At 67.3% G+C, this 56062-nt stretch carries 56 protein-coding genes and 2 tRNA genes (1 of these 58 cut by a window edge); 35 read left to right on the top strand and 23 right to left on the bottom strand.

What is annotated here, in order from left to right; translation table 11 throughout:
- Together ASE50_RS14760 and ASE50_RS14755 are read left to right on the top strand one after the other, a co-directional pair.
- A protein-coding gene (locus tag ASE50_RS14760) for a TonB-dependent receptor (RefSeq protein WP_056402162.1) crosses the window boundary here: on the top strand, positions 1–603 show its 3' end. The gene continues 2187 nt to the left of window position 1, outside the view; only the last 603 of its 2790 coding nucleotides appear in the window; the start codon falls outside the window, past its left edge; its stop codon occupies positions 601–603.
- Positions 603–1631, top strand: a complete 1029-nt coding sequence (locus ASE50_RS14755; RefSeq protein ID WP_056402158.1) for a phytase — start codon at positions 603–605, stop codon at positions 1629–1631. The genes ASE50_RS14760 and ASE50_RS14755 overlap by 1 nt, the downstream gene beginning before the upstream one ends.
- Before the next feature lie 228 nt (positions 1632–1859).
- Here ASE50_RS14755 and ASE50_RS14750 read toward each other — a convergent pair whose 3' ends face one another.
- Positions 1860–2978 carry an ROK family transcriptional regulator gene (locus tag ASE50_RS14750; RefSeq protein ID WP_056402155.1) on the bottom strand — a complete coding sequence of 373 codons (1119 nt, stop codon included), beginning with the start codon at positions 2976–2978 and terminating at the stop codon, positions 1860–1862.
- Between the two features lie 139 nt (positions 2979–3117).
- On the opposite strand from ASE50_RS14750, the gene ASE50_RS14745 reads away from it, so the two are divergent.
- From ASE50_RS14745 to ASE50_RS14735, 3 genes are all read left to right on the top strand, one after another.
- Entirely contained in the window at positions 3118–5718 is a 2601-nt protein-coding gene (locus ASE50_RS14745; protein ID WP_056402151.1) for a TonB-dependent receptor, read from the top strand.
- A gap of 4 nt (positions 5719–5722) precedes the next feature.
- Positions 5723–6976: an MBL fold metallo-hydrolase gene (locus ASE50_RS14740; protein WP_056402148.1), complete on the top strand. Its 1254-nt coding sequence runs from the start codon at positions 5723–5725 to the stop codon at positions 6974–6976.
- 242 nt (positions 6977–7218) lie between these two features.
- Positions 7219–8235, top strand: coding sequence for a Ca2+-dependent phosphoinositide-specific phospholipase C (locus ASE50_RS14735; protein WP_056402146.1), 1017 nt, complete (start codon positions 7219–7221; stop codon positions 8233–8235).
- Positions 8236–8239: 4 nt separating this feature from the next.
- Here ASE50_RS14735 and ASE50_RS14730 read toward each other — a convergent pair whose 3' ends face one another.
- The gene (locus ASE50_RS14730) at positions 8240–9382 is read right to left on the bottom strand and encodes an ROK family transcriptional regulator (RefSeq protein WP_056402142.1); all 1143 of its coding nucleotides are present in this window, start codon (positions 9380–9382) and stop codon (positions 8240–8242) included.
- 129 nt (positions 9383–9511) lie between these two features.
- Here ASE50_RS14730 and ASE50_RS14725 point away from each other — a divergent pair, with 129 nt between their 5' ends.
- Positions 9512–12103: a TonB-dependent receptor gene (locus ASE50_RS14725; protein WP_056402139.1), complete on the top strand. Its 2592-nt coding sequence runs from the start codon at positions 9512–9514 to the stop codon at positions 12101–12103.
- A gap of 263 nt (positions 12104–12366) precedes the next feature.
- On the opposite strand, the gene ASE50_RS14720 is transcribed toward ASE50_RS14725, so the two are convergent.
- Positions 12367–12440, bottom strand: a tRNA-Gln gene (locus tag ASE50_RS14720).
- Between the two features lie 165 nt (positions 12441–12605).
- On the opposite strand from ASE50_RS14720, the gene ASE50_RS14715 reads away from it, so the two are divergent.
- A complete protein-coding gene (locus ASE50_RS14715) occupies positions 12606–13646 on the top strand; it encodes a Ppx/GppA phosphatase family protein (protein ID WP_082439043.1) in 1041 nt (346 codons plus the stop codon).
- Positions 13643–14368 carry an RlmE family RNA methyltransferase gene (locus tag ASE50_RS14710; protein WP_056402137.1) on the top strand — a complete coding sequence of 242 codons (726 nt, stop codon included), beginning with the start codon at positions 13643–13645 and terminating at the stop codon, positions 14366–14368. Before ASE50_RS14715 ends, ASE50_RS14710 begins: the two co-directional genes overlap by 4 nt.
- Here the strand turns inward: ASE50_RS14710 and ASE50_RS14705 are convergent.
- Positions 14358–15419 (bottom strand): SDR family oxidoreductase, encoded by a 1062-nt coding sequence (locus ASE50_RS14705; RefSeq protein WP_056402134.1) that lies wholly within the window; start codon positions 15417–15419, stop codon positions 14358–14360. The two genes, ASE50_RS14710 and ASE50_RS14705, sit on opposite strands and share 11 nt — an antisense overlap.
- Positions 15420–15522: 103 nt before the next feature.
- On the opposite strand from ASE50_RS14705, the gene ASE50_RS14700 reads away from it, so the two are divergent.
- A complete protein-coding gene (locus tag ASE50_RS14700) occupies positions 15523–15903 on the top strand; it encodes a winged helix-turn-helix transcriptional regulator (RefSeq protein WP_056402131.1) in 381 nt (126 codons plus the stop codon).
- Positions 15904–16174: 271 nt separating this feature from the next.
- On the opposite strand, the gene rpoZ is transcribed toward ASE50_RS14700, so the two are convergent.
- Positions 16175–16519 carry a DNA-directed RNA polymerase subunit omega gene (gene rpoZ, locus ASE50_RS14695; RefSeq protein ID WP_055758348.1) on the bottom strand — a complete coding sequence of 115 codons (345 nt, stop codon included), beginning with the start codon at positions 16517–16519 and terminating at the stop codon, positions 16175–16177.
- Between the two features lie 126 nt (positions 16520–16645).
- On the opposite strand from rpoZ, the gene ASE50_RS14690 reads away from it, so the two are divergent.
- The 3 genes from ASE50_RS14690 to ASE50_RS14680 are packed head-to-tail and all read left to right on the top strand — an operon-like array spanning position 16646 to position 18545.
- Positions 16646–17794 (top strand): phospholipase D-like domain-containing protein, encoded by a 1149-nt coding sequence (locus tag ASE50_RS14690; protein ID WP_056402505.1) that lies wholly within the window; start codon positions 16646–16648, stop codon positions 17792–17794.
- A gap of 45 nt (positions 17795–17839) precedes the next feature.
- Positions 17840–18175 (top strand): hypothetical protein, encoded by a 336-nt coding sequence (locus ASE50_RS14685; RefSeq protein WP_056402128.1) that lies wholly within the window; start codon positions 17840–17842, stop codon positions 18173–18175.
- 34 nt (positions 18176–18209) lie between these two features.
- Positions 18210–18545, top strand: a complete 336-nt coding sequence (locus tag ASE50_RS14680) for a hypothetical protein (protein ID WP_056402125.1) — start codon at positions 18210–18212, stop codon at positions 18543–18545.
- Positions 18546–18657: 112 nt separating this feature from the next.
- Here the strand turns inward: ASE50_RS14680 and ASE50_RS14675 are convergent, their stop codons facing one another.
- Positions 18658–19161 (bottom strand): TlpA family protein disulfide reductase, encoded by a 504-nt coding sequence (locus ASE50_RS14675; protein ID WP_235512375.1) that lies wholly within the window; start codon positions 19159–19161, stop codon positions 18658–18660.
- A gap of 103 nt (positions 19162–19264) precedes the next feature.
- Here ASE50_RS14675 and argH point away from each other — a divergent pair, with 103 nt between their 5' ends.
- Complete coding sequence (gene argH, locus ASE50_RS14670) at positions 19265–20626, top strand: argininosuccinate lyase (RefSeq protein WP_056402119.1); 1362 nt, start codon at positions 19265–19267, stop codon at positions 20624–20626.
- On the top strand, positions 20626–20862 hold the full coding sequence (locus ASE50_RS14665; RefSeq protein WP_056402115.1) for a hypothetical protein: 237 nt from the start codon (positions 20626–20628) through the stop codon (positions 20860–20862). The genes argH and ASE50_RS14665 overlap by 1 nt, the downstream gene beginning before the upstream one ends.
- Before the next feature lie 23 nt (positions 20863–20885).
- Here ASE50_RS14665 and gspN read toward each other — a convergent pair whose 3' ends face one another.
- The gene (gene gspN, locus ASE50_RS14660; RefSeq protein WP_235512373.1) at positions 20886–21524 is read right to left on the bottom strand and encodes a type II secretion system protein N; all 639 of its coding nucleotides are present in this window, start codon (positions 21522–21524) and stop codon (positions 20886–20888) included.
- Between the two features lie 71 nt (positions 21525–21595).
- Between gspN and ASE50_RS14655 the strand changes: the two genes are divergently transcribed.
- From ASE50_RS14655 to ASE50_RS14645, 3 genes are read left to right on the top strand one after another with little or no spacing between them, the layout of a single operon-like run.
- Entirely contained in the window at positions 21596–22615 is a 1020-nt protein-coding gene (locus ASE50_RS14655; RefSeq protein WP_056402112.1) for a hypothetical protein, read from the top strand.
- Positions 22612–23145, top strand: a complete 534-nt coding sequence (locus tag ASE50_RS14650) for a type II secretion system protein GspJ (protein ID WP_056402109.1) — start codon at positions 22612–22614, stop codon at positions 23143–23145. Before ASE50_RS14655 ends, ASE50_RS14650 begins: the two co-directional genes overlap by 4 nt.
- Positions 23142–24020 (top strand): general secretion pathway protein GspK, encoded by an 879-nt coding sequence (locus tag ASE50_RS14645; RefSeq protein ID WP_235512371.1) that lies wholly within the window; start codon positions 23142–23144, stop codon positions 24018–24020. The genes ASE50_RS14650 and ASE50_RS14645 overlap by 4 nt, the downstream gene beginning before the upstream one ends.
- A 34-nt stretch (positions 24021–24054) precedes the next feature.
- Here the strand turns inward: ASE50_RS14645 and ASE50_RS18860 are convergent, their stop codons facing one another.
- The 3 genes from ASE50_RS18860 to ASE50_RS14630 all read right to left on the bottom strand — a co-directional run bounded on the left by ASE50_RS18860 (position 24055) and on the right by ASE50_RS14630 (position 26485).
- The gene (locus tag ASE50_RS18860; RefSeq protein ID WP_156347489.1) at positions 24055–24303 is read right to left on the bottom strand and encodes a hypothetical protein; all 249 of its coding nucleotides are present in this window, start codon (positions 24301–24303) and stop codon (positions 24055–24057) included.
- 657 nt (positions 24304–24960) lie between these two features.
- The gene (locus ASE50_RS14635; RefSeq protein WP_056402104.1) at positions 24961–25344 is read right to left on the bottom strand and encodes a YraN family protein; all 384 of its coding nucleotides are present in this window, start codon (positions 25342–25344) and stop codon (positions 24961–24963) included.
- 37 nt (positions 25345–25381) lie between these two features.
- Positions 25382–26485: an alpha/beta hydrolase family esterase gene (locus tag ASE50_RS14630; RefSeq protein WP_056402101.1), complete on the bottom strand. Its 1104-nt coding sequence runs from the start codon at positions 26483–26485 to the stop codon at positions 25382–25384.
- A gap of 224 nt (positions 26486–26709) precedes the next feature.
- Here ASE50_RS14630 and ASE50_RS18855 point away from each other — a divergent pair, with 224 nt between their 5' ends.
- Positions 26710–26862, top strand: coding sequence for a hypothetical protein (locus ASE50_RS18855; protein ID WP_156347488.1), 153 nt, complete (start codon positions 26710–26712; stop codon positions 26860–26862).
- A gap of 388 nt (positions 26863–27250) precedes the next feature.
- Here ASE50_RS18855 and ASE50_RS14625 read toward each other — a convergent pair.
- Positions 27251–27327 (bottom strand) — tRNA-Pro (locus ASE50_RS14625).
- A 164-nt stretch (positions 27328–27491) separates the two neighbouring features.
- Between ASE50_RS14625 and lepA the strand changes: the two genes are divergently transcribed.
- The 7 genes from lepA to ASE50_RS14595 all read left to right on the top strand — a co-directional run bounded on the left by lepA (position 27492) and on the right by ASE50_RS14595 (position 33146).
- Positions 27492–29300, top strand: a complete 1809-nt coding sequence (lepA, locus tag ASE50_RS14620; protein ID WP_056402495.1) for a translation elongation factor 4 — start codon at positions 27492–27494, stop codon at positions 29298–29300.
- Positions 29301–29392: 92 nt separating this feature from the next.
- Positions 29393–29731, top strand: a complete 339-nt coding sequence (locus ASE50_RS19535) for a hypothetical protein (protein WP_156347487.1) — start codon at positions 29393–29395, stop codon at positions 29729–29731.
- 188 nt (positions 29732–29919) lie between these two features.
- The gene (locus tag ASE50_RS14615) at positions 29920–30255 is read left to right on the top strand and encodes a phasin family protein (RefSeq protein ID WP_056402492.1); all 336 of its coding nucleotides are present in this window, start codon (positions 29920–29922) and stop codon (positions 30253–30255) included.
- Positions 30256–30329: 74 nt separating this feature from the next.
- Complete coding sequence (gene modA / locus ASE50_RS14610; protein WP_056402097.1) at positions 30330–31088, top strand: molybdate ABC transporter substrate-binding protein; 759 nt, start codon at positions 30330–30332, stop codon at positions 31086–31088.
- Positions 31088–31777, top strand: coding sequence for a molybdate ABC transporter permease subunit (gene modB / locus ASE50_RS14605; protein WP_056402094.1), 690 nt, complete (start codon positions 31088–31090; stop codon positions 31775–31777). The genes modA and modB overlap by 1 nt, the downstream gene beginning before the upstream one ends.
- Entirely contained in the window at positions 31767–32387 is a 621-nt protein-coding gene (locus tag ASE50_RS14600) for an ATP-binding cassette domain-containing protein (RefSeq protein ID WP_056402091.1), read from the top strand. Before modB ends, ASE50_RS14600 begins: the two co-directional genes overlap by 11 nt.
- Before the next feature lie 57 nt (positions 32388–32444).
- On the top strand, positions 32445–33146 hold the full coding sequence (locus tag ASE50_RS14595) for a hypothetical protein (RefSeq protein WP_056402088.1): 702 nt from the start codon (positions 32445–32447) through the stop codon (positions 33144–33146).
- Here ASE50_RS14595 and ASE50_RS14590 read toward each other — a convergent pair.
- The 3 genes from ASE50_RS14590 to ASE50_RS14580 are packed head-to-tail and all read right to left on the bottom strand — an operon-like array spanning position 33137 to position 34553.
- Positions 33137–33556 carry a hypothetical protein gene (locus ASE50_RS14590; RefSeq protein ID WP_235512369.1) on the bottom strand — a complete coding sequence of 140 codons (420 nt, stop codon included), beginning with the start codon at positions 33554–33556 and terminating at the stop codon, positions 33137–33139. The genes ASE50_RS14595 and ASE50_RS14590 overlap by 10 nt on opposite strands.
- A complete protein-coding gene (locus tag ASE50_RS14585; protein ID WP_056402081.1) occupies positions 33544–33993 on the bottom strand; it encodes a hypothetical protein in 450 nt (149 codons plus the stop codon). Before ASE50_RS14585 ends, ASE50_RS14590 begins: the two co-directional genes overlap by 13 nt.
- Positions 33990–34553 (bottom strand): hypothetical protein, encoded by a 564-nt coding sequence (locus ASE50_RS14580; protein WP_056402078.1) that lies wholly within the window; start codon positions 34551–34553, stop codon positions 33990–33992. The genes ASE50_RS14585 and ASE50_RS14580 overlap by 4 nt, the downstream gene beginning before the upstream one ends.
- A 202-nt stretch (positions 34554–34755) precedes the next feature.
- Here ASE50_RS14580 and ASE50_RS14575 point away from each other — a divergent pair, with 202 nt between their 5' ends.
- Complete coding sequence (locus ASE50_RS14575; protein WP_056402074.1) at positions 34756–37248, top strand: PhoX family protein; 2493 nt, start codon at positions 34756–34758, stop codon at positions 37246–37248.
- Positions 37249–37278: 30 nt separating this feature from the next.
- Entirely contained in the window at positions 37279–37587 is a 309-nt protein-coding gene (locus ASE50_RS14570) for a hypothetical protein (RefSeq protein WP_156347485.1), read from the top strand.
- Between the two features lie 217 nt (positions 37588–37804).
- Here ASE50_RS14570 and gspD read toward each other — a convergent pair whose 3' ends face one another.
- The 5 genes from gspD to gspG all read right to left on the bottom strand — a co-directional run bounded on the left by gspD (position 37805) and on the right by gspG (position 42154).
- Complete coding sequence (gene gspD / locus ASE50_RS14565; protein ID WP_056402068.1) at positions 37805–39850, bottom strand: type II secretion system secretin GspD; 2046 nt, start codon at positions 39848–39850, stop codon at positions 37805–37807.
- A gap of 12 nt (positions 39851–39862) precedes the next feature.
- The gene (locus ASE50_RS14560; protein ID WP_056402066.1) at positions 39863–40645 is read right to left on the bottom strand and encodes a type II secretion system protein N; all 783 of its coding nucleotides are present in this window, start codon (positions 40643–40645) and stop codon (positions 39863–39865) included.
- Complete coding sequence (gene gspI, locus ASE50_RS18360) at positions 40642–40995, bottom strand: type II secretion system minor pseudopilin GspI (RefSeq protein WP_268794944.1); 354 nt, start codon at positions 40993–40995, stop codon at positions 40642–40644. Before gspI ends, ASE50_RS14560 begins: the two co-directional genes overlap by 4 nt.
- A 146-nt stretch (positions 40996–41141) precedes the next feature.
- The gene (locus ASE50_RS14550) at positions 41142–41597 is read right to left on the bottom strand and encodes a prepilin-type N-terminal cleavage/methylation domain-containing protein (RefSeq protein WP_268794943.1); all 456 of its coding nucleotides are present in this window, start codon (positions 41595–41597) and stop codon (positions 41142–41144) included.
- 104 nt (positions 41598–41701) lie between these two features.
- Positions 41702–42154: a type II secretion system major pseudopilin GspG gene (gene gspG / locus ASE50_RS14545; protein WP_268794942.1), complete on the bottom strand. Its 453-nt coding sequence runs from the start codon at positions 42152–42154 to the stop codon at positions 41702–41704.
- Positions 42155–42221: 67 nt separating this feature from the next.
- On the opposite strand from gspG, the gene gspL reads away from it, so the two are divergent.
- The 5 genes from gspL (at position 42222) to glsA (ending at position 47873) form a co-directional block, all read left to right on the top strand.
- Positions 42222–43307, top strand: a complete 1086-nt coding sequence (gspL, locus tag ASE50_RS14540) for a type II secretion system protein GspL (protein WP_235512364.1) — start codon at positions 42222–42224, stop codon at positions 43305–43307.
- Positions 43304–43798 (top strand): type II secretion system protein GspM, encoded by a 495-nt coding sequence (gspM, locus tag ASE50_RS14535; protein ID WP_082439041.1) that lies wholly within the window; start codon positions 43304–43306, stop codon positions 43796–43798. The genes gspL and gspM overlap by 4 nt, the downstream gene beginning before the upstream one ends.
- The gene (locus ASE50_RS14530; RefSeq protein WP_056402053.1) at positions 43795–45276 is read left to right on the top strand and encodes a GspE/PulE family protein; all 1482 of its coding nucleotides are present in this window, start codon (positions 43795–43797) and stop codon (positions 45274–45276) included. Before gspM ends, ASE50_RS14530 begins: the two co-directional genes overlap by 4 nt.
- A gap of 187 nt (positions 45277–45463) precedes the next feature.
- Positions 45464–46690 (top strand): type II secretion system F family protein, encoded by a 1227-nt coding sequence (locus ASE50_RS14525; protein ID WP_056402050.1) that lies wholly within the window; start codon positions 45464–45466, stop codon positions 46688–46690.
- Between the two features lie 268 nt (positions 46691–46958).
- Positions 46959–47873: a glutaminase A gene (glsA, locus tag ASE50_RS14520; protein WP_056402047.1), complete on the top strand. Its 915-nt coding sequence runs from the start codon at positions 46959–46961 to the stop codon at positions 47871–47873.
- Between the two features lie 290 nt (positions 47874–48163).
- On the opposite strand, the gene ASE50_RS14515 is transcribed toward glsA, so the two are convergent.
- On the bottom strand, positions 48164–49492 hold the full coding sequence (locus ASE50_RS14515) for an amidohydrolase (protein ID WP_056402044.1): 1329 nt from the start codon (positions 49490–49492) through the stop codon (positions 48164–48166).
- 433 nt (positions 49493–49925) lie between these two features.
- Here ASE50_RS14515 and uvrB point away from each other — a divergent pair, with 433 nt between their 5' ends.
- The 3 genes from uvrB to ASE50_RS14500 all read left to right on the top strand — a co-directional run bounded on the left by uvrB (position 49926) and on the right by ASE50_RS14500 (position 53465).
- Entirely contained in the window at positions 49926–52130 is a 2205-nt protein-coding gene (gene uvrB, locus ASE50_RS14510; RefSeq protein ID WP_056402041.1) for an excinuclease ABC subunit UvrB, read from the top strand.
- A gap of 286 nt (positions 52131–52416) precedes the next feature.
- Complete coding sequence (locus ASE50_RS14505; RefSeq protein ID WP_056402484.1) at positions 52417–52935, top strand: hypothetical protein; 519 nt, start codon at positions 52417–52419, stop codon at positions 52933–52935.
- Positions 52935–53465: a hypothetical protein gene (locus ASE50_RS14500; protein ID WP_056402038.1), complete on the top strand. Its 531-nt coding sequence runs from the start codon at positions 52935–52937 to the stop codon at positions 53463–53465. Before ASE50_RS14505 ends, ASE50_RS14500 begins: the two co-directional genes overlap by 1 nt.
- A gap of 350 nt (positions 53466–53815) precedes the next feature.
- Here ASE50_RS14500 and ASE50_RS14495 read toward each other — a convergent pair whose 3' ends face one another.
- The 3 genes from ASE50_RS14495 to ASE50_RS19530 form a co-directional block, all read right to left on the bottom strand.
- Entirely contained in the window at positions 53816–54595 is a 780-nt protein-coding gene (locus tag ASE50_RS14495; RefSeq protein WP_056402035.1) for a formate/nitrite transporter family protein, read from the bottom strand.
- A gap of 61 nt (positions 54596–54656) precedes the next feature.
- Positions 54657–55736 carry a DUF5694 domain-containing protein gene (locus ASE50_RS14490; RefSeq protein ID WP_056402032.1) on the bottom strand — a complete coding sequence of 360 codons (1080 nt, stop codon included), beginning with the start codon at positions 55734–55736 and terminating at the stop codon, positions 54657–54659.
- Between the two features lie 114 nt (positions 55737–55850).
- Positions 55851–56062, bottom strand: a 212-nt coding sequence (locus tag ASE50_RS19530; protein WP_235512363.1) for a hypothetical protein, incomplete at its 5' end; no start/stop codon positions are given.

Genomic DNA, 56062 nt, shown 5'->3' with positions numbered 1-56062 from the left:
TTCGACACGACACGGACGGTTGGCAATGATCTGTTGAACTTCGGCGGCGTCGACCGGTCGCAATACCTGTATTCGACCATCGACAATGGCGGCGACGGCTCGATCCTCGGTGTCGAGGGCGCGATCCAGCAGCAGCTCGATCCGTTCGTGACCGATCTCGGCCTGCCCGACTGGGTAGGCGGCTTCGGCATACAGCTGAACGCCACGCTCAACCGCAGCCGCGCCGAGACCCCCGATGGCCGCCGCGTACCGCTGCCGGGTGCGTCGAACGCGGTGTACAATATCGGTGCCTATTACGAGAAATACGGCTTCTCGGCGCGGGTTCAGTATCAGAACCGCTCGCGATGGCTCGATGATCTGGGTGCGTTCGATGTCATCAACGGTGTCAATCGTGGTGTCGACGGCGGTGACTTCTACTGGGCAAAGGATAACGAACTCGACGCCTCGCTGCGCTATGCGGTCACCAGCCAGGTCGAACTGTTCGGCAATTTCAGCAACCTGCTGAACGGTCCCGGCCGTCGCTACGTCCGCGACGCCCGCTACACGATCGAGCGTGAGACGTTCGGCCGCCGCTATCAGGCCGGCGTGCGGGTGAACTTCTGATGCGGCGGTTCGCGGTCGCGGCGTTGCTGCTCGGCGGGTGTGCGGTAACGCCCCCGCCGCCGGTGACGCCGAATGCTGTGCCGATGGTCGCCGCAGTGGCGGAGACCGATCCGGTCGACACCGCTGCCGACGCCGCCGACGATCCCGCCATCTGGCGCAACCGGCGCAATCCGGCCGCTAGCCTCGTGATCGGCACCGATAAGCAGGCCGGTATCCATGTCTATGCGCTGTCGGGCAAACGGCTGAGCTTCACGCCTGCCGCGCGGCTCAACAATGTCGACCTGCGGGACGTTGGCGGCAGGGTGATCGCCGTCGCCAGCGACCGTGCGGACGTTGGCGAGGCGCATGTCGCGCTGTTCACCCTCGATACGGTTGCGGGCAAGCTGGTGCCGATGGGCCGCTATCCGGTCGGTCCCGGCGAAGCCTATGGCATGTGCCTGTGGACCCGCGCGCGCGATCACGCGCTGTTCGGCTTCGTCGTGATGAAGGACGGCCGCATCGATCAGGTGTCGATCGACACGACCGGCGCGACGCCGCAGGTCCGCACCGTGCGGTCGATAAAGGTCGGCACGCAGGCAGAGGGCTGTGTGGTCGACGACCGGACGGGGCTGCTCTACGTCGCCGAGGAGGATATCGGCCTTTGGCGCTTCGCCGCCGATCCCGCCGCGCCCGTCACCGGCATGGCCGTCGCGAAGGTCGACGGCACGACGCTGGTCGCCGATGCCGAAGGGCTGGCACTGGCCCCTAAGGGCCGCGATGGCGGCTATCTGGTCGTCAGCAGCCAGGGCGACAATGCCTACACCCTCTACCGCCTGCCGGCGCTCAGCTATGCCGGGCGTTTCCGCATCGGCGGTGGCGCGATCGACGGGACCAGCGAGACCGACGGCATCGACCTGATGCTCGGCGATTTCGGCCCCGGCCTGCGCCACGGCCTGATGGTAGCGCAGGACGGCGACAACGCGCCGGAGACACAGAACTTCAAATTCGTAGCATGGGACAAGGTGCGAAAGGTGTTGCGGCTGCGCTGAACGGCTTGCCGATCGGTACGGACGGCTGCCCCGCGCATCCTCATGACCAGCGCGGGGGCGCCTTGTGTGGCCGAAACGCGCCATGTCGCGACGGGCAGCGTCGATGCAGGCATCATGGCCGGCGCGCAGTTCGGCATCGGGGGTCTCGACGCGCCGTGCGGCCTCGGCGAAACTTATAGTCGTTCGCCGTTGTTCTTGGCCCGAGCCGCCGCCTCCGCTTTTCCCAAGCTATGGGTAGAAAAGATCCAGCACGGGAATCGAAGCGGCTCCGATCGCTCCCGCGCGTGCGGCCAGCAACGACGGTCGGACGATCGGGGCCTGACCGGCGAACCGCACCGGGGCGTTTTCGGACGGAAAACCGGTGGCGCGTGCCACCTTGGCCAACAGCCGGGCAGGCAGGCGGCCACCCACGATCATGAAGGCCGGGTCGATCAGATCGGCGACGTGACGAAGGACGGGAGCGAGTTGTCCGCCTGCCCGAACGCACCACGCCTCCACTTCCCCCGGATGGTCGTCGGCGATGGCGTCCAGCGCATCGAAGTCGCCGGCTGCGATATCGCGCCTGCGTAACGTCTCGAGCAGATCCTGTCCCGAGGGGCGCGGCGCATCCAGCGGGAAGAACGTGCCGAGCGGGCCGGCGTTGAAATGCGCGCCGCGATACAGGCGATTGTTGAGGAAAAGACCGCCACCGACGCCGTGTCCGATATGGATCAGCAGGAAGTCGCGGCACCCCCGACCCAATCCGGCAAGCCGTTCGCCCATCGCGCTGGTACGTCCGTCATTCTCGATAAAGACCGGTTCCGCGAAGCGCGACTGAAAGAATGCGTGCGCATCCAGCTGATCGAACGCCGGGAAATACCGGTGCGCCTGAAGCTCCAAGGTGTCGACGCGGAAATCGCCGGGAAGCGCAAAGCCCAGCCCGATCAGATCCGCGGTGCCGATAGTCGCCTGTGCGCGTGCCGTTGCCAGCGCGAGGCGAGCAACCTCCGCGACCGCATCGGGGGTCGGCTCGGTCAGCCGTGCCCGGTGAAACGCGACTTCACGCCCCGTAATGTCGATGATCGCGACATCGAGATAGCTGTGCGAAAAGCTGACCCCGGCCGAATAACCGGCATTTCCCCGAATGCCGACCGGGCGGGCGGGCTGTCCCCGGGTTCCCCGGGTCGCCTCCCCTTCCTCGACCAGTCCGTATCGGTCGAGACTGGCGAGCATCTGGGTGATCGCCGGTCGGCTCACCCCGATCCGCCGGGCAAGTTCGCTGCGCAGCATCGGCCCGTCATCGAGCAGCAGGGCGGCAAGCCGGCGGTCCGCTATGGTCAGCGATCGAAGGGGGGACAGGGAAGCCATCCCGGTCGCGTCTATCCAAATGGCAGCCTCACGCCAAACGAGTATTAAGTTAAGTGTACTTAATAGTGTCATGATCGCGGGGTAGGGAGCCGTCGACCCGGTGCGATCCGTTGCACCGCTTCGATCCAAGGGGGATATCGTGACCATCACCATTCAGCGCCGCGCCGGCTTGCTCGCCAGCGCGATCTTCATCGCCGTACCGGCGACTGCCCAGACCGTGGCCGGCGATCCCGGCGGGCAGGCGGGCGCGGCGATGGCGACCGCGCAGCCGGACGTCGAACCGCAGAACGACATTATTGTCACCGGGCAGCGCCGGCTCAGCCGCGCGCCGCAGGACGCGAAGCGTTCCAGCCTCGCGATGGTGGACAGTGTCGGCGCGCTCGAAATCCAGAAGCTGCCCGACCAGACCATCGCCGACGCGCTGGCACGCGTGCCGGGCGTGTCGCTGCAGCGCGGCTTCCAGTTCCAGAAGGGCTGGTATGCGACGATCCGCGGTCTCGACAGCAACTATAACAGCGTCGATCTCGACGGTGGCATGTTCTTCGATTCCACGCGCAACGACCGCGCCGTCTATCTCGACACCGTGCCGGCGATGGCGATCAACGAACTGGTCGTCACCAAGACGGTGACGCCGGACATGGACGCCAACTCGATCGGCGGGCACCTGTCGATCAACACGCTGCGCGCGTTCGATCTGGGCGGTGCGGCGGTGACCAAGGGCGACTTCGGCCTCAACCTGTTCGACAAGGGCGGCGCACCCGACCGCCACGGGCCGGGCAAGATCGGCAACCTCGTCGTCAAGCGGACCTTCGGGGCCGACGGCGACTTCGGGTTCGTCGGTGCGGCGTCGTGGCATGACGATCGCTACAGCCAGACCTACAACAACACCTCCGCCTATATCGTTCGGGGCGAGATCGACGTGCCGACCAGCGCGCTCCAGCGCGGCGATTTCGACATTCACGACAAGGGCTACAGCTTGCTCGGCAAGCTGGAAGCGCGCTCGACCGATCGCTTCTATGGCTTCGTCGAGGGCACCTATTTCAACAGCGACATCGTCCAGAACAATTATCGCGGCGGAACCACGGTCAACGCGGCCAATGTGACCGCCACCGCCGAGGGGCGCGGCAGCTTCACCGGCGCGAGCGCGCAGGCCTATAGCCGCGTATATTCGATCTCGCGTGAACTCATGACGGCGACCGCCGGTGGCGAGGTCAAGGTCGGCGACAATTCGAAGCTCAAGTTGGTGGGATCGGTTGAGAAGTCGAACCATGACGAGACGCTGGAGAACGGCGCGATCTATACCTTCGGGGGACTCGCCGGCACCTACGCGATCGGTGAGAACCAGGTCGATCTCGCGCTCAATCCCGCGAACGGGCTGTCTAATTCGGCGAACTGGTCGGCAAACCCGGCGTCTGCCGCGGTCGTCACGCATCTGCCGATGACCGACAAGGTCTATACCGCACGGGCGGACTATAGCTTCAACAGCTTTCCGTTCAGCGAGGGGCTGGGTCTGTCCACGGGCGTCAACTGGCGCCGCCTGCACCGCGTGTTCAACCAGTCGGCCGACAACTACACCCTGCCGTCCGGGTCCGCCTATACGCTCGACAAGGTACTGGTCGATGGCGGCAAGCGATCGACCTTCGACGGGCAGGGCATCGTCTATGTCGATCACGACGCCTATTGGAACTTCGTCAGGGCCAACGGCACGAACAATCGTACCACGTCGCCGACGGGCAGCTTCGACCTGACCGAGGACGTCATCGCGGGCTATGGTGCGGTCCATTACAACAGCGACATCGTCCATGCGCTCGCCGGGGTGCGCTACGAGAAGACGGCGTTCGACAATGCGACGGCCACGCTCAGGGCCGGCGTCGCGACGCCGGTCAGCTTCCACCGCAGCTATGACTATCTCCTGCCCAACGTGCAGGCATCGGTCGACGTGCTGCCGGTGCTGCGCCTGAAGGCGGCCTATACCGAGACGATCGCACGACCGACCTTCACGACCTTCGCGCAGGGGCTGACGATCAACAATTTCAGCAGCCTGAATGTCCTGATCCGTGGCAGCAACCCGGACCTGAAGGCGCGCCATGCGAAGAATTACGACTTGGCGGTCGAATCCTACCTGTCGCACGGCTTCTTGTCAGCCGGCCTGTTCCGCAAGGACATCAGCGGCGAAATCTACTTCCTGACGACCACGACCAACGATCCGACGACCGGCGTCGCGTCACAGCTGTCGACACCGTATAATGCCGCCAGCTCGAAGGTGACGGGCCTCGAACTCAACGCGGAATGGCGCGATTTCACCGGGCTGACGCCGGTGCTGGACGGCGTCACGCTGCGCGCCAACTACACCCGGCTGTGGGGCAGGCTCGGCGTGCTCAACGCCAACGGATCGGGGCGCACGATCGGCGCGCTGAACCAGCAGCCGACCTATATCGCCAATGCGATGGCGGTGTACGACAAGGGTCCGTTCACCGGCTCGCTATCCTATGCGCGGCGTGGTCAGGCGTTCAACGGCGGGGTCGGTGCTACCGCGGCCGGCGACACCTATATCCAGTCCTATGACAGCATCGACGCGCGCATCGCCGTGCGACCGGTCACGCGCATCGAGGTCTTCGTGGCGGCCCGCAACCTGACGAACAGCTGGTGGCGCGAGGTGACGGGGGTGAACCGCAATCAGCTCCTCTCCGCGATCCAGTCGGGAAGGTCCTATACCGTCGGTGCCCAGTTCCGGTTCTGAACCCATGCCGACACTCTCACGCAACCTGTTCGTGGCGGCGCTCGTCGGATCGGTGTTTGCCGGTCGGACGGGTGCCGTGCCGCGGCACCGGCTCACGCCCTGGACGCCCGGCACGCTCGATATCCATCACATCCACACCGGGCGTGGCAATGCGACCTTCATCGTCGCGCCCGACGGCACGACGATCCTGATCGATGCCGGCGACCTCGATCCCAAAGGCATCGAGGTCGCGAACGCCCCGCTGAAGCTGGCACCGGCCGTGCCCGATGCCGGCCTTCGCCCCGGCCAATGGATCGCGCGCTATATTCGGCAGACCGCACCGCGCGATCATCGGCGCATCGATTATGCGATCCTCACGCATTTTCACGCCGATCATGTCGGTGCGGTCGTGGCGGCCAGCCCCTGGTCCGCGACCCGCGCCTATCGTCTGTCGGGAATCACCGACGTCGGCGACGTGCTGCCGATCGGTACGCTGGTCGACCGGTTCCAGCCCGGCGACCCCGCGCCCCGCGACGACGCCGGCATCCGCAACTATGCCGCGTTCGCACGCTATCTGCACGACCATCGTGGCACCCGGCTTTCCCCGCTCTCGATCGGGCACACCGATCAGATCACGCTAGGCGCACCCGCGGCCTATCCCACCTTCAAGCTGTTGGGGATCAAGGCCGGCGTACGCATCATGGACGGGCATGGCGGCGTCACCACCGCGTTCGATCCGGCGCGCGCGATCGGCAAGGACGGCAATCCGCAGGAAAACCCGCTGAGCATCGCGCTGCGCCTGTCCTACGGCCGGTTCGATTACTATACCGGCGGCGACAATACCGGGCTGGACGAGCCCTATGCGCCCGACACGATCGATACCGAATCCGCCATCGCCCCACTGGTTGGGCCAATCGATGCGATGGCACTCGACCATCACGGCAATCGCGACGGCACCAACAGCGGCTTGCTGGCCACGCTACAGCCGCGGGTGATGGTCGAGCAGGTATACACGACCGACCAGCCCGGCGGAGAGGTCGTTCACCGCATCGCTTCACCAGCACTCTGGCCGGGACCGCGCGATCTGTTCGCGACGCATGTGTTCGATGCGACGCGGGTCGCGCTGGGGCCGGTGCTGGACCGGACCGTCACGGGCGAAGGCGGGCATGTCCTGATCCGCGTCGCCCCTGACGGCGACAGCTATCGGGTGCTGCTGCTCGACGCCCGCGCGCAGACACCGACGGTGCTCAGGTGTTTCGGTCCCTATCTCAGCCGGTAGCGGGAATAAGGCACCGATGGCCGCCGTCACGCGATCGCCGCAGCATTGCCTTCGTCACCCGCGTGGCGGTCATGCTCTAACGATGATCGGCGACGCGTCCTTCGAACGAACGGATCGCTGGAACCGTCATCAAGCCGCCGCAATAATTTGCGACATTGAATTTATTGTCCCTGTTGCTGTGGTGCCCGATGCGTTCCCTGTTCCTCGTTGCTGCCCTGGCAGCGCCACTGCCCGTCCCGGAAATGATAGACCTCGGCCAGCTGCGGATCGATCAGGTCCAGTATATCGAAACGCACAACAGCTATCATCTCGCGCCCGACCCGGAGGTGACGGTCTGGCTGGAAACCGCCGGCTTCCACGATGGCAGCTGGTCGGGTCCGCAGCTCGCCCGCGCGATCGGCTATTCGAACCTGCCGCTGACGACACAGCTGGAGTTGGGCATCCGCGCCTTCGAACTCGACGTGAACGACGATCCGACGGGCACACGCTTCGTTCGACCGGGCTTCATCGACCATCTGCGTGCAGCGGGCTTGCCGCAGACCATCCCGTGGGACCCGGCGGGCGTCCTGCGCAAGCCGGGCTTCAAGACGATCCACAAGGCGGACTATGATCCGCGCAGCACCTGCCCGCTATTCGCCGATTGCCTCGGCGAGATCGCCCGCTGGTCGGATGCGCATCCCGCGCATGTTCCGATCCTGCTGATGCTCGAAGTGAAGCGGGCGGCTACGGACCGATGTCCCGACCTGTGCGCGGACGGCTGGCATCGTCTGGAAAAGGAACTGGTCGGCGCACTGGGGCGGAACCGGATCCTGACGCCCGCCGATGCCGGCACCGGCTGGCCGACGATCGACGCGGCACGCGGCAAGATACTGATCTTCCTGCTCGATGCGGAGGAGACGGCACGATCCTATCGCGCTGGACAGAACCGGCAGCCGCTGCTCTTTACCGGTGCCCGGCCGGGAAAGGGTCAGCCGCTGCCATCCGTACGGCCGCGCTGGGCGATCCTTCCCCGCCCGGATGATCCCCGGATCGGCACCGCCATCCGGCAAGGCATGCTGGCCTATACGCGCGCCGATGCCGACACCGGGCAGGCCCGTGCCGACGACCCCGTGCCGCGCGACCGCGCGTTTGCCAGCGGCGCGCAGATCGTCTCGACCGATTACCCGGTGCCCGACCGCCGCCTGTCGAATTATACGGTACGCTTCGCTGACGGCCGCTTCGTGCGGTGCAATCCGGTGACCGCCGCTGGCCGTTGCTGACCGGTCAGACGCGGATACCGGGCAGAAAGGCCGGTTCGCAGTCCGCCGCATCGACCAGCAATCGGTAGATCGGCAGCGAGGCCGCGCCGACCATGCCGGCACGATTGCCCAGTGGTGACGCGATGACGCTGGGTCGCGGCAGACCGACACCCTCTTCGCAGAAATCAGGCGTGTCGATCTCCGCCACCAGCGCGTTGAGCAGCGGCAGCGGCAGTCGTCCGCCCACGATCACGGCGCGCGGATCGATCACCCGGGCGACGAGGCTCAGCTGTTCGCGCAACTGTCGTCCCGCGCGGCGGATCCAGCTGCGCAGCGGCGCGCATCCACCGACGCTCAATCCCTCCAGATCGGGAAAGTCATCGACCTCGATTCCGTCGCGGTGCAAATGCGCGAACAAGTCTTGTCCCGAAGGCCGCGGGCGGTCGTTGGGAAAGTGGATCCCGATCATCCCGGCATTGCCATGGACGCCGCGATAGAGCCGGCCACCCAGCACCATCGCGCCGCCGACGCCGTGCCCGATATGGACGAACAGGAAGTCGTCGATGTTCTGCCCCGCACCGAGCAGCCGTTCGCCCAGGGCTGCACTCGCCGCATCGTTCTCGACGAACAAGGGTAGCGACAGGCCATCGCGCAGTGCCGCCAATGCGCCGGCCTGGCGCCAGTTCGGGAAATAGGAATGGGCGTTGAGCTGGTCGGCACCCCGAATGAAATCGGCCGGCAGGGCGACACCAATCCCGGCCAGCCGCGCCTCGTCGACCATCCCGCGCGTCCGAACGTCGTCGACGAACCCGACGACCAGGTCATGGATCGATTCGAGGCTGATGTCGCGGGCCTGTCTCCGGACGTCGACCTGCTGCCCGGCCATGTCGACCAGACCGATCTCGACATTGTGGTGCGAGAAATAGACGCCGACGCCGTAGGCGCTGTCCACCGCGACGCTGACCGGACGCGTCGGTTGGCCGCGCGATCCGGCACGGTCGACCCGCTCGCCGACCAGGCGAAACTCCGCCAGCGTCTGGATCGCCCTGGTGATCGATCCCGCAGTCAACCCCGACATGGCGGCAAGATCGCCGCGCGCGATCGGACCGCGTCGCCAGATCATGTCGAACACCCGTCGTTCGCTGGCCGATAGCTTGAGCAGTTTCATGGCGGGAGACCTAGCACGAAGGAACGATCAGGCGCATAATTTGTACAATGCAATTTATGTGTCGCATTCATGCCCTATTGGCCGGCTCGCAACGGCGGCAGTGCCGTCATGAGGGGAAAAGGGCGGGCAATGATCAGGATCGAGCATATGTGGACCGGCGCAGCATTGGGGGCACTCGGCGTCGCGCTCGCGATACCTGCCGGTGCCGGGGCGCAGGAGATGCCACCAACCGCCGAACAGACCCCGACACCACCCGAAGGCGAGGAGATCGTCGTCACCGGGTTTCGCACGATCAACAAGCCGTTGGGCGCGATCAAGCAGGATGCCGATCAGGTCGTCGATGCGCTGACGCAAGCGCAGATCGAGCGACTGCCCGACCGCTCGCTCGCCGAGGTACTGGAGCGGCTGCCGGGCGTCAGTGCCGATCGGGGCTTCTCGTCGTCCAACGCGCGCACCGTAACGGTCCGTGGCTTCGACGCGCGCTACAATTCGATGGAGGTCGACGGCAACCTCGTCTGGAACTCGTCGCGCAACAACCGCGGTACACAACTCGACGTCTTCCCCGCGGCGGTGGTCAACCAGGTCAACGTGTTCAAGACCGTGCTGCCCGATCAGGACGCCAATTCGATCGGCGCGCATATCGAGTTGCGCACGCTGCGTGCGTTCGACGGCGGGACGCAGACCTATTCGAAGGTCCGGGCGGCCTATGGCCTGTATGAACAGGACGGCTATCCGGCGTCGGGCGGTCCATCGTTCCGCACCGACGGGGTGACGAAATTCACCTTCGGCCCGGGGCGCAACTGGGACGTCGTGCTGGGCGGTGAATATCAACAGCATCGCTTCTTCGACCGCTATAACGAGGTGACCGCCTATAGCCAGATTCGCGGGATCGACGTGCCGAACGGCGACATCTTCCACGGCCGGTTCCCGAGCAGGCAAGAACGCACCGCGCTGTACGGCAAGATCGAGACGCGCGCCGAGGACCGCTATTACGGCTTCCTGTCGGCCAGCTATTTCAACGATCGGTTGGCGCAGTCTTTCAATCGCAGCGGGACGTTCCTCACCGCGACGCGCGTCACCGGCGCGACGCGGGATGCCGGTGCCTTCACCAATGGCGTGGGCGAAACCTATTTCGAGCGTTACCGGCTCGACCGCGAAACGATCCTGATCGGCAGCGGTCTCGATTACCGGATCGCGCCCGCCGCGTCCCTTGCGCTGCGGGGTGCCTATACCCGCTACAACCATGACGAGGACCTGTTCCGGTCCGAGCGGTTCCAGCTGTCCGGCCTCGGCGGCAGCTATACGCTCGACCCGGACATGCCGGGCGTCGCGCTGTCGTCGACATCGCTGGCGATGGCATCGAATCCCGCCAACTGGGTCCAGCGTACCGGTCGCGCGGCCTTCGACCAGCAGCTTCCACACCGCGACAACGTCTACAACGCCAGCGCCGAACTGAACTGGAACGGGCAGGCGAGCGCACGCGGCCTCGGCCTGATCGGCGGACTGGGATGGCGGCGGCTCGACCGGCGCTTCGACCAGACGACACTCAACTACACGCTCGCCGGCGGGCGGGTCTATCGCCTGTCCGACGTGCTCGACCCCGCAGCGGGACCGCAGGTCCCCAACGGCACCGACCCCGTGTTTGTGAACCGTGACGCCTATATCGCCTTCATCACCGCGAACGGTGCCTTTTCGCGCGATGACGCGCCGACCACCGACTATACGCTCGAAGAAGACGTGCTGGCCGGTCATCTGTCCGGCGTCTGGACGATGCCGGGCCTGCGCGTTCTGGCCGGCGTGCGCGTCGAGCGGACCGATGTCGACAACGGCACCGGCGTCGTGACCTCTGGGGTGACGCTGCCGCAGGTCCGCCGTCGTCGCTACGACCAGATCCTGCCCAACATCCAGGTGGCGATCAGCCCGACCGCGACCTTCAAGGTCCGCCTCGCCTATACCGAGACGATCGCACGCCCCGATTTCGCGGACTTCGCCAACGGCGTGACGACGAGCTTCAATGCAGCGGGCGTCAGGATCGTCAGCGGTGCCAACCCGCAGATCGATGCCCGGGAGGCGAAAAACTATGACGGCAGCATCGAATGGTATTTTGCCGGCGGCTTCGTCTCGCTCGGCCTGTTCCGCAAAGATCTTGCGAACGAGACGTTCCGGCAAGTCCGCAACACCTTCGACGCGAACGGCGTGTTGAGTCAGATCGACACCATCCCGCTGAACACCGGCAGCGCCCAGCTGCACAGTCTGGAGGCGAGCATCGTCAAGGACCGGTTCGACATGCTGCCCGGACCGCTCGCGCATTTCGGCTTTAATGGTAACTACACGCTGCTCGACGGCGAGTGGAACGTCGTCTTTACCGATGGCAGCAAGCGCACGGTCGATGGCCTGCGCAACCAGCCCAAATGGCTCGCCAACCTGATGCTCACCTATCATCCGGGGCCGGTCGGACTGAACCTCGCCTGGCGTCTGCGGGGGCGCACCTTCACCGGCGCGTTCGGCGCGACGCCGGCACAGGATGTCTGGATCGATCGCTATCAGCGGCTCGACGCACAGGCCACCGTCAAGGTGTTGCCGACCCTGACGCTGTTCGCCGAGGCGCGCAACCTCACCAAAAGCTACTGGATCGAGCAGACCGGTCTGTCGGCGGGCGCGACGACCACCGCCACGACCCAGGGGCGATCGTTCTGGATGGGAGCGGCATTCAAGATGTGACGCCGCTATCGGGGTGGAGGCTGGCAAGCACCGCCGCTTCCACCCCGTCAGTCTGACGAAATGGTGCAGTTTGCGGAATGGGAGCCCAGCCGGCGTTCCCGATCGGGAACGGACAGCGAGACGGACGGGGCGTTTCCGGAAAGATCAAGTGGTGGGCATTACCCGCCTCGTCATATCGTGCTGACGATCGCGGCGCGGCACGGTCGATTGGTCCAGCGGCCTGTAAAGGCAGCGCCGGTCGTGCAGGAAAGATCAGAAATCGCTGGATGCCCCGTGAGGATTCGAACCTCAATTAACGGAGTCAGAGTCCGTAGTCTTACCTTTAGACGACAGGGCAGCGTCGCAGCGAGGGCGGTCGGTTAGGCTGGACGGGCGGGCGTGTCAACGAAGAATCGCACGATCTGTCCGGGTGCCTTGTCGATCGCGACCGGCTTCGCTAGGTTGAAGTCCAAGCACCGAGCGGCGTTCGGCCGTGACGGATAGAATATAAGCGAGTGACGGCATGGGGGATATGTCCGCCCGGTTGCCGCACCGGGGAGCGCGTAGCACTTCCCGCCCGGCACCGAATACGCCAGCGCGCCCGCGCTGGCCGGGCGCGCGTCATTATGCCGCGCTCGACCTTGGCACCAACAACTGCCGGCTGCTGATCGCCCGGCCGCAGGGGGACGGCTTTGCCGTCGTCGATGCCTTTTCCCGGATCGTCCGGCTGGGCGAGGGGTTGGCGGCGACGGGTCGCCTGTCCGATCTGGCGATGGATCGCACCGTCGCTGCGCTGAAGATCTGCGCCGAAAAGCTCAAGCGCCGTGACGTGACGCTGGCGCGATCGGTCGCGACCGAGGCGTGCCGGCGGGCGACGAACGGCCCTGCCTTCGTCGAACGCGTGCTCGACGAAACCGGCATCCACCTCGACATCATCACTGCCGAGGAGGAGGCGCGGCTGGCCGTGCTCGGCTGTCATGCGCTGCTCGAACCCGGTACCGGGCCGGCGCTGGTGTTCGATATCGGCGGTGGATCGACCGAACTGGTGCTGCTCGATGCGACCACGCCCGTGCCGCGCGTGCTAGACTGGCATTCGGCGCCATGGGGGGTGGTATCGTTGACCGAGAGTCTGGGCGGCGGTCGCGCCGCACCGATGGCGTCGGGCGCGTACGAGCGGATGCGGGCGTGCGTCGAGGAAAGCTTCGCGCCGTTTGCCAAACGCTTGCCGGATACCGACCAGCCCCGCCGGCTGCTCGGCACCAGCGGCACGGTGACGACGCTGGCGAGCGTCCATCTCGGCCTGCCCGCCTATGACCGGTCGCAGATCGACGGGCTGATCGTGCCGGCCGACGCGATGCTGGCGGTCAGCCAGCGGCTGGCCGGCATGGATCTGGCGCAGCGCGGCACGGTGCCCTGTATCGGCAGCGAACGCGCCGATCTGGTGGTCGCGGGCTGCGCGATCCTCGAATCGATTCTGGCGCTCTGGCCCGCCGAGCGGCTAGGGATCGCCGACCGTGGGATTCGCGAAGGAATCCTGCGCCGTTTGATGGCAGGAACCCGATGACCCGCGGAAGCCCCCCCGGCCGGCAGCGCGTACGTACCGCACGCGCGCGATCGGCCCAGTCGACACGCTGGCTCGAACGCCAGTTGAACGACCCCTATGTGAAGAAGGCGCGCGCGGAGGGCTATCGCAGCCGTGCCGCGTACAAGCTGATCGAACTCGACGAACGCTTCAAGCTGTTGCGCGGCGTGAAGCGCGTCGTCGACCTCGGCATCGCGCCGGGCGGCTGGACGCAGGTCGTGCGCAAGGTCCGGCCAGAATGCACGGTGGTCGGCATCGACCTGTTGCCGGTCGACCCGATCGATGGCGTGACGATCCTGCAGATGGACTTTCTGGCCGACCACGCCCCCGACCGGCTCCGCGAGGAACTCGGCGGGGAGGCGGACCTCGTCCTGTCCGACATGGCTGCCAACACCGTCGGCCATCCGCAGACCGATCACCTGCGCACCATGGCGCTGGTCGAGGCGGCGGTGATGTTCGCCTGCGAAATCCTGCGTCCCGGCGGCGATTTCGTCGCGAAGGTACTGGCGGGCGGGGCCGACAACGAACTGGTCGTCGAGCTGAAGCGCAATTTCCAGACGGTGAAGCACGCCAAGCCGCCGGCGAGCCGCAAGGATTCGTCCGAATGGTATGTCATCGCGACGAACTTCAAGGGCCGCCGCGACGTTCCGGCAGAGGCCGGGGCGGGGACGGACGAACCGTCCCCGGACGCGCTTACGGAATGATCCGGTCGGCGCGCAGCCGTTCGAACAGGGCGAAGAACGCGTCGTCGGTCGCGCGATAGCCGGTGAAGCCCAGCCGCCGGCTTTTCGACATGTCGGCGACCACCTCGATCGGGCGACCGAGGTCGGCGTCGGTATGCCATGGCGAGGCCAGCCGGTTCAGATCGGCTTCGGCCAAGCCATGGCGCTCGGCGATCGCTGCCCAGCGCGACGCATCGTCGGCCATTTGCTCGGCCAGCGGGCGAACTGTCCCGTCGAACGGTGCGGCCTCGACCCCGAACCAGTCGGCGATGCGCGCCCACATCCATTGCCAGCGAAACACGTCGCCATTGACGACGTTGAACGCCTGATCGTGCGCCGCGTCGGTCTGCGCCGTCCACAGCAGATGTTCGGCGAGCAGCCCGGCGTCGGTCATGTCGGTCAGCCCCTGCCACTGCGCCGCCGATCCGGGGAAGACGAACGGCCGTCCCGCGTCCCGGCACAGCGTCGCATGGACGGCCAGCGTGGTGCCCATGTTCATCGCATTGCCGACCGCCTTGCCGATCACGGTGTGCGGACGGTGGACGCTCCACGTAAAGCCGTCGCGCTCGGCGGCGGCGAACAGCTCGTCCTCCTGCGCATAATAGAAATTGGCGATGTCGAGACGCGGTTGATCCTCGCGGAACGGCGTCTGCGGCAGCTTGCCCTGCCCATAGGCCTCGAACGGCCCCAGATAGTGCTTCAGGCCGGTGACCAGCGCGACATGGCGCGGGGCGTCGCTGGCGGGCAGGGCGTCAAGCAGGTTGCGGACCATCGCGCCGTTGACGCGGATATTCTTCGCCTCGCTGTCCTGTCGCGCCCAGGTGGTGATGAACACCGTATCGGGGCGCAGATCGGCCAGTGCCGCGCGCGTCGACGCCGGATCGGTCAGGTCGGCCGCGACCGGGCGGACGTCGTCCCGTTCGACCGGGCGGCGCGCAAGCCCGTGTACTGCCCAGCCTTGTGCGTTCAGCAGCGTCGCGGTCGCGCTGCCGACGATCCCGCTGGCACCCACCACCAAAGCTGTCTTCGTCATATCCAAACTTTCTTTGCCGAACGAAGACAGCCAGCTAGGCACGATCGCACCGGGGTTGAAGACGGCACCGGAACCGCCCCCAGGCACCAGAAGGTACCCAGTCATGCAGCCCGGATCGGACGAAATCGAATGGCGTGAGGATTGCGCGCCGCGCCGCGTCCTGTCGCTGTTCGCAACCAAATGGACCAGCATGGTGCTGCATACGCTGCACACTCGTCATGGCGGGGCGGCACGGACCGGCGTGCTGCTGCGCAGCCTGCCGGGCATTTCCAAGAAGATGCTGACCCAGACGCTGCGGGAGATGGAGGCGATCGGCCTGATCGAGCGCGAGGTGCAGGCGGTGATGCCGCCGGCGGTCGAATATCGCCTGACGGAGCTAGGTTGTCGGTTCGTCGAGCCGGTGACGCTGCTCTATGACTGGGGGCGGCGCAATGCCGACGCGCTGGATGCGCTGGGCAGCCGGTCGGGGGCGCGGCGGACTTGATGCGCGCCAGCGCGATCGACACGACTGGAACTCCCCTCCCTGACAAGGGAGGGGCTGGGGGTGGGTGGGCCCGCGAGGAAGGGTAGGCTCCCGACAACCGGCCTACCCACCCCCGACCCCTCCCTTGTCAGTGAGGGGAGGCGAACATGCCCTGTCCTCGCCCGGTTGCCATGCGTTGCGCAACCGTCGTCGCCTGCGCTCGGAACCACCCCAAAACAAAAAAGGCGGCCCCGCAGGACCGCCCCTTTTTTATCGCATCGATCCGCTGGCCTCAGCCGTCGTAATCACCGCCGACATTCTGGTTACGCGGCGGGGCGGCGGCGGTGAGGCGCAGTGCCTCGGCCGACGCGGCCAGCGAACCCAGTTCGTCCGGCGCTTCCTCGTCGTCGATCTGCACCTTCTGCATCGACGTGATGACCGACTCGCGCAGATGGTCGGGAGTGATATTCTCCTCAGCGATCTCACGCAGCGCCACGACCGGATTCTTGTCGCGGTCGCGATCGAGGGTCAGTTCGGCACCGCCCGAAATCTGGCGGGCGCGCTGAGCGGCCATCAACACCAGGTCGAAACGGTTGGGGATCTTGTCGACGCAATCCTCGACGGTGACGCGCGCCATGAAACGCCTTCCTTGCAAAGAACGGAGGGTATCGGAAAGCGTGCTGCCTACGCGCCGCCCGGTCGGAAGTCAATGAAACTCGCCAAGGCCCCGGCCGTTACGACGGGGCAACGGATGGGCGAGCGCATGAACGGCACGGACGAACCTGTTTTTACCGTGGCCGGGAACCGGCTGACGCTGCTGACCGAAGGCCCTGCGCGGCTCGATGCGTTGCTGGCGTTGATCGGGGGCGCGCGCCGGTCGCTGCGCATCCTGTTCTACATTTGGGAAGAGGATACCGCCGGCACCCGCGTCCGCGATGCGCTGGTCGCGGCGGCCCGGCGCGGGGTGCGCGTCGCGTTGATCGTCGACGGGCTGGGTGCGGAGGCGGCGGCGAGTCGCGGCTTTTTCGGGCCGCTGCGCGAGGCGGGCGGCGATGTCTGTGTGTTCGTGCCGCGGATCGGGCGGCGCTATCTGTTGCGCAATCATCAGAAACTGGCGCTGGCCGACGATTTGCGGGTGATCGTCGGCGGTTTCAATGTCGAGGACGCCTATTTCGGTACCGTCGAGCAACAGGCGTGGCGCGATCTGGGCGTGCTGGTCGAAGGGCCGGCGGCGGGGCGGCTGGCGGGCTATTTCGATGCGTTGAAGGCGTGGATCGCGCTGCCCGGCGCGCCCTTGCGCAAATTGTCGCGGATGCTGCGGGAATGGAGCGAGGACAGCGGCCCGGTCCGCTGGCTGCTCGGTGGTCCGTCGCGGCGGCTGTCGCCATGGGCGCGGACGGTGAAGCACGAGATCCGCACCAGCGAACGCATCGACATGATCGCCGCCTATTTCGCGCCCGGCCCGTTGATGATGCGGCGGATGGACAGGGCGGCGAAGCGGACCCGCCTGCGGATCGTCGTACCTGCCAAGACCGACCATGCCATCGCCCTGCTCGCGGCGCGCTTCACCTATCGCAACCTGCTGCGCCACCGGATCGAACTGTACGAATATCAACCGACCAAGCTGCACACCAAACTCTTCCTCGCCGACGATGCGGTGCATATCGGGTCGGCCAATTTCGATGTGCGGTCGATGTACCTCAACATGGAACTGATGCTGCGCGTCGAGGATGCGGCGTTCGCAGAGCATCTGCGCGCCTATATGGATCGCGAGGTCGCCGATTCGCAGCGCGTCACCCGTCAGTTGCACAGCGAACGATCGGGCTGGTGGGCGCGGGTGAAACAGGCCGGGGCATATTTCATCATGTCGGTCCTCGATCCGCAGGTTACCGTGCGCCTCAACCGCGATTGACGCAAACCGCTTGAGACTCCGGCGAAGCTGGCCCATCGGGCGGCGATGGATATTCCCGCACTCTACGCACGGTTGATTCAGGCGATCGGCGACGGCACCGGCATGGCCGACAGCCTGCTCCACGTGCATGCCGGCATGGCGGTGCTGCTGATTACCCGCATCGTCACCGGCTATCGCCTGTCGACGCCGGTGCCGCTGGCGGTGGTGGCACTGGCCGAACTGGGCAACGAAGTGCTCGACCGTATTTTCTGGGGGTCGTGGCGGTGGGAGGATACGTCGCTCGACATTCTCAACACCATGTTCTGGCCGACGATGCTGTTCATCGGCCTGCGGTTGCGCGACCGGTTCGAACCGCGCGCCAAGCCGGGGAACGCCGCCTGATGTGAAGCGGTTATGTCGGCCAAGGAGAATAGCCATGGCCGACACCCCTGAACATCCGAAGGTCGATCCCGAACGGACCACGCCGCGCAACGCGTTCGACAATCCGACCGGCCATTCGGGCCAGGAATATTCGACCGAGCGGCAGGCGCAGCAGGCCGCGGTCGAAGCGCGTGCCTCCAGCGTCGCTCCGGCACCGGACGGCCGCGAAATTCCGCCCGAGGCCGGTCGCCGCGCCTCGATCGGTCCGAATGGTGAGGTGCATGGCAGCGGTGCCAATGCCGGCGGCGGCGCGCAGGGCGAGAATTTCGACGACGATGCGTCGGGGGAAGGGGCCGGGGTGCCGCCTGCGGAACGCGCACCGGACCGGTAATGGGTCTCCCCTCTCTGGAAGGGAGGGGTCGGGGGTGGGTAGGTCCGTTGCGGAAAGCGTCCTTACCCCCGCAGGCCAACCCACCCCAACCCCTCCCTGCTAGGGAGGGGCTTTAAGCGCTCGCCTCGCCTATCAGCTTCGCGGCCTCGGCTCCCGCCCAGTCCATGTCGCCGGTCACCCGCCACACTTCCTTGCCCGACGCATCGTACAGGATCGTCGTCGGCAGGCTGACACCCATGCCGGTCGAGAATTTGAGGTCCGCGTCGCGATAGGCGACCAGGTTCGTCAGCTTACGCTCGGTCAGGAACGGCTGGACCTTCTCCTGTTCCATGTCCTGCGAGACGGTGACGACGTGCAACCCCGCCTTTTCGCGCGCGGCCAGCGCGTCGAGCGTCGGCATTTCATGCACGCACGGCGCGCACCACGTCGCCCACAGATTGACCAGTGCCGGCTTGCCGTGGAAATCGGCGAGCGTCACCGCCTTTCCCGCGCCGTCCTGAAACTGGTAGGCGGGCATCGCCTCGCCCTTGTGGCTGCGATCGACCTTCGCGGCGGCGGCGGGGGTGGCGGTGTTGGCGGGGGCGGCGACGTCGGGAACGGTGCCGTCCTCCGTCACAGCGGCTTGCTCCGGCGCGGCGGCTCGCTTATCGCAAGCGCCGACGAACAGGCTCAGTCCAAGGAGAAGCGCGATTACCGGGCGCATGGGAAGCTCCAACAGCATGTGGGGCGGGCGCTTCGCCGAAGGCCCGTCGGCGGTGATGCGTGAGATAAACGCCTCTATCCCCTTCGACAAGCGAATGTGGCGACAGGATATCGCCGGGTCCAATGCGCACGCAACGATGCTGGGCGCGCAGGGTATCGTCGATGCGGCGGATGTGGCGACGATCCTCGACGGGCTCGACGCAGTCGCGGCGGACTATGCCGAGCACGGCGTTCCCGACGACCTGACGCTCGAGGACATCCATATGCTGACCGAAGCGCGGCTGGCCGAGAAGATCGGACCCGTAGCCGGGCGGCTGCACACCGCCCGCTCGCGCAACGATCAGGTCGCGACCGACTTCCGCCTGTGGACCCGCGACGCGATCGACGCGGTCGATGCGGCGCTGGGGCAGTTGCAGGCGGCGTTGCTGGTGCGGGCCGAGGAGCATGCGGCGACGGTCATGCCCGGCTTCACCCATTTGCAGGTCGCGCAGCCGGTCACGCTGGGCCATCACCTGATGGCCTATCACACCATGGTCGCGCGCGATCGCGGGCGCTTCGCCGACTGCCGGGCGCGGCTGAACTACAATCCGCTGGGATCGGCGGCGCTGGCCGGCACCGGTTTCCCGCTCGATCGTCATGCGACCGCGCAGGCGCTGGGCTTTGCCGGGCCGACGGTCAATTCGCTCGATTCGGTCAGCGATCGCGACTTCGCGATCGAATATCTGACCGCCGCCGTGCAATGCTCGCTGCACCTCTCGCGGCTCGCCGAGGAGTTCGTGATCTGGGCGTCGCAGATGTTCGGTTTCGTGTCGTTGAGCGACCAATGGTCGACCGGCAGCTCGATCATGCCGCAGAAGCGCAACCCCGATGCCGCCGAACTGGTGCGCGGGCATAGCGGGCGGATCATGGGCTGCATGACGTCGCTGATGGTGACGATGAAGGGCCTGCCGCTCGCCTATTCGAAGGACATGCAGGACGACAAGCCGCCGGTGTTCGAGGCGACCGACCTGCTCGCGCTATCGATCGCGGCGATGACCGGCATGATTGAAAGCGCGACCTTCCGCCCCGACCGGATGCGCGCGGCGGCCGAAACCGGCTTTTCGACCGCCACCGACCTTGCCGACTGGCTGGTGCGCGAAGCGGGGGTGCCGTTCCGCGAGGCGCATCATATCACCGGTCGCGCGGTCAAGCTGGCCGAGGACAAGGGCTGCCGGCTCGACGGCCTCACCCTCGATGACCTGACCGGCATCGACGACCGTATCCATGCCGGCATCTTCGACGTGCTGAGCGTCGATGCGTCGGTGGCCAGTCGCAAGAGCTTCGGCGGCACCGCGCCCGAACGGGTCCGCGAGGCCATCGCTGTCGCGCGGGGACAGTGATGCGCGCGCTCGTCCTGCTCGGCGTCGCGCTGGCGCTGGCCGGTTGTGGCCAGCGCCGCGACCTGCGCCCGCGCGAGAATGCGTCGCTGCCGCCCGCCCCCTATGGCGCGACTGCGACGCCGACCTCCGCCGATCTGCTGACCCCGACGACGCAGCAGCGCCCGTCGCGCAGCGACGAGCTGCTGACCGAATCGAAGGAACGCGGCGACGATCCCTTCGCGCTGCCGCCGCGCTAGGCGCTACTTCGGGCGTGGTGGGGTCAGAAACTGCCCTGCACGCTCGCGCCGCCGGGCAGGCCGGTGAACGGCAGCATCGCCGCACCGTCGCCGGTCATCGTGAAGCGCAGGCTGCCATCCTCGTTGACCGTCGCATCCATCAACGTGCGGCGGCGCTGCTGATCGGGGACCAGACGGATACGCGATTGCCGGCCGATATGGTCGGCGGTCAGCAGCATCGCCGGGGTCGGGGTCGCGACATTGCCCGGCCGGGTCACGCAACTGCCCGGTTCGATCGCGACGCGACCCTCGGCCATCGCCGATCCGGCGATCGTCGACAGGACGGGAATGTCGACCTGCCACGGCATGTCGCAGGCAAAGGGCAGATTGGGCTGCAACGCCGCGAGCAGCGACGCATCGGCCGATCCCGCTACCCGGTCGAGCCGCACCCCGCCCGGCCGGATCAGCGCCTGTCCGCCCAGATCGGTGTCGGGACCGGTCGCGGTCCAATCCACCGCGAAGCCGAGGCTGGTAAGGCTGCGCAACGGCGCGAAATGCCATTCGAGGCGGCTGCCCCCGGCGATGCCGACCTCGCCGTTCCACACGGTGCCGCCGACGCCGCTGCGCCAGTCGCTGTTGCCGACGATCAGGCTGGCGGGCAGCGTCGCGACAATCGCGACCACGAACGAGGCTATGCCGAGACCCGCGAAGCGGATACTGTGCCGACGTGCCTGCAACCTCGAAAGACTCGGTGATGCGATCGCGACGTTCGACGCTTGGGCTGTTCCGGGATGCGGTGCTGCTGTCGTCTGCGGCATGGGCCGCGTCCCCCCTGTTGGCTGCGCGCCGGGCCAAGCGCTCCGCCGCGTTGCTGGTTCCGCTGACCGGAGACCGTAGCGCGCTGGGGCTTAGCATAGCCAATGCCGCGAGGCTCGCCGAAACCGATGCCGCCGCGCTGTCGGTGATCGATACCGGTGGCAGTGCCGCGGGTGCGGTGCGCGCCGCGCAGGCAGCGGTGAAGGGCGGCGCGACGATGCTGCTGGGGCCGCTGTCGGCCGACGAAACCCGCGCGGTCGCGGCGGCGGTCGCGGTGCCGGTGGTCGCGCTGACCAACGATGCAGGCGCGCGCGGCGGCGGGGCGTTCGTGTTCGGCATCACCCCGGCACAGGCCGCGTCGGCGATCCTCGGCTATGCCCGGTCGCGCGGCATCCGCCGGGTGCTGGCGGTCGATGACGGGTCGCCCTGGTCGCGCGCCTCGGTCGCGGCGGCCAAGGCGGCGGAGACCGATCTGGGGCTGAGCATCACCGTCGTGCCGGTGACCGACGGGGGATTGCCGGCAAGCGTCGAGGCCGATGCCGCGTTCGTGCCCGGCGCGGCGGTGGCGCTGGCCCCGGCGCTCAAGACGCGCGGCATCCAGCTGCTGGCGACGGTGCAGGCGCTCGACTACCGCGCGGATGCGGTCGGCGCATTGGAGGGGGCATGGATCGCCAGTCCCGATCCCGAACGCTTCGCCGCCTTTGCCACCGAATATGCCGCGCGCAACGGCGGCAGGCCCGGCGCGATCGCCGCGCTGGGCAATGACGCGGCGATGATCGCGAAGACGCTGCGTGAGGCCGATGCGATGACCCGCGAAGGCGTGCTGCGCGACGCCGGGTTCGACGGCGTGACCGGGCGCGTCCGCTTCCGGTCGGACGGCAGCTGCGCGCGCGACTTCGCGATCCTCGTCCCGACCAACGGCGTGTATCAGAAGGTGGCGGAGAGCCGCGGGGCATGACGCCGCGCCGCGCGGGGGAAGCGGGCTTCACCCTGCTCGAACTGATGATCTCGCTGGGGCTGTTCGCGCTGATCGCGGTCGCCGGGCTGGCATTGGTCGACAGCGTCATCGGCGTCGATGGCCGGACCGAGGCGCGGCTCGACCGGGTGGCCGACCTGCAACGCGCGATGGTGGTGATCTCCAGCGACCTCGACCAGATCGCGCCGGGGCCGATGGGGGGCGATGCGGCGGGCGTGCGGTTCCGGCGCAGCGCACCGGGGCTGGGTGGGCCGGCGATCGGGGTCGGTTATCGCATCGCCGGCGGACAGTTGCTGCGCGTCGTCGAGGGGCGGGCGCAGCTGGTGCTCGATCGGGTGACGGCTGCGCGTTGGCGCTATTTCGACGGCGGCTGGCTTGACAACTGGCCGCCCGCGCCCGACCGCTCGCTCGACTGGCCCCGCGCGGTGGTGGTCGAATTGCAGGTCGGCGGTCCCGGCGGCGGCAGTCTGCGGCGGATCGTGACGCTGCCGATCCCGGCGAGGACGACATGATGCGCGCGGTACCCGAGGGCGAACGGGGCATGATCCTGGTCAACGTGTTGATGTTCGTGGCGATTGCCAGCGGGCTGGTCCTGTTGATGATCAACCGCGAGGAGGTGGCGCTCGACCGTTCGATCCGATCGCGCGAGGCAGCGCGCGCATTGGCGGTGGTGCGTGGCGGCGAATTGTCGGCACTGTCGGCGTTGCAGCGCGACGCGCGGGTCGCGCCCGAGGCCGATTATCCGGGCGAGCCATGGGGCGGCATCAGCGAAAACGGCATTGCCATCGATGGCGGGCGCTTCGACCTGACCATCGCCGATGCCGAGGGGCGCTTCAACGTCAATTCGGTGCGGCGCGAGCTCGACCCGATCCCGCAGCTGCTGTTCCTGCGCATCGCGCGCGCGGCGGGGATCGAGGAGGACAAGGCGGTGGCGGCGGTCGCGCTGATCCGCGCACAGGGGCCGGTGCAGGATCTGCGGCCGCTCGCTGTCTTCCTGCCCCCCGAACAGGCGCAGCTGCTGGCGCGGATGGTGACCGCGCTGCCCGGCGATACCGCGATCAACCTGAACGCGGCGACGCCCGAATTGATGGCGGTGCTGTTCGAACCGGCACAGGCGCAGCGGCTGATCGGCTTACGCAACCGGCAGGGCTATCTGTCGAAGGACGATCTGGCGCGCGAAGACGTGACCGCCCCCGGCGGAACCCGGTTCAAATCGGACCATTTCTGGGTCCGCACCCGCGCGACGATCGGCGAGACGGTGCAGCAGGGCGCGACGCTGATCCAGCGGGTCGAGCGCGGCGAAGGTGCCCAGACGGTACGCGTCGCCGTACCGGTCGAACGCTGGCGCAACGCCGCGATCCCGCCGGAAGTGCCGGGGTTCGGATAAGCCCCGTCGGGACGGCGGGCGGTCGCTTCGCGTTCTATTTCGCGTCGGGCAGCTTGCGCAGATTGCCGTTCGCGATGGTTACCGGCTTCAGGCAACCGTTCTCGCTATAGGCAAGCGCCACCTCCCGCCGAGCGGGCGGCTCTTTGGATAAGGGCTGTATCCGGGCGGGCGGGGCAAGGCCGGCATGCTGCACGGTGGCGCGCTCACACTTTTCGGGCGGAGGCGGAGGCGGCGGGGGTGCCACGGCAGGTTCGGTCATCGCTGCAAGCAACAGCATGAGCATGGTCGGAACCTCCCTGCGACCGCCACGCCGGGCCGGTCGGTGTCGTGGATAGCATCGCGAGGATGGGCGAGAAACCAGAAAAGCCGGCGGGATTCGGGATGCCGTGGACCAAAGGTCACGAAAGTCACACTTGCACGCGGTTTGTGCGCAGGGTGGGTCGGGATGCGACTGGGTCAAAGAGCGGGACGGGACGATGAACGGCAACGATCTTCGCAGGCGGGAAGGTTGTAGGAAAGCGGGAATGGCTGGTTCTGTTGGTTAGCTGCCGCTCATCTGCCTTCGAATTATGCCGGAGCTAATGTTATATTTCGTCGCCGCGATAGAAACGATAGACAGCGTGGAGATTGGAACCTACGAATAACGCTAATCCTAGCATGAATATCGCAGATTTTTTATGATCGTCGTTAGTATAATAGCCGATGAGAAGTAGCGATAAAATGGTCACAATGACGCGAGGAAATAGAAAGGCTAGGTATCCCTCGCTCGAAATATAATGTTGTGTAAGTAGGCCCGCTAGTCTGGAATAGAAGACCCAGTCGACTGCTATTCCAAATAGGACGACGGCACCAAAATGCATCATATGTCGGATCGCCTTCGCAGGCATTGTGCCGTCGAACTGGAGTGTCCGCAATTGGGCGATATCCGCCCCGCCTTCGCTCAATAGCCGATCCAGGCATTCTCGATATGGCGGGGCGGCGTGCCGGGGGCCAGCAGGATGACGTCGATGCGGATGTCGGCCCCGTCGGCATAGGTCGGCGCAAGGATTTCGGCCGCTGCCGCGACGCGCACCAGCCGGCGTTCGTCGATGGCGTGATCCAGATCGGCGGCGGTGGCGCGGGTCTTTACCTCGACGAACGCGACGATGCCGCCCCGGCGGGCGATCAGGTCGATTTCGCCCGCCTTGGTCTTCACGCGGCGGGCGAGGATGCGCCAGCCTTTCAGCCGTAGCCACCAGCCCGCGATCCGCTCGCCACGCCGGCCGGCCTCATCGGCGGCGACGCGCGAGGCACGCGATCGGGGGCGGGGCGGGCGGACGAACATGCCGTTTCGTGCCGCACCGCGCCCGATGCGGCAAGCCTCAGCGCATCAACCCGGCGCTGCGCAGCGCGCGCTCGATCGTCGCCTGTACGCCCGATACTTCGGTCTGTTGCTGCTGCTGATGCTGCTGCGTCGGCTCGGGCCGCATCGGCTCGGGCCGGATGGTGCGCGTCGGGCGGGGGGTGGCGACCGGCGCTACCGCATCGGTCAGTCCCCAGGATCGCGCGATTTCGATGGTGCTCGACAGGCCGACGTCCAGCATGAACGGTCCGGCATGGCCGATGCCGCTGGCGGTATCGACCGGCACGCCGTGGCCCATGCCGGCGACGCGCCATTCGTCGACCAGCGGCGCGCCCGACCCGTCGCGCCACGTCCGGCGACGCCAGCCGGTTTCGGCGGTCGTCTCCGGCGTGGCATCCGACAGGTCGTGGACGCCGCACCATTGCGCGACCAGCGCGTCGAGATTGCCGACGACCACCGTCGTATCGGCGGTGCCGTGCCAGATGGCGACGCGCGGCATCGGAGCGCGACCGGCGACCGATCGTACCGCCGCCGCGCCGCTGCGCGCATCGGGCAGCGACTGGCCGCGCATCCGTTCCATCGCGGCGCGCACGCCGATCGCGCTGCCATAGGGCAGGCCGCCGATGATCGCGCCGGCGGCGAAGCGATCGGGCCATGCCGCCAGCATGACCGCGGTCATCGCTCCACCGGCGGACAGCCCGGTGACGAACACCCGCGCCGGATCGATGTCATGCGCGGCGATCGCCGCGTCGATCATCGCCGCGATCGATTCGGCCTCGCCCCCGATCCGCGCGATGTCCGCCGCCTCAAACCAGTTGAAACACATATTGGCGTTGTTCGCGCGCCTCTGTTCGGGAAACAGCACCGCAAATCCCTCCCGCTCTGCCAGCGTCGACCAGCCGGTGCCATGGTCGTAGATCGCAGCATCCTGCGTACAGCCATGCATTGCGACGACCAGCGCCGCGCCGGGCTTCAGGTCGGCGGGCACGTACATCCGCGCGCGCAAATTGCCGGGATCGGGGGCGAAACCGGTCAGGTCGTGCAGCCGGTCGGTCATGCCCGATGGCGAACCGGGCTGCTGCATCCGCGACAGACGGGCAAGGGTGGTGGACAACGAAACCATGAGCGTACGCCTTCTCGTCACGGCATCCGCTGGCCGCTGCGACAAGATATGGCGTCGATGCTGCGCTGCACAATAGGAAAGGTGGCAGGCGGGATTTCGGATGGTCGATCGGGGGTCCGAATGGCGATCTGCATCCTTCGGACGATTGGGTCCGATACCGATGCAATGCATATACAAGGTGGGGAACGCTGGTTAATATCAGCGGGAAAGCGATGGGGGCATCGATGCAGACCAGTAACGGAGATCGGGCGAACCCCGTTTCGCACGCGCGGAAAACCGACGAGGAAGTTTGGGAAGCCTATTTCTTCACGACGCCGGTCGCGACGGAGGAACGCGCGCGTCCTGAATTGCAGATCGTACCGCGACCGACGATCTGAACGGCGGTTTGACGGCGGGCGCGCAAGCGTTTCGCGGTGCCGGCCCGCTACCCGACCCTGCTATCCGTGCAGATGGGCGATGGGTGACCGGGTAGGAAGAACGGGCGGGCATCGCTACGACATCCGCGGCAATTCGCGTGTCGGGCTGGCCCGACCGATTTTTGCTGCCGACCACGCAGTACGAATGTCGTGCGGATCGCCGACAAGGCGGTCGAGTTGGTCGCGCGAATGCGGTTCCGCGGGGTTCCCGGTAGCAGGCCGGTATGGGCGGCGCAGGACGCAGGCGTCAGCAGCGAACTCGACAATGTCTTGGGAGCACGATCGGCTGCGCGCGATCGGTGACGGGTCGTCCCGTCCGTGCGACAACAGCCTTGCGTTTGAAATCCAATGGTCGGGGAGAGAGGATTCGAACCTCCGGCCCCTGCCTCCCGAAGGCAGTGCTCTACCAGGCTGAGCTACTCCCCGACGGAGTATCGACAGGCTGCCAAAGGCACCCGCCGTTGCTTGGAGGCGCGCCTATAGCGGGCGGTCACCGGGTCCGCAAGCGGGATTCGTACGCCGCGCTGTTTGGCTTTGGGCGCGAAGCTGCTACGGGGCGGACACGATTTTCTCTTACCGATTGTGTGACCGTGGCCACTCCGCTCGACAAACTGCGTAATTTCTCGATCATCGCCCATATCGACCATGGCAAGTCGACGCTTGCCGACCGGCTGATCCAGCGGACCGGCGGCCTCGCCGAGCGCGAGATGTCGGCGCAGGTGCTCGACAATATGGAGATCGAGAAGGAACGCGGCATCACTATCAAGGCGCAGACGGTGCGGCTCGAATGGAAGGGCCATGTCCTGAACCTGATGGACACGCCGGGCCATGTCGACTTCGCGTATGAAGTGTCGCGCAGCCTTGCCGCGTGCGAGGGCGCGCTGCTGGTCGTCGATGCCGCGCAGGGGGTCGAGGCGCAGACGCTCGCCAACGTCTATCAGTCGATCGAGCATGACCATGAGATCATTCCGGTCATCAACAAGATCGACCTTCCCGCCGCCGAGCCGGAAAAGGTAAAGGCCGAAATCGAGGACCTGATCGGCCTCGACACGTCGCGCGCGGTGCTGGCATCGGCCAAGGCCGGGATCGGTATCGACGAGATCCTCGACGCGATCGTCGACCAGATTCCGCCGCCCAAGGGCGATGCGAGCGCGCCGTTGAAGGCGATGCTGGTCGACAGCTGGTACGATCCGTATTTGGGCGTCGTCATCCTGATCCGCGTGATCGACGGATCGATCCGCAAGGGCCAGCAGATTAAGTTCATGAACGCCGATACGACGCATCTGGTCGATCGGGTCGGGGCGTTCCGGCCGAAGATCGAGCAGCTGCCCGATCTGGGGCCGGGGGAGATCGGCTTCATTACCGCGCAGATCAAGGAAGTGGCGCAGACGATGGTCGGCGACACGATCACCGACGCCAGGCGCCCGACCGCCGAACCGCTGCCGGGGTTCAAGGAAGTGCAGTCGGTGGTGTTCTGCGGCCTGTTCCCGGTCGATGCCGCCGATTTCGACAAATTGCGCGAGTCGATCAGCAAGCTCAGGCTGAACGATGCCAGCTTCACCTTCGAAATGGAAAGCTCGGCGGCCTTGGGCTTCGGCTTCCGTTGCGGGTTCCTGGGCCTGCTGCATCTGGAGATCATTCAGGAGCGGCTGACGCGCGAATACGACCTCGACCTCATCACGACCGCGCCGTCGGTGGTGTATCAGATCGAACTGACCCATCCCGATCCGGCGGGTATTACCGAGATCGACCTGCACAACCCGGCCGACATGCCCGACGTCAACAAGATCAAGACGATCAGCGAGCCGTGGATCAAGGCGACGATCTATGTCCCCGACGAATATCTGGGCGGCATATTGAAGCTGTGTCAGGATCGGCGCGGCATCCAGCTGAACCTGACCTATGTCAGCGGGCGGGCGCAGGCGACCTATGAACTGCCGCTCAACGAAGTCGTGTTCGATTTCTACGACCGGCTGAAGTCGCTGTCGAAGGGCTATGCCAGCTTCGATTACGAACAGATCGGCTATCGCGAGGGGGATCTGGTCAAGATGAGCATCCTCGTCAACGAAGAGCCGGTCGATGCGCTGAGCATGATCGTCCACCGCGGCACCGCCGAGGTCCGCGGGCGCGGCATGGTCGAGCGGCTGAAGGAACTGATCCCGCGCCACCTGTTCAAGATTCCGATCCAGGCGGCGATCGGCGGCAAGGTGATCGCGCGCGAGACGATCAGCGCGATGCGCAAGGACGTGACCGCGAAATGCTATGGCGGCGACGCCAGCCGCAAGCGCAAGCTGCTCGACAAGCAGAAGAAGGGCAAGGCGAAGATGCGCGAATACGGATCGGTCAGCATCCCGCAGGAAGCCTTCATCGCCGCATTGCGCATGGGCGACGAAAGCTGATCCCGGCCCCGACCGGCGTCGGGGCGATCATCGACGGCCAATATGAAAGCGGCCGGTGCCACGGGGGCACCGGCCGCTTTTCGATGTAGGCAGTGCTGGCTTACGCCAGAACGCTCATCACCATCTGGACGGTCAGTGCGACCCCGGCCCAGCCGATGGCGGCCATACCGACCATAGTGGCGATGGTCGCTCGCCCGGAATATTTGGTGTGCATCCTCGCCCTCCGTGTTCTTGTCTGGGACAGATTGTTCGAAACCGGCGACGATTGCAAATTTGTGATGGCCCGGTTTTGGCGTAAAATTGCTGCAGAAACCGTGCATTTGCTGCACCGCACAACAATATTTGCGCAGTGCAAAAACTGCGTTCCGACCGCACGTGCCAAAATGGAACGATATTTTTGGCGTGCCTTCGCAGCTGCAATGCGTGGTTAATGCGGCCCGACAGCCTGAAAATTTTTTTTCGACCCCGTTTGGCGTAGCGAAATTAGGGCAGATTCGGGCTGCAAACGTTTCGCGAGCGATTCGTGATGGATGGTTCTGATCTAATTTTACCGTGGAACTTTTGGCCGATTCGAACGTCGGCGGGGCGCCGGTTTCGGCATCACGACATGGAGAACGACATGACCGACACTGATCGCACGTTCGGCGGCGCGCAGCAGGCTACCGATCAGATGAAGGCAGCGGGCGAGCGGCTGCAGGCGGCCGGCACGCAGATGACCGAACAGGGATCGCAGCTCGGCCTGACCATCCTATCGCAGGCCGAATCCAATACGCAGGAAGCGTTCAAGGCGATGCGCGCAGCCGCGCAGGCCCGCGACCTGAACGAAGTGATGAAGATCCAGTCGGAATATATGCGCGAGCAGGGATCGCGATCGATGACGCAGGCCCGCGAAGTCGGCGAGATGATCGCCCAGTTCGGACGCAGCGCCATCGGACAGATGACCGGGCGCGACTGATCGGTCTATGCCGATGATCCGTCGCGGCCATGGGCTGCGACGCATGGGGCGTGGCGGAAGCTAAGGGGATTGGAATGGGTCGTTGGTTCCTGTGGCTGTTCGCTTTGCTGACGCTGGCAGGAACCGCGATTGCCCAGTCGAAGCCGCCGGTGGTGCTTGCTGCTGCCAGCCTGCAGGAATCGATGAACGCGGCGGCGGATGCATGGGCCGGGCGTGGCCATGTCCGGCCGACGCTGTCCTTTGCCGCCAGCTCGGCGCTGGCGCGGCAGGCCGCGGCGGGTGCGCCGGCCGACCTGTTCGTGTCGGCCGATGTCGAGTGGATGGACGATCTCGATCGGCGCGGACTGCTTGCGCCGAACAGCCGCGTGAACCTGCTCGGTAACCGGCTGGTCCTGATCGCGCCGCTCGACAGCAAGGTTCGCGTGACGTTGCGGCCGGGCGTCGACGTGGCGCGGGCGCTGAACGGCGGACGGCTGGCGATGGCCGATCCGGATGCGGTGCCGGCGGGGCGCTATGGCAAGGCGGCACTGACCCGGCTGGGCGCATGGGACGGCGTCGCGCCGTCGGTGGTGCGGGCCGAGAATGTTCGCGCCGCGCTGGCGCTGGTCGAGCGCGGGGCCGCACCGCTCGGCATCGTCTATGCCACCGATGCCAAGGCGTCGGCAAAGGTGCGGGTCGTCGGTGTCTTCCCGGCGGCGAGCCATCCGCCGATCGTCTATCCGATCGCGCGGCTAAAGGCATCGCGCAACGTCGACGGCGAGCGGTTCCGCCGGTTTTTGATCAGCCCGGCCGGCAAGGCGATCTTCAAACGCTACGGCTTTTCCGCGCGCTGATGATCGACAGCGCCGAGTGGGCGATCGTCCTGTTGTCGTTGAAGATCGGCGGGGTGGCGATGCTGGCGGCGCTGCCGGTCGCCTATGCGCTGGCATGGACCTTGGCGCGCGGGCGGTTTCCGGGAAAGGTGCTGCTCGACGGGGTCGTCCATCTGCCGCTGGTGCTGCCGCCGGTGGTGACCGGATGGCTGTTGCTGCTGGCGTTCGCGCCGAACGGACCGATCGGTGGCTGGCTGGAATCATGGTTCGGAGTGAGCGTGTTGTTCCGCTGGACCGGGGCGGCGATCGCGGCGGCGGTGATGGCGCTGCCGCTGATGGTCCGCGCGATCCGTCTGTCGATCGAGGGCGTCGACCGGCGGCTGGAAAGCGTCGCGCGGACGCTGGGGGCCGGGCGGGTGCGGGTCTTCTGGACGGTGACCGCACCGCTCAGCCTGCCGGGGATGCTGGCGGGCATGGTGCTGGGCTTCGCCCGCGCGCTGGGGGAGTTCGGGGCGACGATCACCTTCGTATCCAATGTGCCGGGCGAAACCGCGACGCTGCCGATCGCGATCTACAGCGCGTTGCAGGTGCCCGGCGGGGAGACCGGCGTCGTCCGGCTGGCGGCGCTGTCGGTGGCGCTGTCGCTGATCGCGCTGGTGCTGTCCGAATGGCTCGCGCGGCGCGGCGGTCGGGGCGGCCATGTCCTTTGACATCGATGTCACCGTCCGGCTGGGCGAGGCGGTGGTCGGCGCGGTCGTGCCCGATGACGGGCAGGACAGCGGACTGACCGTACTGTTCGGACCGTCGGGGGTCGGCAAATCGAGCGTGCTCAACATGGTCGCGGGGCTGTTGCGCCCGGCGGCGGGCCATGTCCGGGTCGGCGGGCGTACGCTGTTCGACGGTGCCGCGGGAATCGACGTCGCGGTACCCGACCGGTGCTGCGGCTATGTGTTTCAGGAGCCGCGCCTGTTCCCGCACCGCCGGGTCGCGGCCAATCTGCGCTATGGGATGGGGCGGGGTACGCCGCCGATCGGCTATGCCGACATGATCGCGCTGCTGGGGCTGGAGCATCTGCTAGACCGGTGGCCGGCGACGCTGTCGGGCGGCGAGGCGAAGCGGGTCGCGATCGGGCGGGCGCTGTTGTCGGGGGCGCGGTTCCTGTTGATGGACGAACCGCTCGCCTCGCTCGACCGCGGGCGGCGCGAGGAGGTGATGGTCGCGATCGAACGGCTGCGCGACACGCTGCGCCTGCCGATCCTGTACGTGACCCATGATGCGGCGGAAGCGGAACGGCTGGCGACGCGCATCGTCGCGATGTGACCATGGTGCCGCCGTAATCGGGCATGATGACGATCCCGAAACGATCGGGAGTGTGCAATGCGGATGGTGGTGGCAGGGTTGGCGATGATGGCGGCGATGCCGGCGGACGCGCAGGACGTCGAACCCGATGGCCCCGATATCGTTGTGGTTGCCGGCAAGCCGTTGCGCGTCGATGCAAGGCTCCTGCGCGCGGCACAGCGGCGCTTCGCCGAGGATCGGCCGAGTTACGCCCCGCAAGCGACGCTGCGGTTCGAATTGTGGCGCGGGCACAGCCGGATGTCGGCGGCCGACGTCGGACTGGCGCTGACCGACGGGGCGCGCGGGCAATTGCCGGTCACGATCGACGGCGATGGCCGGGTCGTATTTGCGACCTTGCCCGCCGGACGCTGGTTCCTCACCGCGCCGGCGCAGTCGCAGGGCATGCACCTGCGCCCGATCGTGTTGTCGAGCGGTACCAGTGTGGAGGACCGGCGACTGGGCGACCTGCGCGCGCAATGCCGGGTGATGGTGGCCATGGCAAAGGCGGATGCGTCGTTGCTGGCGATGCCGCTGATTGGGATGTTCGATGCGATCGGCGGATGCGCCAGCAAACGCTTCGGTTTCTACCATTTGGTCGAGCATCCGCTGGCCAGTGCGACGGCGACGGGTGCGGGCGTCACGCGTACGCTGCGGCTGTCTGCGAAGTCGACCTCGTATGAAGCGCCGCTGTCCGATCGCACCCTGCCCAATGAGGCGCGGGTCAGGCTCACCTATCGCTGATCGTCGGTGCCGGGCATCGGTACGCGCGCCGTCTGTCCGCCGCGGGTGAAATAGGCAGCGTCGATCGCGAGGCTGCGCAATTGCCAGCCATCGACGCTGTCGCCGGGCGACAGGGTGCGCGTGCCCTCTGCACCGCGTACCAGCGCGACGGCATCGCGGCCGAGCCGTCCGACCACGCCCAGCAACGCCGGCGCGTCGTCGGGCAGGGCATCGGCGGCGGGCGGGGCGAACAGCGTGCGGGCAAAGGCGGCGCGCAGCGGCGGCGGAGTGGCCGGGGCGGCCAGCGGCGCGACCACCGGTGCCGACGCGTCGCCGCGATTGGTGTCGCGCAACAGCCATGGCGGGAGTGCGAGCGCGACCAGCACCGCCGCCGCGATCAGGCCATGGTCGCGCAGGCTCATCCCCGCCATGGGGCCACCAGTCGCGCGTCGAGCCGCACCCCGCCCGGTGCCGAGGTCAGCCGCCATGCCGCCATCCGCACCGTCGGCCCGCCCCGTTCGAGCAGGTCGGCGAACGCCACCACCGCTTTCTCGCTGCCCGATGCGCGCAGCGTGAGGATGGCGAGCGGGGCGGGGGCGGCGGGATCGGCGGCAAGGCTTTCGATCAGCACCCCGCCGCGCGCGGCATCGGCACGGACGCGGGCCGCCAGACGGCGGGCGGCGTCGGTGGCATTGTCGGCGGGAAAGGCCGCGCCGATGACCGCGACCGTCGCCGGGGTGGCGGCAAGATTCGCGCGGGCGGCGTCGCGATCGGCACGTGCGGTCGCCAGATCGTCGAGCGCGCCGGCGGTCGGGACGGCGAGCAGCGCGGCGATGCCGAGCGCGATCAGCGGCAGGCGCGGGGTCATCGCGCCTGTTCCAGCGTGATCCGCATCCGCCCGTCGCCATCGGCGCGGCTCTGTGCGACGGCGCGCAGTCCGCCGAGCGCCGGATCGCGACGGAGCGCCGACAACGCGCGATCGGGATCGGGGGCGGCGACGTTGATGGTCAGCGGACCTGTGTCGCGTTCGACGCGCAGCAGCGCGGCATCCTCCGGCAGCGCGCGGGCGATCGCCTCCACGGTCGCGCCGAGCGTCGGCGCATGCCACGCCGTGGCGAGCGTGGCGCGGCCACGATCGCGTTCGGTGTGCGCCGCGACAGCCGGTGCCGATCGTTCGGTCAGGGTGCGGGTTTCGCGACGGACCTGCGCGGTCTTCAGCGTCGCCCCGGCAAGCGTCAGCAGTGGGGTGGTGATGATCGCGAGCGCGAGGATCAGGCCGGCGCGATCGGGCCGGGGCCGTTCGGCAGGTTCCGGGGGCGGATCGGCCGGTACGGGCGGGCGCGATGCCGGCCGCGCCGCGCCCAGCGCCCGGTCGAACAAGCTGGGCCGCACGGGCGCGCTGTCATTGGCGGGGCGGGGGTCGGCCATGGCTCGCTCCTACGCCCGGGGGCGGGCAGTGGACAAGCGCGATCGGGCGGGCGTCGTCGATCGGCACCCCCGTCACGGAACCGTCTTCATTCCGCCACGCGATCGTCTTCGATCCGCAATCGCCGTGTCGCAGCTTTGCGCCAACGGGGGGTGGGGAGGACGCCGGCGGTGCCGGCTTCCGGGATAGATTGCGGGGATTTCCATGGCGAACAACGACTTGACCATCGGCTATGACGATGGCGATATCGAAACGAATCTGAGCAACGGGCCGAGCCTGCAGGATCTGGTCGACCAACGCTATTCGCGGCGGCAGGCGCTGCGCGGCGGTGCGTCGACCGCGGCGGTCGCGGTGTTCGGCGGGTCGCTGCTCGCCGCGTGCGACGACAAGGTCGCGGGCATTGACAATACGCCGCCGGTCGTGGGCGTTCGGTCGAGCGGTGCGACCACCGGTGGCCGCGTGGTCGTGCTGACCGGCACCGCCACCGACGACAACGCCATCGTCACCCAGGCCTTTACGCAGGTATCGGGCCCGACCGTCACCCTGTCGAACGCGAACACCGGTGCCGCGACCTTCATGGCCCCGGCGGTATCGACCGCGACCAACCTCGTCTTCCGCTACACCGCGACCGACGTGAAGGGTGCGGCGAGCAGCACCGACATCACCGTCGCGGTCGCACCGCCGACGCTGGGCTTCTCCGCCGTTCCCAAGAGCCTTGCCGACGCGCTGACCGTTCCGGCGGGCTATACCGCGACCGTCCTGTACCGGCTGGGCGATCCGCTCAACAGCGCGACCGCCGCCTATGCCAATAACGGCACCGATACCGGTTTTTCGGCGCGTGCGGGCGATCATCACGACGGCATGAGCTATTTCGGTCTCGCCGCCAGCGGCACCACGCAGGATGCGAACAATTCGACGCGCGGCGTGCTGGTGATGAACCACGAGAATATCTCGGAACAGTATCTGCATGTGAGCGGCGTGACGTCTGTTAACGGCGTCCGTCCGACCGCCGAGGTGGTCAAGGAAATGGAATGCCACGGCGTGTCGGTGGTCGAAGTGACCCGCGCGTCGACCGGTGGCTGGAGCTATGTGCAGGGATCGGCGCTGAACCGCCGGATCACGCCCTATACGCCGACGACGTTCAGCGGTCCGGTGCGCGGCAGCGCGTTGCTGTTCACCGCCTATTCGCCCGACGGTACCGCCGGGCGCGGCACGATCAACAATTGCGCCAACGGCCATATGCCGTGGGAAACGTACATGACTTGCGAGGAAAACTGGGCAGGCTATTTCCGGCGGGACGCGGGCGACAATGTGCGGCGCGCGGCCGCGCTGGGTGCGAAGGCGGTGCAGGCATTCACCCGTTACGGCCTGAACACCGCGACCGGCGATACGCTGCGCGGCGGCAATTACAGCTGGACCACGGCGGCCGAGGCGGTGTCGGGCCAGACGCTGATCCGCAAGTTCAACGCGACCGTCGACGCCACGCAGCCCGCCAACGGCACCGGCGACTTCCGCAACGAACCGAACCAATATGGCTGGTGCGTCGAGATCGATCCCTATGATCCCGCCGCCGCGCCGCGCAAGCGCACCGCGCTCGGCCGGATGAACCATGAAGGCGTATGGCCGGGTCGCGTGTTCGCCGGGGTCAAGCCGGCCTTCTATATGGGTGACGACGCGCAGAACGAATATATCTACAAGTTCGTGTCGAACACCGCATGGGTCGCGGCGGACGCGGCGGCGACCAACCGCCTCGCGATCGGTGACAAATATCTGGACAGCGGCACGCTGTACGTCGCGAAGTTCAACGCCGATGGTTCGGGCGAATGGATCGCGCTGGTGTTCGGGCAGAACGGCCTGACCGCCACCAACCCGCTCTATGCCTTTGCCGATCAGGCCGATGTGCTGACGCATTGCCGCCTTGCCGGTGATGCGGTCGGCGCGACGCGGATGGACCGTCCCGAATGGACCGCGGTCAACCCGGCGACCGGCGAAATGTATTGCACCCTGACCAACAACTCGTCGCGCGCACCGGCCCAGGTCGACGCCGCCAATCCGCGGTCGTACATCGACCCGCGCACCAACGGCACGCGTTCGACCGGCAACGCCAACGGTCATATCGTCCGCCTGCGCGAGCGCGGCGACACGACCGAGGCGACGGCGTTCACATGGGACGTCTATGCCTTTGGTGCCGGTGCCGACCTCGATCCGACGAACATCAACCTGTCGAGCCTCGACGCGACCAACGACTTCTCCAGCCCGGACGGGCTGTGGTTCGGGCGCGCGTCGAACGCCAGCGGACAGGTGACGCCGGTGCTGTGGATCCAGACCGACGACGGTGCCTATACCGACGTCACCAACTGCATGATGCTGGCGGCGATGCCGGGCACCGTCGGCGACGGCGGCACGCGCACGATCACCAATACCGGCGTGTCGGCCACCAGCACCGCCACGACCCGGATCGGCAAGGCACCGGGCACGACGCTGCGCCGCTTCCTGGTCGGGCCGGTCGGGTGCGAGATCACCGGGGTCGATTCGACGCCGGATGGCCGGTCGCTGTTCGTGAACATCCAGCATCCCGGTGAGAACGGCAACCTGTCGAACATCACCAGCATCTGGCCGGCGACGACGGCGGGCAGCCGTCCGCGTTCGGCGACGGTGGTCATCACCAAGGAGGACAACGGCGTGATCGCGCTGTAAGTCTTTGATTCTACGATATCGGGGCGGGCGGTGGTCGAAAGGCCGCCGCCCGTTTCGCGTTCAAAGGTCACGAAAGTCACACTCGTGCGCATCGTGCGGCGGATGCGGTTCCGGGACATCGATCCGGAGTTGCGCCACCGACCGACCACGACGCGACGGGCCGATTTCAGCGCCGTGGCGGCGCTGCGCGTCGTTTACGATGCTTCGGCATCAAGCCTCCCTCCCGCCTTGCCACCAATCGAAATCGGTACCGTGCCGACGATTCAGGCGGATCTACAAACGCACCAGCCGAGGATCGCGAACCCGGCCGTCGATCCTGCGCAGGATCGCGCGGTGTAGGAAAGCGCCGATATCGGACCGGCGTGCCGCGCCCGCCCGTTAGAGTCGCTTTCGATCAAACGTGATCGCCCTCACCCTTCCGCGGCTGCGCCGCTCCCTCCCTCTCCCGCCGGGAGAGGGAAAGACGCCGAAGGCGGCCAAGGGTGAGGGTAACCACAGGTGATAGAGTTTGACCCTAGTAACGGTGCCATTCGGCCGGGCCGGGCGGCGGGTCCGGTCAATAGATTCCGTCGATTTCCATCGTCAGACGCGGGGCGGGGGGATTGAGGAGCAGGCTGCGCTTGTCGCCCTGCAACACTTCCTCCTGCCGCAGCCGGTCGTAGCGGGTGCGGGCGGCGGCAGCGGCGTCGGCACCGTCGCGCAGGATGGTGGGTTTCAGGAAGACGAACAGTGTGCGCTTCTGACGGCTCTCGTTGCGGCCCTTGAACAATTCGCCGACGATCGGAATGTCGCCGAGGATCGGCACTTGGCTGCGGACACGTTGATAATCGTCGCTGGTCAGGCCGCCGAGTACGATCGTCTGGCCATTATCGGCAAGCACGGTGGTGTTGGCCGATCGTTTGTTGGTGATGATGTCGGCCGCGCCGCTGACCTGGGTAGGTGCGATCGACGACGCTTCCTGGCTGACTTCGAGGCGGATCGTGTCGCCGGCATTGATGCGCGGCAGGACCCGCAGGGTGATGCCCACATCCTTGCGTTCGATGGTTGTATAGGGATTGGCGGTGCCGTTGCCGGTCAGGATCGAGCCGGTGACGAAAGGCACTTCCTGCGCGACGACGAACTCACCGAGCTTGTTGTCGAGCACCGTGATCTGCGGCGTCGAGAGCAGGTTTGCCTTGGTCGACTGGCTTAGCGCCTGCACAAGGATCGAGAAGTCGTTGCCGATACCGATATTGCCGGTGATGCCATTGCCGAGCAGATTACCCGCCGGCACGCCCAACGCACGCAGAATGCCGCCGAGCGACGCTCCAGCGTTGTCGAATGATGTGGCAACCCCTTCTACACGGGTCAGCGCCGCTCCCGAGGTGCCGATCTGCACCGCCAACTGTTCGGCATCCTGACCGGTAATCTCGGCGATCGCGGCCTCGATCAGCACCTGCGGGCGGCGTACGTCGAGATCGGGGATCAGCCGTTCGATCTGGGCGATGGCGGTGGGGGTGCCGCGCACGACGACGGCGTTGATGTCGGGGGCGGGCTGGACGGTGATGTCGGGGGTGGTGAAGCCCTGCGCCGGGGTGGTCGACGCGTTCTGGCCGACGGTGCTGATGCTGCCGCCGTTGCCGCCCGTGCCGACGCCGCTCGCCGCGGCGATCCCCGCCGCGCTCGCGCCGCCATTGGCGATCAGCCCCGACAGCGCCGCGCCGGCATTGTTGCGCTGGCTGACGGTCGACAGGCTCCGCGCGACCGGGTTCGAGGCGGACTGCTGCTGGCCGAGAATGCCGCGCAGGACCTCGGTCACGCTTTCGGCATCGGCATAGTTCAGGCGGAACACGCGGGTCGAGGGGGTCGTGCCGCTGCCCCGCGCGTCGAGCGACTGGGCGATGCGCCGCGCCTCGGCGACGCCGGCGGGGGTGCCGCGCACGAGGATGGTGTTGCTGCGTGCATCGCCCGCGACCCGCGCGCCGCCCTCGCCCAGCACCGCCTGCATCGCTGTCGCGATGTCGGCGGCGTTGCCGTTGGCGAGCGTGATCGTGGCAAAGGTCGATCCACCGCCACCGTCGAGCGAGCGGGCCAGCGCCTCGATCCGGCGGACATTGTCGGCATAGTCGGTGACGACAATCGCGTTGGGCTGGGTCAGCGGTTCGACGCTGCCGAAGCTGGCGACCAGCGGACGGACGATCCGCGCGGCATCCGCCGAGGGGACGTTCGACAGCCGCACCATCCGCGTGGTCAGTTCCTGCCCGCCGACGCCGCGCCCGCGCACCCCGCCGTCGCGCACCGCGTTCGCCTGCGAAATGATCCGCCATGCCGAGCCCGAGCGGACCGCCGCGAAGCCGTTGGCGCGCAGCACCGACTGGAACAGTTCCCACACGCCCGCCGGCGACAGCGGTTCGGCGGAGGTGACCGTCACCTGCCCCTTGACCGTCGGGTCGAGGATCAGCGTGCGGCCGGTGATGCGGCTGATCTGATCGGCGACGTCGGCGATCTCGACGCCGCGCATGTTGACGACGATGTCGGCCGCCTGCGTCTGGCCCATGACCGGCGACAGGCTGGTCGCGGCGAGCGTGAGGGACAGGAACGCGGAAACGAGGCGATGGCGCACGGCGGGGAAACCCTAACGAATGGGAATGGAGACGGTGTTCGGCTTGCCGTCGCGAAGGATGGTGACCTGGGCCTGCCCCGATGCGGCGGCGCTGGCGATGGCGGCGTTGACCGCCGACGGGTCGGTCAGGGCGGCGCCGTTGACCGACTGGATGACGTCGCCCGCACGCATGCCGGGCGGCGGGTTGGCACCGATCGCATAGCCGCCGGCAACCGGGGTCGCGTTCAGCCGCGACAGTACCGCCTGCGCACTGGGCGGCGGCGGCGGGGCTGCGGTGGGGGCGGTGGAGGGCTGTACGGTGAAATTGGGGGCGGGAGCTGCCTGACCGGGGGTCGGCGTCGCCTGTCCGAACGGATCGGGGAAGGCGAGATATTCCAGCCGCCCGCCATTGTTCAGGATGATGCGGTCGCGGCGGATTTCGGTCACCTGCGCCCCGGCCAGCGCATCGCCGACCTTGAACGGCTTGGCCGCTTCGTTGCCGATCGACACGAACGCGATCGACAGTTCGGCGGGCCGGGCGAAGACCACGCCCTTCAACACCGCCTGGATGGCCGTGGGGCTGGTGGCGTCGGCGGCGGTCGGGCTGCCAAAGGGTGCCCAAGCGAGCGCCGGACCGGTGTCGACGGTGACCGCGCGGGTGCGTGCTGCGGACGGCACGGTGATCGCGCCGGTGCCGGCATGGCCCGCGATCCGCCAGACGAGGCCGGCCAGCGCGAACGCGACCGACACGATCGCGGCGGCGGCGAGCCAGTCGACCCAGCGTTCGCGCCAGCGCAGCCGTTCGACGACGATCATGCCGCGTCCTTGCGCAGGAAACCGTCGAGCCGGGCCATGGCCACGGCCTCGCCCGCCGGGGCGACGGTGATCGTCACCCGGTCGAGCGCGGGGTCGCTGGTCGCGGTCCGGTTCACCGCCACGCTCCATTGCCGCCCCAGCATGTCCACCGCGTCCGCATTCGCCTCCGGCGTCCCCGTTTCCAAATCGGCAAGCCGGTTTTCGGCCACCCACATCGCGATCGCACGGCGTTCGACGCCGCGGGTCGAATCGATATGCTGCTCGACCGCGCCGATCAGCCCTACCGTGGCGATCGCCAGTACCGCCAGCGCCACCATCGCTTCGATCAAAGAAAAGCCGGCTTGCTCCAAATCCTCCCCGCCTGCGGGGAGGGGGACCGTCCGCGCAGCGGATGGTGGAGGGGGAGGGCGGCGCAACGCAACTGTGCCGTCGTATGCGGCGATCCCCCTCCACCATGCTGCGCATGGTCCCCCTCCCCATGTGATGGGGAGGATTCTCATTGCGTCACCTTGGTCGCGCGGGCGGTGATGCCGTCATAGCGAACCCGCCACGTCTGGTCGCCGCCGGTGATCGTCGCGCCCAGCGGCTGGCCGGTGCCATCGACGCCGAGGACCACCGGCGGGGCGACGTCGAGCGTCATCACCATGCCGCCGGGCAGGGTATGGAACCCCAGCGGCCCGTCGGTCCGCGGGGTCAGGCCCCTCGCCCCGACCTGCGCAAAGCCATAGCCATGGGTTTCGGTGGTCAGCGCGATCAGCTGGTCGCCGAGCATCGCATCGTCCGCCGCCGCCTGCAGCCGCACGGCGAAGCGCCGCGCCTCCGCCTCGACATTGGGGGCGCGGGTGGCGGCACCGATGCCGAGGCTGACCGCACCCGCCGCCACGCCGATGATCGCAAGGACGATCAGCATTTCGATCAGGGTCATGCCGGATTGGGAATCACGGTCCGTCACTCCCGCGCAGGCGGGAGTCCATTGCCGCCCAAGGTCGCGATGGAGTCGCGGCGTCGGCGGATATGGACCCCCGCCTGCGCGGGGGTGACGATCATGGGGCTCGATCAGCGCGCCGTCCCGTCGATATCGGCGTCGAGTCCCTCGCCGCCGGGCTTGCCGTCCTTGCCGAGCGACTTGATCGTGAATCGTCCGCCGGTCGATTCGTAGACATAGGGATTGCCCCACGGGTCCTGCGGCATCTGCGACAGATAGCCGTCGGGCGGATAGGCACCGGGGACCGGCGGCTGGGTCGGTTTTTCGAACAGCGCCTTCAGCCCCTGCGTCGTCGTCGGATAGTCGCCATTGTCCAGCCGGTACATTTTCAGCGCGGCGGAGATGGATTTGATGTCGGTGCCGGCGGTCGTCACCCGCGCCTGATCGGGGCGGTTGATGACGTTGGGCACGATCAGTGCGGCGACCAGCGCGATGATCGCCAGCACGACGATCATTTCGACCAATGTCAGCCCCGCCTCGCGGTCGGGGACAGAAACCTTGCGGGCGGCGGGGTTCGCGGCCAAGGTGTCACGAAACTTTCGGAATAAGATGCGCATCCACGCCCCAATGCGTCCACACGATGAAGCCATTGTGACAATCGAACCCGCCCCCGCCGGTCCGGCCGCCGGCGTGTGGGCTGTCGCGGGCGGCAATGCTATTGTAGTCGATGGCACGGTCCCCGCAACAACCTTGCTCGTCCCGTCCGAATCGGTCCTTCTGCTCAGCGTCGACCTGCCGCTGCCCAGCCGGGCGAAACGGCTGGCGGCGCTGCCCTTCGCGGTCGAGGACCGGATCGCCGATCCGATCGATGCCGTGCATCTGGTGCTGGGCGATGCGATCGGCGACCGGCGCTATCTGGTCGCGGTCGTGCGGCACGGCGTCATGGCCGAATGGGTGGCGATCGCCGATGCCGCCGGGATCGGCGGCGCGGCGTTCGTGCCCGACGCGCTGACGCTGGCCGCGCCGGTCGAGGGATGGAGCGTCGAGGTGACCGGTGGCCGCGCGCTGGTTCGCGCCGCCGACGGCACCGGCTTCGCCATGCCGCTGCCAATGCTGGTCGCGGCGTGGGAGGCGGCGGGGCGGCCGGCCGTGCAGGCGCTGGGCGATCCGTTGCCGGCGGCGATGGCGGGCGACGGCGTGGCGTTCCCGCCCCCGCCGCTCGACCAGCGCATCGCCGATGCACCGATCGATCTGCGGCAGGGTGCGTATGCCCGCCGCCGGACGGCTTGGCCGAGCACGACGCGCAAGGTGGCGATGATCCTCGGTGCGGCCGCGCTGGCGCATGGCGTGATCGCGGTCGCTGACACGCTGATGCTTGAGCGGATCGCCGAGCGGCGGCAGGCGGCGTTGCAACAGCTGGTGGTGACGACCGCGCCGTCGGTGCCGACCGGCGGCGATGATTTCATGGTGCGTGTCGCCGACCTGCTGCCGCGCCCGACCGGCAGCAACCGCTTCGTGCCGCTGCTGTCGCGCGTCGCCGGAGCCTTGTCGCCGATCGGCCCGGCATTGGTCGTCAACCGGATGGATTTCGAAGGAAACGCGCTGACCCTAGATTGCCAGTCGCCCGAAACCGGCATCGCCGACCGGCTGCGCGCCGCATTGTCCGCCGCCGGCGTCGCCGCACAGGTGAGCGCCGCCCCCGGCGGGGCGCTGCGCATCGTGGCGCGCGGGGCATGAGCATGGTCCGGCGCAGCGCCCGGATCGAGGCGGCCCTCGCCCGGTTCGACGGCTGGTGGCAGGGGCTGACCACGCGCGAGCGGGTGCTGGTGGGGACGCTGGCGGCGCTGCTCGCCGGGGTCGTGCTGGTGTATGGCGTGGTCAAGCCGGTGCAGGCGGCACGGGCGCAGGCGCGCGCCGATATCCGGCAGGCGGAGACGCTGATGGCGCGGGTGCGTGCCGCCGGACGACTGGAAAGCGCACCGGCGACGACCGCCGCCGGACCGCTGCAAACGGTGATCGCATCGGCGGCAACGACCGCCGGGTTGCAGCCGGTGCTGGCCGAGGCGAATGGCGGCGTCACCGCGACGCTGACCGACGCGCCCTATCCGGCGGTGGTGACGTGGCTGAGTTCGGTCGCATCGACCAGCACGATCGCCGTGCGGCGGGTGACGATGCAGCGCGGTTCGACCTCCGGCCGGGTCAATGCCAGCGTGGAGTTTCGACCATGACCGATACGCTGCTCCATGCCGAACCCGTCCGCCTGCCTTATGGCTATGCGCGTAAAGGCGGCGTGCTGATCCGGCTGGGCAAGGGCGGCATGGAGTGCGTCCACCGGGCGGACGCGACGCTCGACGCGATGCTGGAAGTACAGCGGGTCGCGCCGGGCATCGCGTTCGTGGCGCTGGACGATGCCGCGTTCGATGCGGCGTTGCAGGCCAGCTATGGCGGCAGCGCGTCGACCGCCGCCGATATTGAACTGGCCGAAACCGACCTTGCGGCACTGGCCGACAGCGCGGCGGCGGTCGACGACCTGCTCGACGCGCGCGACGATTCGCCGGTCATCCGCCTCATCAACGCGCTGTTGCTGGAGGCGATCAAGGAAGGCGCGTCCGACGTTCATGTCGAGACGCAGGAAAAGCGCCTCGTCGTCCGCTTCCGCATCGACGGCGTGCTGCGCGACATCGTCGAGCCGCCGCGCGCGCTGGCTCCGCTGCTGGTCAGCCGGATCAAGGTCATGGCGAAGCTCGACATCGCCGAGCGCCGCACGCCGCAGGACGGGCGGGTGACGCTGCGCATCGGCGGGCACGACGTCGATGCCCGCGTGTCGACCATGCCGACCCAGCATGGCGAGCGGGTGGTGCTGCGTCTGCTCGAACGTGGCGGCATGATGCTCGACCTTGGCGGGCTGGGCATGTCGGAGCGCGACGAAAGCGTGTTCGGCCGGCTGCTGGAGCGGCCGCACGGGCTGTTGCTGGTCACCGGACCGACCGGTTCGGGCAAGACGACGACGCTCTATACCGCGCTGACCCGGCTGAACGATCGTCGCCGCAACGTGATGACGGTCGAGGACCCGATCGAATATGAACTGGCGGGCATCGCGCAGACGCAGGTCAATCCGCGCACCGACATGACGTTCGCGCGGGGGCTGCGCGCGATCCTGCGGCAGGACCCCGACGTCATCATGGTCGGCGAAATCCGCGATCAGGAAACGGCGCAGACGGCGGTCCGATCGTCGATGACCGGGCATTTCGTGCTGTCGACGCTGCACACCAACACCGCGATCGGATCGGTCACCCGGCTGATCGACATGGGCGTCGAGCGCTATCTGCTGGCGCCGATGCTGGTCGGCTTGGTCGCGCAGCGGCTGGTCCGGCGGTTGTGTGTCGAATGCCGGTGGCAGGATCGTTCGACCGAGGCGGACAGCGTCCTGCTGGGCGGCGCGATCAAGCCGGGCAAGAAGCTGTGGCGCAAGGGCGGGTGCGAGGCGTGCCATCACGAAGGCTATCGCGGCCGCGCCGGGCTGTACGAGGTCGTCGCGGTCGACGACCGGTTGCAGGCGATGATCCACAACGGCGTCGCCGAGGCCGAACTGGAACGCGCGGCGCGGGTCGATAATCCGGCGTTGCTCGACGATGGCGTTGCGAAGGTGAAGGCGGGGGTGACCACCGTCGAGGAGGTCGCGCGGGTCGTGCGGGACGAGGGGTGATCCTTTCGCGCTCGAACCCTCAACCCCGAAAAATCCGTTTGGTTCGAGCAGCTTCGAGCTTGTCGAGAAGCGTCTGTCGAGAACGGTTCGCCCGGGGAGAGGCGTTCTCGATACGCGCTCTCGACAAGCTCGATCGCTACTCGAACCAAACGGTTTGGGTGGGGATGGGGTTGGATAGGGGGGCGCCATGACCGCCTACACCTACCGCGCAGCCTCCCGCACCGGCGCGACCGTCAAGGGCGTGGTCGAAGCGTCCAGCCCCGCCGCCGCCCGCGCGATCCTACGCGAACGCGGCGAATTGCCGCTGTCGGTCGAGGAGGCCGCGGAAAAAGGCCCGAAGCTCGGCAACATCCAGCTGCCCCGGCTGTTCCGGCGCGGGGTGTCGGCCAAGGCGCTGGCGACGCTCACCCGCCAGATCGCGACGCTGGTCGGCTCCGACATTTCGATCGAGGAATCGCTGCGCATCGTCGCGGGCCAAGCCGACAATGCGGCGGTCAACGCGCTGCTGCTCGACGTGCGCGCCGCGATCCTCGACGGGCGCAGCTTCGCGCAGGGGCTGGCGCGGCATCCCAAGGCGTTTCCAGAATTCTACCGCGCCTCGGTCGCGGCGGGGGAACAGTCGGGGCGGTTGCCCGACGTGCTCAATCACCTCGCGAACTTCGTCGAGACGCGGCAGGCCAATGGCCAGAAGATGCAGCTGGCGTTGCTGTATCCGGCGCTGTTGGCGACGGTCAGTTTCGGCATGATGGTGCTGCTGATGGTCTATGTCGTGCCCGACATCGTCCGCGTGTTCGTGTCGCGCGGGGCGGAATTGCCGTTCCTGACCCGCGCGCTGATCGCGCTGTCGGCGTTCATCCAGAACTACGGTCTGTACGTGGCGGTGGCGGCGCTGGTGCTGTTTCTGGTCGGGGCGCGCTGGCTGAAGGTGCCGCGCAACCGGCTGGCGGTCGACCGGCGGCTGGCGACGCGCGCGCCGTTCCGCCGGTTCAGCCGCCAGCACAATGCCGCGCGCTTTGCCGGCAGCCTCGCCACGCTGGTTGGCAGCGCGGTGCCGCTGGTCGAGGCGCTGCACGCCGCCGCCGCGGTCACCCCCAACCGCTTCGTGCGCGACAAGGCGCTGACCGTCGCTGCGCGGGTGCGCGAGGGGTTGTCCTTACGCGCGGCGATGGCGGAGGCGGAAATCTTTCCGTCGATGCTGGTCGCGATCGTCGCTTCGGGCGAGACGTCGGGGCGGCTCGCGCCCGCGCTCGACCGAGCGTCGGGGGAGTTGGAGCGCGAACTCGACGCGCTGGTCGCGACGCTGGTCGCGCTGGTCGAACCGATGGTGTTGTTGCTGATGGGCGGGCTGGTGCTGATGATGGTGCTGGCGATCCTGTTGCCGATCATCAACCTGAACAATCTGGTGCAGATTTAGGGCCGATCGACATTTATCTGTTAGGCCAGCGAACAGCTCCCCTCCCTGACAAGGGAGGGGTCGGGGGTGGGTTGGCCCAAGAGGGAGCGGCCCGCCAGCCCCAGACCGACCTACCCCCAGCCCCTCCCTTGTCAGGGAGGGGAGAAGGCGAAACCTTATTGAATGTCGATCGGTCCTAAAGCCGTATCCCCGCCTGCGCCGGGGAACGGTTCACGCAGGTGACGGGTGCGTGCTAACGCTGCCGTCCGTCTCGCAACAAGGAAGCACCATGACCGACCTCGCCCGCATCGTCGCCGAGGTGACGGAGGAGATCACCGCCAACGCCGCCGACATCGAGCGGGCGGCGGACGCCGGGCACGATTATCCCCCCGACTGGTTCGGGATGGCGGTGGCGACGCCCGATGGCGGGCTGTTCCATGGCGGCTATTCCCATATCCGCTTTCCGTTGCAGAGCATCGCCAAGGTCTTCGCGCTCGAAATGGCGCTGGAGGCGTTTGGTGACGCGGTGTTCAAGCGCGTCGGGCGCGAGCCGTCGGGCGATCCGTTCAATTCGATCGTCGACCTCGAACGCAACAAGGGCGTGCCGCGCAATCCGTTCATCAATGCCGGCGCGCTAGTGGTGTGCGACATCCTGGTCGAGCACCAGGCCGACGATTGCGCGCGGGCGGTGGTCGACTTCATTGGTCGCGAGGCCGGGCTGGCCGACGTGATCCTCAATCAGGACGTGCTGGAAACCGGCCGCACCGGTGGCGACCTGAACCGCGCGATGATGAGTTTCGCGAAGCATCACGGCAATCTGCATTGCGACATCGACGAGGTGATGGAGGCCTATGTCCACCAATGCGCGATCGAGATCGATGCGAAGTCGCTGGCGAAGGCCGGGCTGTTCCTGACCCGCACCGCGCGGACCGGCGATGCGGCGGGCGACAGGCGCGCCACGCGGACGCGGCGGCTGCTGTCGTTGATGACGACCTGTGGGCAATATGACGGGTCGGGCGACTTCGCATACCGGGTCGGGCTGCCGGCCAAGAGCGGGGTGGGAGGCGGCATCCTCGCCATCGTGCCGCAGGTCGCGTCGATCGCGGTATGGTCGAACAATCTCGACCGGCAGGGGAATTCGATCCTCGGCATACGCGCGCTGGAGTTGCTGGCGGACAAGGCGGATTGGTCGGTGTTCGGGTGACTCCACCCGTTCGTCCAGAGTAGCCACTGAGCTTGTCGAAGGGGCGTATCGAAGGACCATTGGTGGCGGGTGCTTCGATACGGGTATTCGATTTCGCTCGGCCCCTACTCAGCACGAACGGTCTTTTTCGTACTTCCACCCTCCCTCCCGTTTGCTTCGAGCGCAGGTTCGAGCCTGTCGAGAACCGAAGTCGAGAAGGGGTTGCCCCAATCAGGGAGTTCTCGACGGGCGCTTCTCGACAAGCTCGAAGCTGCTCGAACCGAACGGGGTGGGGCGGGGATAAGGCGGGGTCAGCCCGCCTTCTTCGGCCTCAGCAAATCCAGCACCGCTGCGGTCATCGCGATCGTGCCGGTCACGATCGACGGTTCGGGCGCGACCTTGAACAGGGGCGAATGGTGCGACGGCACCGGTGCGCCGCCATTCCGCGCCGCGACGATGTCCGCCATCGGCGTGCCGCCGACCGCGAAATAATAGCCCTTCACCTTGGAATCCGGCTGGACCAGATAGGCGAAGTCCTCCGCGCCCATGCCGGTCTGTTCGAACGGCATCACGTTCTTCGGACCCAGCGTGGTCGCCATCACCGCGTTCAGCCGCCGGGCGAGCGGCGCGTCGTTGATCGTGGTCGGCGTGCCCTCGATCACCTTCACCACCGGCATCTTGTCGGCGGGCATCCCGTTCAGCGTGCCGATGCCGCCCGCGACGCGCCTGATCCCGTCGAGCAGCTGCTTGCGCGTCCCCTCATCATTGGCGCGGACGGTCACCTGCAATTTCGCCATGTCACTGATGATATTGTGCTTCAGCCCCGAATGGAACGAACCGACGGTGATGACGCCGGGGTCGAGCGGCTGGCGTTCACGGCTGATGAGGCCCTGCAACGCGATCACCAGCTGCGATGCCATATAGACCGGGTCCTTGCCTGCATGCGGGCTGGCCCCGTGCGCGCCGATGCCGGGCACGTCGATATCGACCGAGTCCGACGACGAATACTGGATGCCCTCCGATGCCGAGACCATGCCCGTCGGCAGCCCGGCGGCGATGTGGAAGGCCAGCGCGTAATCGGGTTTCGGAAAGCGGTTGTAGAGGCCGTCGGCCAGCATCGCCTTCGCCCCGCCGACGCGTTCCTCGGCGGGCTGGACGATGAACACGATCGTGCCCTGCCACCGGTCCTTCAGCGCCGCCAGCCGGCGGGCGGTGCCGACCATCGCGGTGATATGGGTGTCGTGGCCGCACGCGTGCATCACCGGGGCCTCGACCCCGTCGACGCCGACCTGCCGCGCCTTGCTGGCATTGGGCAGGCCCGATTTCTCCTCGACCGGCAATCCGTCCATATCGGCGCGGACCAGCACGGTCGGACCCGCCCCGTTCTTCAGCACGCCGACCACGCCGGTGCCGCCGACGCCGGTCGTCACCTGCATCCCCGGTACGCCGCGCAGCTCGGTCGCCATGCGCTCGGCGGTCTTTACTTCCTTGAACGACAATTCAGGATTGCGGTGGAACCAGTCCCACATGCTGCCCAGCGACGCCGTGTAATCGGCGCGGACGGTTGGTGCCCAGTCGGGTTCGGCCATGGCCGGCGTCGCGGCGAACAGGCAGGCGGCGGTGGCGATCAGTGTGCGCATGTTGGGTCCCCTTTAGGCGTGCAGGCTATCGGGTTCGGGGCGGGTGTCGAGGGGGTTTTGGTTCGGGCGAAGGCGCGATGGAGTGGGGAGAAGGAGAAGAGTGGTTCGCGCAGAGGCGCGGAGGCGCGGAGAGGTTGTGCTGGCGGAACCGTCCCGTGTTCGCGGCCGAACGCCGGATATCGTCATGCCAGCGCAAGCTGGCATCTCCCGCGGCGAGGAGCGCGCCTTGCAACCGCGAGACCCCAGCCTGCGCTGGGGTGACGTTCGTTGTGAAGGTAGGGCTCGGCGAAATTGCGCAACCCCTCCGCGCCTCCGCGCCTCTGCGCGAAAACTATCTTCTTCCTTCTTCGCGAACGTCGCGCCTTCGCGTGAATCACAAAACCGATCACCCAGAATGTTGCCGTCCCGTTCCGCGTCACCCATATCCGTCCGCATGGCGATAACCATCCGCACTGACCTGTCCGAGCCGGAAACCGGCCAGACCTTCGTCCCCCATCGTCCGGCCCGCCCGGCCAAGGTGGATGCGGGCAAACGCTTCGTCATCAAGTCCGATTACGAACCCGCCGGCGACCAGCCGACCGCGATTCGCGAACTGGTCGCGGCGGCGCGGGCCGGGGAAAAGGATCAGGTGCTGCTGGGCGTCACCGGTTCGGGCAAGACCTTCACCATGGCCAAGACGATCGAGGAGCTGCAACGCCCCGCGCTGATCCTCGCGCCCAACAAGATCCTGGCGGCGCAGTTGTACGGCGAGATGAAGTCGTTCTTCCCCGACAATGCTGTCGAATATTTCGTCAGCTATTACGACTACTACCAGCCCGAGGCCTATGTCGCGCGGTCGGACACTTATATCGAGAAGGAAAGCTCGACCAACGAGGCGATCGACCGGATGCGCCACTCGGCCACCCGGTCGCTGCTCGAACGCGATGACGTCATCATCGTCGCTTCGGTGTCATGCCTGTACGGCATCGGGTCGGTCGAAACCTATTCGGCGATGATCTTCGATTTGAAAAAAGGCGACGTGGTCGACCAGCGCGAGATCGTGCGCAAGCTGGTCGCGCTGCAATACAAGCGCAACGACGCCGCGTTCCAGCGGGGCAATTTCCGGGTGCGCGGCGACAGCCTCGAACTCTTCCCGTCGCATTATGACGACAGCGCGTGGCGGATCACCTTCTTCGGCGACGATATCGAGGAGATCACTGAATTCGATCCGCTGACCGGCAAGAAGGTCGCGAACCTCAATTCGATCCGGGTCTATGCCAATTCGCACTATGTGACGCCCGGCCCGACGCTGAAACAGGCGGGCGAGGCGATCCGCCACGAACTGACCGAGCGGCTGAAGGAACTGGTGATGGAGGGCAAGTTGCTGGAGGCGCAGCGGCTGGAGCAACGCACCAATTTCGATTTGGAGATGATCGCCGCCACCGGTAGCTGCGCGGGGATCGAGAATTACAGTCGCTTCCTGACCGGCCGCCTGCCGGGCGAGCCGCCGCCCACGCTGTTCGAATATCTGCCCGAAAACGCGCTGCTGTTCGTCGACGAAAGCCACCAGACGATCGGCCAGATCAACGGCATGTCGCGCGGCGATCACCGGCGCAAGATCACGCTGGCGGAGTATGGCTTCCGCCTGCCCTCGGCGATCGACAACCGGCCGCTGCGCTTCAACGAATGGGACGCGATGCGCCCGCAGACGGTGTGTGTATCGGCCACGCCGGGCAGCTGGGAAATGGAGCAGACCGGCGGCGTATTCAGCGAACAGGTCATCCGCCCGACCGGGCTGATCGATCCGCCGATCACGATCCGGCCGGTCGAGGAGCAGGTCGACGACCTGATCCATGAGGCGAAGGAAACGGCGAAGAACGGCTATCGCACGCTCGTCACGACGCTGACCAAGCGCATGGCCGAGGATCTGACCGAGTTCATGCACGAAGCCGGCCTCAAGGTCCGCTACATGCACAGCGACGTCGAGACGCTGGAGCGCATCGAGCTGATCCGCGACTTGCGCATGGGTGTCTATGACGTGCTGGTCGGCATCAACCTGTTGCGTGAAGGACTCGACATTCCCGAATGCGGGCTGGTCGCGATCCTCGACGCCGACAAGGAAGGGTTCCTGCGCAGCGAAACCTCGCTGATCCAGACGATCGGCCGTGCCGCGCGCAACGTCGACGGGCGGGTGATCCTCTATGCCGACCGGATGACCGGCAGCATGGAACGCGCCATTGCCGAAACCGATCGCCGTCGCGAAAAGCAGCGCGAATATAACGAAGCGCACGGCATTACGCCCACGACGATCAAGCGCCAGATCGGCGATATCATCGCCGACGTCGCCTCGCGCGATCAGGTGACGGTCGAGATCGACGAGGACGGCCCGCGCCACATGGTCGGCCACAATCTGCGGTCGTATATCGAGAGCCTCGAAAAGCAGATGCGCGAGGCGGCGGCCAATCTGGAGTTCGAAACCGCCGGACGGCTCCGCGACGAAATCCGCAGTCTCGAAAACGAGGAACTCGGCCTGCCGGCGAGCGAACACAAGGCACCGATCATGGGCCGATCGAACGAGGGCAAGCCCGGCACCCGCAAGACCCGCTATGGCAAGCAGAAGGCGATGCGGATGGCCGGCGGCGGCGGGCGGGGGCGGTAGCCGACGATCGTCCTTCCGGCTTGGGCCGGATTCGTAGACACTGACGCCAACGCTGGACACGCAACGTCGGCGGGAATGGCCTTCCGCCTGCGCGGGCGTGAAGATAGCTCAAAGATCGTCATCCCGGCGCAGGCCGGGATCCATTGTGTCGGGCGTTCTCGACTCCATCGCCGCCTCCCCCATCCGTGGATTCCGGCCTGCGCCGGAAGGTCGAGCGGTTCGATGGAAGCGGCGCGACGCCCCATCGCCGGTTGAGGCCGCCGCCCGCATCGCCCATAAGGTGGCGATGCGTATCAAGTTCCTTGCCCCCGCTTTCCTGCTGGCCGGGTGCGTGCCGCCGGGTGCGCCGCCCGAGCCGGTCACGGCACCATCGCCCGCGCCACGACCCGCCGCCGTCGCGCCGACTGCGCCGCCGGTCAGCGACTGGCGCGACCTGCCGCGCACTCCCGGCGACTGGCAGTATCGTGGGCTCGGCACCGGATCGGCGGCGACCTACGGCGTTCGCGGTGCGGCCCCGGTCGCGACCCTGACCTGCAACCGCGCGGCGAAGCAGGTGACGATGGTCCTCGCCACGCCCCGCCCCGCCGCCGGCACGGTGACCATCCGCACCACCAGCACGCAGCGCAGCGTCGCCGTGCAGCCGATGGCCGGCGGTGTCGGTATGGCGCTGCCGGCCAGCGACCGGCTGCTTGACGCGATCGGGTTCAGCCGCGGCCGTTTCGTCGTCGAAGGGGCCGGGATCGGGCGGCTGGTCCTGCCGAGCTGGGCGGAAATCCTGCGCGTGACCGAGGATTGCCGCGGCTGATGCGCGCCGGTGCATTCTGGTCGCTGGCGCTGCTGGCAGGTTGTTCCAGCGAACCTTCACCCCCCGCACCGGCCCCGACCGAGCGCCCGACCCCGACGCCCCGGCCCACGCCCTCGCCACGCGCGCTCAAGCCCGGCGAGTTGCCGACCCCCGAACTCGACGGCGCGACGCCGCTGGTCGGGCGCTGGCGCTATCAGGCATCGGCGAGCGGCAGCGCCGCGCGCTACGAATCGAACGGCGCGGCGGCCTTCGCCATCCGCTGCGACCCGCGGGCGAAGCGCATCGTCTTCTCCCATCCGGGGCAGGGGCGCACGATTCGCCTCTATGTCGCCGATGCCGCCGCGACCTTCCCGATGCAGGTCATCGACGGCGCAGCCGAAGCGGCGGTGACGACCGGGCAAACGTTTCTCGACGCGTTGGCCCGTGCCGGCGCGATCGGCTTCGCCATCGACGACGGCCCGGTCGCGCAACTGCCCGGCGACAAGGCGATCGGAACGGTGGTGCGGGGGTGCCGGCCGGGACTGCGCTGAGTCTGCGTCGGCAGGGCGCGAACTATGGCGGAAACATCGTGCAATACAAGTCTTGTACGCAGCGGCGAGATGCCCCAGATTCCGTGTGCGCCACCGTTCGGGGCGTAACGGCTTTAACTAGCGAAAGGAGGTGATCCGATGTCTCATGGTTCAGCAGTGGGTTCGGTTCAGTTCGTTCGGGAGACGCGCCGCTAAAGCGTGGGCCACGTGCGGGGGGTATTCTCCCTCAGTCAACGCCGTGGCGCCATGAATGCGGCTCGCATGGTCTCCCGGGCTGGAACTTCCGGCCGCTGACCATGCTTGAGGTCGTCGGGTGTCGAGAGACCCCGGCGGCCTCTCTCATATCCGCCCTATGCGGTGTTCAGCGTGCGATGCCCCGCTGCCAGCACGATCGCGACCAGCGACCCGCCGACGATATTTCCCGCCGTCGCCAGCAACAGATTGCCCGCCATCGCGGTCGCCGGCACCGCCGCCGGATCGATGGCCCACGCGATCGGCAGCAGCGTCATGTTCGCGACCGAATGTTCGAACCCTGCCGCGACGAACAGCGCGACCGGCCCGATGACGCCGACGATCTTGCCCGCCACCGACTGCGCGCCGGTCGCCATCCAGACCGCGAGGCAGACCAGCATGTTGGCGAGCACGCCCGACGCGAGCAGTTCCACCCCGTCCTTGGCCAGCTTGGCATCGGCGGTCTTCAGCGCCGCCTGTGCGACCGCGCCGTCGATTGCGTGCGGCGCGCCCGACGCGACGAACAGCGCGGCGATCGCCAGGCTGCCGATCAGGTTCGCGACCCACACGATCGCCCAGTCGCGCACCGTCTCGCCAATCCCCAACCGGTCCTGCGCGGCGGGCAGGACCAGCATCGTGTTGCCGGTGAACAATTGCGTGCCGGTCACCATCACCAGCATCAGCCCGACCGAGAAGGCGACACCCGACAGCAACTGCGTCGCACCGCCCGCTGTCGCCCCGGCCTGCGCCACCAGATAGCCGATCGCGCCGAAGGCGATCTGCGCCCCCGCCGCGATGCCGAGCAACAGCATCGCGCCGACCGGCGGGCGGGTCTTGGCGAGCAGGGCGTCGTCGACGTTGTCGGCCAGCGTGTCGGCGGTCGCGTCGTCCTTGGCCATGGTCGCATCCCCGGATGGTTCTGTGTCACGATCGGAACGATCGACGCCGGTCGCGGCTCCGTCAGCGCAGCATCGGGCGGATGTCGACGATCCGGACGTCGTGCATCTGGTTCAGATACGCCTCCAGATACGGCTTGTGCGACGCGCCGACGACCACCAGCGCGCGCATCCCCGGCCCCGGCATTTCGGCCAGCATGTCGCGGATATTCGCCGCCATGCGCAGATTGCGCACCTCCCAATATGCGACATATTGCCGTCCGAACCGCGGTGAGGAGGGCTCTTCCAACGCCGCACCGAAATCGCTGTCGAACGCGACCTGCCCCTGGCCCGGCGCATTGAAGCCACGATACATCGTCAACACGCCGGCCCCGGTGGCAAGGTCGCGCTGCATCACGTCGATCGCCGCCATCCGCCGCTTGGTCGCCGGATTGTCCCATGCGGTCTGGATCGCCTTGCCATAGGCCGCCTCGTCGGCCTTCGGCACCGATCGGTCGGCGCTATGATCGTCCATCGCATAGACGCGCTGAAGCCCCAGCCGGGCGGCCAGCCGTGCCGCGATCATCAGGCTTTCGTCGCGCTTGGTCTCCAGCGTGGTGAGCCGCGCGACCAGCGTCTTGTCCAGACCCTCGCCCGCCTTGCGCTCGACCGCCGGCAGCCGCAGCCACTGGACCAGCGCCGACGCCTGCTCGCCACCGGCGAGGAACAGCGCCGCCAGCTTGCGCCGATCCGCCGGTGCGGGCTGGGCGGGCAGCGTCGCCAGCATCGCTTCATAGGCCGCGGTCGCCGCCGGCACGTCGAGCCCGGTCGCGGCCGTGGCAGGGGCCGGGTCCCAGCAATAATCGGGAACGATGTCGGCATAGCGATAGGGATAGCGGCGCAACTGATCGCATTGTGCCCCCGACAGCGCCTCGATCGCGATCGCCTGCGGCTTCCACGCCGCCAACCGGTCGAGCAACGGTCCGAGCGCTTCGGGGCGGAACCGGTCGGGCAATTGCGACAGATGCGTCGACCCCAGTACCGCGACCTCGTTGACCGGGCCGTTGCGCGGACCTTTATGCGTCGACGGGTCGAAATCGGGGCGATAGCTTTGGGCGGTGGCAGGCGCTGCGAGCAGCAGGAGCGCGAACAAAATACGGTGCATGGGTCCCCCTTGGTCTGCCGCAGGGTAGGAGCGCGCGGGCGGGGAGGGAAGGGAGCACGCGTTTCCCAAACCCTTCGTCCCCCCGGGCTTGACCCGGGGTCCCGCTTCTTCCTCTCAACCGGGGGAAAATGCGGGAGCCCGGATCAGGTCGAAACCTGTGCGGTAGTCCGACTCCTTCGCTTTCCAGGACCAATCGACATTCAGCGATACCCACGGAATTTCGTCATTCCCGCGCAGGCGGGAATGTGGATTCACGTTTGAAGTGCACCGGTTGAGATGCGCAGGAATGCCTCGGCGGGGGTTTGGAAGTCGAGACATTTTCTGGG

It is taken from the genome of Sphingomonas sp. Leaf5 (assembly GCF_001421155.1).
Classification (GTDB): domain Bacteria; phylum Pseudomonadota; class Alphaproteobacteria; order Sphingomonadales; family Sphingomonadaceae; genus Sphingomonas.
Note: the sequence above shows the minus strand (reverse complement) of the source record. Positions and strands in the feature narration are given on the sequence as shown.

Coding starts and splice junctions, on each gene's coding strand:
- ASE50_RS14525 (WP_056402050.1), top strand. CDS start 45,464: ATGACCGCCTACACCTACCGCGCAGCCTCCCGCACCGGCGCGACCGTC.
- glsA (WP_056402047.1), top strand. CDS start 46,959: ATGACCGACCTCGCCCGCATCGTCGCCGAGGTGACGGAGGAGATCACC.
- ASE50_RS14750 (WP_056402155.1), bottom strand. CDS start 2,978: ATGGCTTCCCTGTCCCCCCTTCGATCGCTGACCATAGCGGACCGCCGG.
- ASE50_RS14530 (WP_056402053.1), top strand. CDS start 43,795: ATGACCGATACGCTGCTCCATGCCGAACCCGTCCGCCTGCCTTATGGC.
- ASE50_RS14585 (WP_056402081.1), bottom strand. CDS start 33,993: ATGACCCCGCGCCTGCCGCTGATCGCGCTCGGCATCGCCGCGCTGCTC.
- ASE50_RS14495 (WP_056402035.1), bottom strand. CDS start 54,595: ATGGCCAAGGACGACGCGACCGCCGACACGCTGGCCGACAACGTCGAC.
- ASE50_RS14490 (WP_056402032.1), bottom strand. CDS start 55,736: ATGCACCGTATTTTGTTCGCGCTCCTGCTGCTCGCAGCGCCTGCCACC.
- ASE50_RS14705 (WP_056402134.1), bottom strand. CDS start 15,419: ATGACGAAGACAGCTTTGGTGGTGGGTGCCAGCGGGATCGTCGGCAGC.
- ASE50_RS18855 (WP_156347488.1), top strand. CDS start 26,710: ATGCAGACCAGTAACGGAGATCGGGCGAACCCCGTTTCGCACGCGCGG.
- ASE50_RS14755 (WP_056402158.1), top strand. CDS start 603: ATGCGGCGGTTCGCGGTCGCGGCGTTGCTGCTCGGCGGGTGTGCGGTA.
- ASE50_RS14500 (WP_056402038.1), top strand. CDS start 52,935: ATGCGCGCCGGTGCATTCTGGTCGCTGGCGCTGCTGGCAGGTTGTTCC.
- ASE50_RS14710 (WP_056402137.1), top strand. CDS start 13,643: ATGACCCGCGGAAGCCCCCCCGGCCGGCAGCGCGTACGTACCGCACGC.
- ASE50_RS14725 (WP_056402139.1), top strand. CDS start 9,512: ATGATCAGGATCGAGCATATGTGGACCGGCGCAGCATTGGGGGCACTC.
- ASE50_RS14560 (WP_056402066.1), bottom strand. CDS start 40,645: ATGATCGTCGTCGAACGGCTGCGCTGGCGCGAACGCTGGGTCGACTGG.
- ASE50_RS14615 (WP_056402492.1), top strand. CDS start 29,920: ATGACCGACACTGATCGCACGTTCGGCGGCGCGCAGCAGGCTACCGAT.
- ASE50_RS14515 (WP_056402044.1), bottom strand. CDS start 49,492: ATGCGCACACTGATCGCCACCGCCGCCTGCCTGTTCGCCGCGACGCCG.
- ASE50_RS14600 (WP_056402091.1), top strand. CDS start 31,767: ATGTCCTTTGACATCGATGTCACCGTCCGGCTGGGCGAGGCGGTGGTC.
- ASE50_RS14505 (WP_056402484.1), top strand. CDS start 52,417: ATGCGTATCAAGTTCCTTGCCCCCGCTTTCCTGCTGGCCGGGTGCGTG.
- ASE50_RS14575 (WP_056402074.1), top strand. CDS start 34,756: ATGGCGAACAACGACTTGACCATCGGCTATGACGATGGCGATATCGAA.
- ASE50_RS14735 (WP_056402146.1), top strand. CDS start 7,219: ATGATAGACCTCGGCCAGCTGCGGATCGATCAGGTCCAGTATATCGAA.
- ASE50_RS14740 (WP_056402148.1), top strand. CDS start 5,723: ATGCCGACACTCTCACGCAACCTGTTCGTGGCGGCGCTCGTCGGATCG.
- gspM (WP_082439041.1), top strand. CDS start 43,304: ATGAGCATGGTCCGGCGCAGCGCCCGGATCGAGGCGGCCCTCGCCCGG.
- ASE50_RS14690 (WP_056402505.1), top strand. CDS start 16,646: ATGAACGGCACGGACGAACCTGTTTTTACCGTGGCCGGGAACCGGCTG.
- ASE50_RS14595 (WP_056402088.1), top strand. CDS start 32,445: ATGCGGATGGTGGTGGCAGGGTTGGCGATGATGGCGGCGATGCCGGCG.
- ASE50_RS14655 (WP_056402112.1), top strand. CDS start 21,596: ATGCGATCGCGACGTTCGACGCTTGGGCTGTTCCGGGATGCGGTGCTG.
- ASE50_RS14700 (WP_056402131.1), top strand. CDS start 15,523: ATGCAGCCCGGATCGGACGAAATCGAATGGCGTGAGGATTGCGCGCCG.
- uvrB (WP_056402041.1), top strand. CDS start 49,926: ATGGCGATAACCATCCGCACTGACCTGTCCGAGCCGGAAACCGGCCAG.
- argH (WP_056402119.1), top strand. CDS start 19,265: ATGTGGGGCGGGCGCTTCGCCGAAGGCCCGTCGGCGGTGATGCGTGAG.
- ASE50_RS18860 (WP_156347489.1), bottom strand. CDS start 24,303: ATGCTCATGCTGTTGCTTGCAGCGATGACCGAACCTGCCGTGGCACCC.
- ASE50_RS14645 (WP_235512371.1), top strand. CDS start 23,142: ATGATGCGCGCGGTACCCGAGGGCGAACGGGGCATGATCCTGGTCAAC.
- ASE50_RS14580 (WP_056402078.1), bottom strand. CDS start 34,553: ATGGCCGACCCCCGCCCCGCCAATGACAGCGCGCCCGTGCGGCCCAGC.
- ASE50_RS14630 (WP_056402101.1), bottom strand. CDS start 26,485: ATGGTTTCGTTGTCCACCACCCTTGCCCGTCTGTCGCGGATGCAGCAG.
- ASE50_RS14685 (WP_056402128.1), top strand. CDS start 17,840: ATGGATATTCCCGCACTCTACGCACGGTTGATTCAGGCGATCGGCGAC.
- rpoZ (WP_055758348.1), bottom strand. CDS start 16,519: ATGGCGCGCGTCACCGTCGAGGATTGCGTCGACAAGATCCCCAACCGT.
- modB (WP_056402094.1), top strand. CDS start 31,088: ATGATCGACAGCGCCGAGTGGGCGATCGTCCTGTTGTCGTTGAAGATC.
- ASE50_RS14680 (WP_056402125.1), top strand. CDS start 18,210: ATGGCCGACACCCCTGAACATCCGAAGGTCGATCCCGAACGGACCACG.
- ASE50_RS14730 (WP_056402142.1), bottom strand. CDS start 9,382: ATGAAACTGCTCAAGCTATCGGCCAGCGAACGACGGGTGTTCGACATG.
- ASE50_RS14715 (WP_082439043.1), top strand. CDS start 12,606: ATGGGGGATATGTCCGCCCGGTTGCCGCACCGGGGAGCGCGTAGCACT.
- ASE50_RS14665 (WP_056402115.1), top strand. CDS start 20,626: ATGCGCGCGCTCGTCCTGCTCGGCGTCGCGCTGGCGCTGGCCGGTTGT.
- modA (WP_056402097.1), top strand. CDS start 30,330: ATGGGTCGTTGGTTCCTGTGGCTGTTCGCTTTGCTGACGCTGGCAGGA.
- ASE50_RS14590 (WP_235512369.1), bottom strand. CDS start 33,556: ATGGCGGGGATGAGCCTGCGCGACCATGGCCTGATCGCGGCGGCGGTG.
- ASE50_RS14650 (WP_056402109.1), top strand. CDS start 22,612: ATGACGCCGCGCCGCGCGGGGGAAGCGGGCTTCACCCTGCTCGAACTG.
- ASE50_RS14635 (WP_056402104.1), bottom strand. CDS start 25,344: ATGTTCGTCCGCCCGCCCCGCCCCCGATCGCGTGCCTCGCGCGTCGCC.